Consider the following 55,931-nt stretch of genomic DNA (forward strand, 5'->3'; position numbering starts at 1 on the left):
GCCCGCACTCCACGCTGAATTATCAGACACCGTCTGAATTTGCAGCGGGCTGGAGAAAGGGTCATTCTGAGAATGAAGATTCCGACGTTACTAACTGAGTGTTGTATCTAATCGTGGGGGCAGGTCAATGTAGCCAGTACATAACCACAGAATAATATATGTAGCATGTAAATAATAAACTTGCCCATAGCATTTGCCGAGACGGTTAAAAAAAGAGTCTATGAATATAGCGCTCTTAATAGAATAACAAACAACAATGGCTAATAATGCATTTAAGAATTTATTGCGCCTTGCTTATTTTCGTAATAAACGAGTTAGCGGCTTCATGCCAGTACCATACACTCCACCGCTAACTCTCTCTTAACTCACACTTTCAAAACACCGGCACCCCCAGCCCAACCTTCACCTCCCTCAATGTCTCCTGCGTCACCCCCTGCGCCCGTTCCGTGCCGCGCTTCAGCATCGCCATCAATTCCCCCTTGTCCTGCATATACATCGCCCTCCGCTCCCGCATCGGCGCAATCAGCTCCTGCAAACACCCCTCCAGCTCGTTCTTGCAAACCCGGTCCCCAAGCCCGCCTAACTGATAGTGCGCCTTCATCGCCGCCACTTTCTCCTTGTCCGGATGAAACGCGTCGAGGTACGTAAACACCACGTTCCCCTCAATCTGCCCCGGGTCGCTCACCTTCAGGTGGTTCGGGTCGGTGTACATGGCGCTGACCGCACGGTGAATGGTCTCTTCACTGGCCGAAAGGTGCAGCGTGTTGCCCAGCGATTTCGACATCTTGGCGCTGCCGTCGATGCCGGGCAGGCGGCTGGTGTCGCTCAGCATCGCCTTGCAGTGGCGCAGCACCGGGGCGGGCAGCAGGCTGTTCATCTTGTGCACAATCTCGTTGGTCTGCTCAATCATCGGCAGCTGGTCGTCGCCGACGGGCACGCACTCGGCCTTGAACGCGGTGATGTCCGCTGCCTGGCTGATGGGGTAGGCCATAAACCCGACCGGCAGCGAGCGGGCGAAGCCCTTCTGCGCAATCTCGTTTTTCACCGTCGGGTTACGCTCCACGCGGGCGACGGTGACGATGTTCATATACAGCATCGTCAGCTCGGCGAGGGCGGGCAGGGCAGACTGCAGGCAGATCGTGGTCAGGTTCGGGTCGATACCGGCGGCGAGGTAGTCGGCCAGCACTTCGGGGATGTTATCGCGGATCTTCTGCGGGTTGCTGCCGTTATCGGTGAGCCCCTGAAGGTCGGCAATCAGCACAAACTGGCTGTGCGTCTGCTGGAGCGCCACGCGCTGGCGCAGCGATCCGACGAAATGGCCAAGATGCAGCGGGCCGGTTGGGCGGTCGCCGGTGAGGATGGTTGGTGCGTTCATAAAGACTCCTTAACGTTGTAATGCCGAAAGGGGTCTTAGATGTGAGAAAGCCGCCTTTCGGCGGCTATCTGAAAATGGGGAAAACTACTCCGTGCCGCCTTTACGAAGGCAGCCACCAGCGGTTTACGGTGAGCACGGCGTGGTTTATGTTCATCTCTTTACCGTATCACGTCCGGCGCGAAAAACAAAAGGGCACGTCATGCTGCAATCTCTCAACCACCTGACCCTCGCGGTCAGCGACCTGCAAAAAAGCGTCACCTTCTGGCACGCGCTGCTGGGCCTGACGCTGCACGCCCGCTGGAATACCGGGGCCTATCTCACCTGCGGCGATCTGTGGGTCTGCCTGTCGTACGACGAGGCGCGCCGGTACGTGCCGCCGCAGGAGAGCGACTACACCCACTACGCGTTTACCGTCACGGAAGAAGATTTTGGGCCATTCTCGCACAGGCTGGAGCAGGCGGGCGTCACCGTTTGGAAGCAGAACAAAAGCGAGGGAGCGTCGTACTATTTTCTCGACCCGGACGGGCACAAGCTGGAGCTGCACGTGGGCAGCCTCGCCGCGCGGCTGGCGGCGTGTCGCGAGAAGCCCTACGCGGGGATGGTGTTTACCTCAGACGTGGCTTGAGGCGCGCACCTTCAGCCTGCCCGCCAGCGTCACGTGCGTGGCGGCATCTTCCTGATTGCACAGGTACTCCACCGCCAGCCGTCCCAGCTCGCTGTAGGGCAGCTGGATACTGGTCAGCGGCGGGGTGAGCTGCTCGGAGATCTTCTGGTCGTCGTAGCCCGCCAGCAGCATGTCCTGCGGGATGCGCACGCCGTTCACCGCCAGCGCCTGATAGCAGCCAATCGCCAGCCAGTCGCTGGCGCAGAAGATGGCGTCCGGGCGCTCGGCCAGTTCCAGCAGAGAGGTCGTCGCGGTAAAGGACTCGCTGAACTGCCAGTTGGTCTGGCGCACCAGGCCGTCGTCGCACGCGAGTCCGGCCTGCTGTAATGCCGCCTGGTAGCCCGCCAGACGCTGGCGCGAGGCCTCCATCCAGCTCTCCCCGGTGATGTGGGCGATGCGCGTGGCCCCGCAGGCGATGAGGTGTTTAGTGACCTGGAAGGCGTTGGCGTAGTCGTCCGGGATAAACGACGGCAGCAGCGGCGAGCCGGGGTCGCGCTGGTTGAGCAGCACCAGCGGGATGCGGGTGCAGTCCTGGAAGGCCGTCATGTCCACCAGCGTGGTGACCGGTGAGGCGAGGACAATCCCGATGCAGTTGCGCTTCTCCAGCTGGCGGATGATGTTCAGCGCCAGCTCGATGTCGTCGCCGTAGTCGTAGACGGTGAGCAGAGTCTCGTTGCGCCACGACGCTTCCCGCGCCTGGCTGATGGCGTCGATAAACGGGTCGAAGCTCTGCATGGAGCTCACCAGCAGGGCGATCTCTTCCTGGTTGCGCGGGGCGTGTACGGCGGGGAGGCGGTCGTAGCCGAGCTCGGTAGCCACGTTAATCACCCGCTGGCGGGTATCGTCGCTGAGCTTGATGTTGCGGGACTGGTTAAGCACCAGCGATACCGTCGCCTGCGACACCCCTGCCGCCCGCGCAATATCGTTCATCGTCACTTTCGTTTTTCGCTTCATCCGTCCTCTCCCTTTCGCGAATTCGCATCATACCCTAACCGCACGCTTTAGCGCCGTCGATCACGTTTCTCATTCATCGAAGCGTGAACTTTGTGAGGGCCGTCGCTTTTCTAAACGCCGTGATTTGCGCATTTATCCTGCAACTAATATTTATTAGCTAAATATTATCAGTAAGAGGACGCGTAATGAAAGAGCAGTGGAGCAGGGAGCAGGCACAGGCGTGGTATCAGCAAAAAGGCTGGCTGTGCGGGTTTAACTATCTGCCGTCGACGGCGGTGAACTGGACCGATATCTGGCAGGCAGAGACCTTCGACGCCGGGACGATTGACCGCGAGCTGGGCTGGGCGGCGGAGGCGGGCTACAACACCCTGCGCATCAACCTGCCGTTTATCGTCTGGGAGCACGACCGCGACGGGCTGATGGCGCGCATCGACCGCTTTTTGACGATTGCCGACGGCCGCGGCTTCAGCACCATGCTGACCCTGATGGACGACTGCGGTTTCTCCGGCGACGAGCCGTACCTCGGCCCGCAAAAGCCGCCGGTACCGGGCAAGCACAACAGCCAGGCGGCGGCGAGCCCGGGGCGCGACAAGGTGTGCGATCCCGACTGCTGGGCAGACATTGAACGCTATATCCGCGACGTTGTACGCCAGTACCGCGACGACAGGCGCGTGCTGCTGTGGGATCTCTACAACGAGCCGGGCAACCGCGGCATTTTCGCCACCGGCACGCAGGAAGTGCAGTACGACGCGAAGCTGGAGACCTGCGCCCACGCGCTGATGAAGCTGGCGTTCCAGTGGGTGCGTGAAGAAGACCCAACCCAGCCGCTCACCGTCTGCGCGTGGCGTCTGCCGCCGGAAGAGGAGGGCGAGACGTTCTTTCAGCATCCGCTGGACCAGACCGCGCTGGCGCTCTCGGACGTGGTGAGCTTCCACGCCTACACCCACACTGGCCGCATGACGGCGATTATCCAGCAGCTGCAACAGCTCGGACGACCGATGTTCTGTACCGAATGGCTGGCGCGCCACGTGGGCAGCACCATCGAGGAGCAGCTTCCGCTGATGTACGCGGCGAAGGTCGCACCGTATCAGTGGGGGCTGGTGCGCGGCAAAACCCAGACGTGGCTGCCGTGGCCGGTGGTGATGAAGGAGTCCACGGACTACTGCCGCCTCTGGTTCCACGACGTGTTCGAGGAGAACGGTATTCCGTTCTCGCGCCGTGAAATCGCCCTGATGCAGCAGTTGCGCAAGATCGCCCCGCAGGCGCAGGACTAATAATATCGACCCGGCGGCCGACCGCCGGGCAACCAGGCAGGCATATAACAATGGCAATGACAATGAAAATACCGTCTCGCGAGCTGTGGTCTTATTTTGGCTATGGTTTAGGTCAGTGTTTTAGCTTTGGTTTAGTGGGTTCGTTTATTAACTATTTTTACACCGACGTGCTGGGGATCTCGGCGCTGGCGGCCAGTACCATCTTCCTGATTGCCCGCGCGTGGGACGCGGTTCACGATCCGCTGTTTGCCAGTATTATGGATACCATTAACAGCCGGTTCGGCAAGTTTCGCCACTTTTTGCTGATCGCGCCGCTGCTGATCACCGGCGTCACGCTGCTGTCGTTCTATAAAATCGAAGCGGACATGACCACCAAAATCCTCTACGCCGGGGTGACGTATATCCTGTGGGGGACGCTGTACGCCATCTCCGATATCCCGTTCTGGTCGATGTCGTCGGTGATGACCAACGACTCCGGCCAGCGCACCCGCGCGGTGACGGCGGCGATGCTCGGGGTGAACGCGGGCATTGCCTGCGCCAACATCTTCTTCCCGAAGCTGGCGGCGTTCTTCGCCCAGTACAGCAACGATAAAGGCTACTTTATGGCGGCGCTGGTGATGATGCTGGTGGGCCTGCCGCTGATGCTTAACGGCTTTATGCAGATCAAAGAGCGCGTGCCGCCGAGTCCGGAAAAGGTGACCATCCGCGACACCTTCCACAACCTGCGCCAGAACAAGCCGCTGTTTATCGTCTTGCTGTCGTTCTTTTTCTGCGTGTTCCACAACGTGGCGGGCGGGCTGTATATCTACTTCTTTATCAATAATCTGGGCGACGGCAGCCTGCAGATGGCGATTGGCGTGATGGGAATAGTCGCGGCGGTGCTGTGCCTGGTCGCCCCGATGCTGACGCGCCGGATGCAGAAGCGGAAGCTGTTTATGATCCTCTGCGGGCTGGACGTGGCGGTGCGCGTGGTGATGTGGTTTGTCGGGTATCAGCAGGTGACGATGCTGTTTATTCTGCTCGGCCTGAGCACGCTGTTCGTGATGATGACCAACATCCTCACCTCGTCGATGATTGCCGACACCATCGAGTACGCGGAGTACCACACCCACAAGCGCTGCGCGGCGATCACCTTCTCCGGGCAGACCTTTACCGGCAAGATGTCGGTGGCGGTGGGCGGCGGGTTAATCGGCGTGTTTCTGACGATGATCGGCTACGTGCCGCAGGCGCAAATTCAGAGCCAAGGCGTGCTGTCGGGGCTGTTCTTCGGGATTTGTCTGCTGCCGGCGATTGGCTCGCTGATCCGCATGGGCTTTATGTCGCGCTTTACCTTTACCGAGGAGAAGCACGCGGAGATTTGTCGGCTGCTGGCGGAGCGGAACGCGTCTGCGAAAGCGCCGGGTGGCGGCTGCGCCTTACCCGGCCTACAGGACCAGCCCTTGTAGGCCTGATAAGCGAAGCGCCATCAGGCTTCGCTTTTAAAGACTTACAGCGCCTTCACAAACGCCAGCAGATCTTCGTTGAGCTGATCCTGGTGGGTCAGCGCGAAGCCGTGCGGCGCGTTGTCGTACACCTTCAGCGTGGCGTTTTTGATCATCTCTGCCGCCAGCTTGCCGGTGCTTTCAAACGGCACGATCTGGTCGTTGCTGCCGTGGATCACCAGCGTCGGCACGTCGATTTTCGCCATATCCGGGCGGAAGTCGGTTTCGCCGAACGCGGTCACGCAGTCGATGGTGCCCTTTAGCGACGCCAGCAGGGCGATGTTCAGCGTCTGGGTCAGGGCACCGGCGGAAACGGTCTGTCCGGCGTTGATGCCGTAGAACGGGGTGGCGAAGTCGCTGATGAACTGGGCGCGATCTTTGCGCAGCCCGTCGCGAATGCCGTCGAACACGCTCTGATCCACGCCCTGCGGGAAGGAGTCGGATTTGCCGAAGATTGGCGTCACCGCGCCCAGCAGCGCCAGACCGGCCACGCGCGCGCTGCCGTAGTTGTTGATGTAGCGGGTCACGTCGCCGCCGCCCATGGAGAAGCCCACCAGCGTAACGTCCTGGAGGTCCAGGGTGGTGATCAGGTCGTTGATGTCGGACGCAAAGGTGTCGTAGTCGTAGCCGTTCCACGGCTGATCCGAGCGGCCAAAGCCGCGGCGGTCAAAGGCGATGGCGCGGAAGCCGCGCTCGGCCAGGTAGTTCAGCTGGCTGTCCCACATGTCGCCGTCCAGCGGCCAGCCGTGGCTGAACAGAACCGGTTTGCCCGCGCCGCCTTCTTTGTAGTAAATCTGCGTGCCGTCTTTTGCCTTAAACGTTGCCATAGTGTGTTCCTGTACAGGTGATGGTTAGGGTTATACCGGCGCGACCAGATAACGAATTGCCGGTGATGTTGTGCCCTGATGAAAAGCCAGAACGCGGCTCTGCAGCAGGAGGTCATTCATGGTGTGGCGCTCCTGCTGGCGCAGATGCTCAATCCAGGAGCCCATCAGGAAGGTCTCGATAAACAGGCCGGGGCGCTCAATATCTTCGTATACCGCCCAGCTCATCGCCCCGGCGCGGCGTCGCACCCGGCGCAGCTCGTGGACCGCCTCCAGGAAGGCTTTTGCGTTGTGCGGGTCGATGATGTACTCGTGCGAGACCAGCACCGGGCCACGTTCGTTGGGCAGCTCAATCTCCACGCCGTCCAGCGGCTGGCCGCTCAGGTCGAGGTTTAAATCAGGATCTTTCTCCAGCTTCCAGCGGAACACGGTGGCGCTCGCCAGCACCATCCCCAGCGTGGCGACCACCAGCGCGGTCGGGGTGCCGAACCGGGAGGCAATCTGCCCCCAGATGGCGCTGCCCGTGGTCATCGAGCCGAAGAACACCGTCAGGTAGACCGCCAGCGCGCGGGCCTTCACCCAGCGGGCGGCGCTGCGCTGGGCGCCGAGGTTCAGCGTCGAGAGCACCGCAATCCACGCGAAGCCGGTGAAGAACTCAAACAGGTTGAGCAGCCAGACGTGGCGCACAAACGCCAGCGCCAGCATGGTAAGGGCAAAGACCAGGCTCGCGGCTACCATCAGACGGTCGGCGTTCAGCCGCTGGCGCAGGCGCGGCAGCAGGATGGCCCCGGCAATGGCGCCCAGGCCAATGCACGCCAGCATCACGCCGTAGCCCGCCGGGCCTAAACCCAGCTCGCGGCGCGCCACCAGCGGCAGCAGCGCCCAGCCCGCGCTGCCGAAAACGAAGAACGCCACGGTGCGCACCAGTACGTTGCGCAGCACCGGGGCGGCGTGCACGTAGCGGATGCCGGTGCGCACCGCCGAGAAAAAGTGCTCCGGCGGCAGACGCTGAATGGACGGGGCCGGACGCCAGCGCCACAGCACCCACGCCACGCCCACCACGGACAGCGCGTTCAGGGCAAACACCATCCACGGCCCGGCGAGCGACAGCAGGAAACCGCCCAGCGCGGGGCCAATCGCCCGGCTGATGTTCACCCCGAGCGAGTTCAGCGCCACGGCGGCGCCCAGCTCCGGCTTGCTCACCAGATCGGGCACCACGGCCTGGAACGGCGGCGAGCTCATCGCCGCCCCCACGCTCAGCAGAAACGTCGCCACCAGCAGCACGGTGGGGGTGACGTGTCCGGTGAAGGAGAGCGCCGTCAGCCCGGCGGCGGCGATGAATACCCACAGCTGGGAGAAGAGCAGGTATTTACGTCGGTCGACGATGTCCGCCATCACCCCGGACGGCAGGGCGAAGAGGAACATCGGCAGGCTGCTGGCCGCCTGCACCAGCGCGATATCCAGCGGATCGGCGCTCAGGGTCAGCATGCTCCAGTTGATGCCGACGTCGCTCATCCATGAGCCGACGTTAGAGACCACCGTGGCGATCCACAGCATGCGGAACACCGGCTGGCTCAGCGGCTGCCACGGCGAAACCGTCGGTGCGGGCGTCGTCTCGACGTGTGCGTCGCGAACGTCGTTAACCTGGGTCATGCGAACCTCTCCGTTGCCCTACGCTGCAGCCGCCACTGGCCCGGCCCGGTGAGGGCGAGAGTGGTGAAGATAATCAGCAGCAGCCAGCCAAACTGCCCTTCGGCAATCGACCAGTTCGGGTGGACCGCCAGCATCGCCACCAGCAGCACGGCGATGATCGGCAGGCACGCCAGGCGGGTGTAGACGCCCGCAATGATCAACAGCGGGCAAACCACCTCGGCAACAATCGCCGGGATCAGGCTGGCGTAAGGCCCGAAGCCGAACGGATCTTCAATGCGCGTCAGCTCTTCGCTGAAGTGCAGCACCTTCGGCAGGCCGTGCACGTAGAGCAGCAGCAGGCTGCCGGTCAGGCGCAGGAAGAACAGCCCCAGGTCGACCCGGGGCGGAGCAAAGGTGTTTTTCATCAGAATGCAAAGCAGCTGCAGCCCAGCGCCCCCCAGAAAGCGTTATCGTCGGACACCGGCATCGCTGACGTGCGGGCGAAGTCATGCTGGTGGCTGTGAACCCCGCACGGGCCGCTGCAGTGGTGAACCATACTCATGCCGACGCGTGCGGCCTGCGGCGGCGCGCTGCGGTAGTGACCCGGCACCTTGACCACCGGGGACCACTCGGGCAGGACTGGGATGGCCGGCGGCGCGAGCGGGCCAAAGCTGCCCGCGGCGTAAACGATATCGCCGTTGACCACCGTCAGGACGGACTCGATGCCCTTGATCTCCTCTTCCGGCACGCGGAAGTAGTCTTTGCTCAGCACCGCCAGGTCCGCGAGCTGGCCGACCTTGATCTGCCCCTTCAGGTTTTGCTCGCTGGAGAACCACGCGCTGCCCTGGGTCCAGAGCATCAGGGCGGTATCGCGATCCAGACGGGCGCTGTGATCGTACATCTGCATCCCGCCGACGGTGCGGCCGGAGACCAGCCAGTAGAGCGCGGTCCACGGGTTGTAGCTCGCCACGCGGGTGGCATCGGTGCCTAAGCCCACCGGCACGCCGGTCTCGAGCATTTTCGCCACCGGCGGCGTGTGGCGGGTGGCTTCGATGCCGTAACGCTCGGCAAAGTACTCCCCTTGGAAGGCCATGCGGTGCTGCACGGCAATGCCGCCGCCCAGTTCTTTGATGCGGTCGATGTTGGCCTGGGTGACGGTTTCCGCATGGTCGAAGAACCAGTGCAGGCCGTTGAACGGAATGTCGCGGTTCACCTTCTCGAAGACGTCCAGCATGCGGCTGATGGATTCGTTATAGGTGGCGTGCAGGCGGAACGGCCAGCGGTGTTCCACCAGATGGCGCACCACGCGCTCCAGCTCGTCCTCCATGCCCGGCGCGAGGTCCGGGCGCGGCTCGAGGAAATCTTCAAAATCGGCGGCAGAGAAGACCAGCATCTCGCCCGCGCCGTTGTGGCGGAAGAAGTCGCTGCCCTGGCCCGGCGTGAGCATGTCGGTCCATTTTTCAAAGTCTTCCAGCTCGTGGCCCGGACGCTGGGTAAACAGGTTGTAGGCGATGCGGATGGTCATCTGCTTTTTCTCGTGCAGCTCGGCGATCACCTCGTAATCTTCCGGGTAGTTCTGGAAGCCGCCGCCCGCGTCGATGGCGCTGGTCAGCCCCAGACGGTTGAGCTCGCGCATGAACTGGCGGGTGGAGTTGACCTGCTGCTCCAGCGGCAGCTTCGGCCCTTTGGCCAGCGTGGCGTAGAGGATCATGGCGTTCGGACGGGCAATCAGCATCCCGGTCGGGTTGCCGTTGGCGTCGCGCTGGATCTCGCCGCCCGGCGGGTTTGGCGTGTCTTTGGTGTAGCCGACCACCTTCAGCGCGGCGCGGTTGAGCAGGGCGCGGTCGTACAGGTGCAGGATGAAGACCGGGGTATCCGGCGCGGCGTCGTTAATTTCGTCCAGGGTTGGCATGCGGCGCTCGGCAAACTGGAACTCGGTCCAGCCGCCCACCACGCGCACCCACTGCGGCGACGGGGTGCGCAGGGCCTGCTCTTTCAGCATCCGCAGGGCGTCGGCCAGGGAGGGCACGCCTTCCCAGCGCAGCTCGAGGTTGTAGTTCAGCCCGCCGCGGATCAGGTGCAGATGCGAGTCGTTCAGGCCGGGGATGGCGGTGTGGCCTTTTAAGTCGACCACTTTGGTGCCGTCGCCGTGGTGCTGCATCACCTCGGCGACGGTACCCACTTCCAGAAATTTTCCGTCGCGCACGGCAACGGCTTCCGCGACGGGATTCTCGCGATCGACGGTGTGAAACTGGCCGTTAACCAGAATGAGATCGGCTTTACCGAGGGTAACCATAACTGCTCCTGACTGAGAGGGGAATGGTCAGGATTATGGGAACCGGTTTCGGCAAAGATCCAGTTATACAATAGGATAGGTATACCAAAGTATAACTATACCTAAGGTTAACTATACGAAGAGATAATTACGCGCGGAGAGAGAAAACCGCAGGATGAAGGTGACTTTATCGTCGCGGCGCTCGCGGCGATTTCTACCCTTAACCACTGGAAAATGCTATGACCTCTTCAAAGCTCGAAGTGTTAACCCCTGCGAACTGTCAGATCATCTTTATCGATCACCAGCCACAGATGGCGTTTGGCGTGCAGTCGATTGACCGTCAGGTGCTGAAAAACAACACTGTGGCGCTGGCGAAAGCGGCTAAGGTGTTCAACATCCCGACCATCATCACCACCGTTGAGACCGAAAGCTTCTCCGGTAACACCTATCCGGAGCTGCTGGACGTGTTCCCGGGCCAGGACATCCTGGAGCGTACCTCCATGAACTCCTGGGACGACCAGAAGGTGCGCGACGCGCTGAAGGCCAACGGCAAGAAGAAGGTGGTGGTGGCCGGTCTGTGGACCGAAGTGTGCAACAACAGCTTTGCCCTGTGCGCGATGCTGGAAGGCGACTACGAAATTTATATGGTGGCGGACGCGTCCGGCGGCACCTCCAAAGAAGCCCACGACTACGCGATGCAGCGCATGATCCAGGCGGGCGTGATCCCGGTGACCTGGCAGCAGGTGATGCTGGAGTGGCAGCGCGACTGGGCGCGGAAAGAGACCTACACCGCGGTGATGGACATCGTGCGCGAGCACTCCGGCGCGTACGGCATGGGCGTGGATTACGCCTACACCATGGTGCACAAAGCGCCGTCTCGCCAGAAGAGCGAGCACCGTACTTTAGCGCCGGTCCCGGCTCGCTAAGTCCCGCTGGCGGGCTGGTCCCTCATCCGGCTCGCCGCTGTCTCTTTCTCTGGAGTTCACGATGAGTACTGGGCTGATATCCCTTGCGGCAGGCGTGTTGATTGGCCTGATGTATGCCGTGCTGAAGGTGCGCTCCCCCGCGCCGCCCGCGCTGGCGCTGATTGGCCTGCTGGGGATGCTGGCGGGTGAACAGGCGACGCGCCATCTCTTATCCCGCGACGGCGCGCCGCCGCCTCAGGCGATCGTTCCGCAGGCCAGTTCGCAGACGGGAGCGTCGTCATGAAAGCATGGATAATTTCGCTGGTGTGCGGCGTGGGTGCTGGGGTAATTTACGCTCTGCTCGACGTCCATTCCCCGGCGCCGCCGGTTGTCGCCCTGCTTGGCCTGTTTGGCATGCTGGTGGGTGAACAGCTCATCCCGGTGGGACGGCGTTTACTGAGTCGCGAACCGCTTACCCTCGCCTGGTTTCGTCACGAATGCGTACCGAAAATCAGCGGCACGGCGCCCCCTGCGCCCGCGAAGGATACCCGCGACGTTAAATGACTGGTTAGAGGAAGAACAGCATGACGCTGCCGTGGCGCATTGCCATCATTGATGACGAACGTTCCGTCCGCAGCGGGTTGAGTAATCTCCTGGAGTCGGAAGGCTATTCGACCGATACGTTTGATTCGGCAGAGGTATTTCTGAGCCATCCGCTCGCCCTGTCCGGCGCGGCGCTGGTGATCACCGATATCAAGCTGCGGGGCATGAGCGGCCTTGAGCTGTTTGACAAGCTGCGGCTGCTGGCCGTACCGCCGCCGCCCGTGCTCTTTATCTCCGGTCATGCTGATGAAAATATGCAGCGGTACGCTCTCGGTCTGGGCGCCGCTGCTTTTTTGCGTAAGCCCATTAACATCGATATTCTGCTGGATCATATCCAGCGGGAGCTGGCCCGCCGACAATAAGGATCGCGGATGAACGAAAACGAGCAGCCTGCATTCTGGCCCGCCCAGGGGAATCTTCACCAGGGGCGGGTTTTTGTCCTTAAAGAGGATGTGATTTTTACCGTGCTGGCGCAGGAGGGCGGAATCGCCTGGATGCACGCGCGACATCCTCATTCCGGCGGCTCGTTCATTATCGCCACCGCGGTCAGCGACGAAGAGGAAGAGCGTGCCACCCGGCTGCTGAAAAACGAGTTTGCGCTGCGCGATATGCTGCAGGACAGCTGGGCCATTCGCGCCGTCGCCTCCACCCAGTACCGGGGACGCTTCGCGCTGGTGTACGCCCCGTTTTCCTTTGAGCTGCTGGCGCGGCGCGCGGGCAGGGCGATCTCGGGGATCGCGCGCTTTATCGAGCTGGCGATCCAGATCTGCGTCCCTCTGCGCCAGATGCATCTGCAAAACCTGATCCACGGCGATATCAAGCCCGGCAGCATTTTTGTTCAGCACGATGCCACCTGCCGTCTGGGCAGCTTTGGCCTCTCCTGCACGCTCTCCGATGCTTTCTCCCAGACCCGGCTTGCGGTTTCAGGCGGTACGCCTGCGTGGATGTCGCCGGAACACACCTCCCGCACCCAGCGTCCCGTGGATAACCGCAGCGATCTCTACAGCCTCGGCATGGTGCTGTATGAACTCCTGACCGGCCGCCTGCCGTTTGAGCTGGGAGAGGACGACCAGACCAACTGGGCGCATTACCACATCGCCTCGGCGCCGCTGGCCCCGGACGCGATACGCCCGGACGTGCCGGGGATGCTGTCGACCATCATCCTGAAGCTGCTGGAAAAGCACCCCGATAACCGCTACCAGACGGTCGACGGGCTGATTGCCGACCTCCGCCGCTGCCAGGCGACGCTGACCTGCGAGGGCGACATCGTCGCCTTTACCCCCGGCCAGCAGGACCGCACCCCGGCGATCCATCTGGCGGACTCCCTGTTCGCGACCCATCCGCAGGCGAACGACGTCATTGCCGCGTTTGAGCGGGTGGGGCAGAACCGCGTGCCGGAGCTGGTGACCATCGGCGGGCCGTCGGGGATCGGCAAATCCTCGATCATTGCGACGGCGCTTAAAACGCTGCAGCAGCGCACGGTGCTGCTGGCGGTGGGCAAAGTCGATCAGTTTTCACCGTCGCTGCCCTACGGCGTATTAAGCTCCGCGTTCCGCACCCTGACGCTCCACCTGCTGGGGCTGCCGGCAGACGAGGTGGCGAAGTGGAAAATCCGCCTCTCGCGCGCCCTTGAAGGCTATGAAGAACTGGCCGTCAGCCTGGTGCCCGAGCTGGGCCTGCTGCTTGAGAGCAAGCCGCGCTTCTCGGCGGATACGTTTTCTATTGATGCCCGGGCGCGCTTCAGCCATATGGTGCTGGCGCTGGTGAAAACCTTTGCCTCGCAGGGCTGCCCGCTGGTGCTGGTGCTGGACGATCTTCAGTGGAGCGACGCCGCCAGCCTGCAAACGCTCAACGCGCTGCTGGTGAACTGCGGCGCCATCCCGCTGCTGGTGGTTGTCGCTCACCGCGATATCGGCTCGTTGTCCGACCCCACGCTGCAACAGCAGCTGGCGAGCCTGCCGGAGGCGGCACAGGACGCGAGCGAGATTGTCCCGCAGGCGCTCTCGGTTAAAGCCGTGGCGCGCTGGCTGGCAACGGTGTTTCGCACCCGCAGCGCGGCGACGACCGACCTTGCCACCCTGATCCACGAGAAGACGGGCGGCAACCCGCTTTTTGTGCATGAATTTTTCCGCCGCATCGTCGACGACGGGCTGGTGGTGCATAACAAATACCAGGACAAGTGGCACTACGATCTGCAGGCGATCCGCGCCCGGCATTACACCGAAAACGTCGTCACCCTGGTGCTGGAGCAGCTCGAAGAGCTGCCCGACGAGACGCGCCGCCTGCTGGGCAGCATCGCCTGCCTCGGCGGCACGGGAGAGATGGAGATGATGTGCCGCGTGGTCGGCCTGTCGATGGCGGAAATGCGCTATGCGCTGCACCCGGCGGTGATGGCGCAGCTTATCGTGCTGACGGAGAAAGCGTACTCCTTTACCCACGACCGGGTGCAGGAGGCCGCCTTTGCGCTGCTGGATCGGCATGAGAAAAGCCATCTTCACCTGACCACCGCCAGCCTGCTGGCCGACGCCGCGCGCCAGGCGGCGGGGAATGAGCTGCTGTTCCGCGCCGTACATCACGTCACGGCCGCGCTGGACAGCATCCAGCCCGCTCCGCAGCGCCAGAGGTTCCGCGAGCTGAGCCTGCTGGCCGCGCGACGCGCGAAGCGTTCGGGAGATTATCTTTCGGCGCTGAGCTATATCCAGACCGCCCGAGCGCTGGGCAACGCCGGGACGGTGTCGGACTTTATGCTCGATATCGAAGAGGCGGACTGCGAGTTTGCGCTGGGGCACCTGGAGCGGACCCGCGAGCTGTGTGACGCCATCCTCGGCTGCCCCGGCGGGCTGACCGAAAAAGCGCTGGCGGCCAACCTGCTGGTGGAAGTCTACATTCGTCAGTCGGACAGCCGTCTGGCGCTGGAGGCGGCGCTCTGCTGGCTGGGGGTGTTTGGCATCCAGATTGGCCGCTATCCGGAAGATGCCGACTGCGACGAGGCCTGGGAACGCTTTTGCAACCGCGCAAATGACGCGCCGCAACATCTCTTTGCCCCGCTCTCGCGGATGGAGAACCCGGAAACGGAAGCGGTGATGAACCTGCTCTACAGCGCCAGCATTTGCGCCAGCTTCATCTGCCCGCGCCTGCACTTTTTACTGCTCTGCCGCATGATGCACCTGACCCTCGATCACGGCATCACCGGCGCCTCCACCACGGCGATGGCCTGGTTTGGCGTGCTGATGGGCCACCGCTACGCCGAGTATCGCCTCGGGTTTCAGTACGGCACGCTGGCCCGCGAGCTGGTGACCCGCCACGGCTACGATGCCTTTGAAGCCAAGACCCTGCTGCCGCTCGACCAGCTCAGCGTCTGGACCCAGCCTTTGTCGTTCACCATCGAGTGCGCGAAAGCCTGCTTCAGCGCGGCGGTCACCCACGGGGATATGACGATGGCCTGCTTTGCGGCCTGCCACCAGGTGATCAACTTCCTCTCCCGGGGCGATCACCTGGACGGGGTGATGACCAGCATCGATCGCGGCCTGGCGTTCGTGCGTAAAACCCACTTCCAGGACGTGGAAAGCATTTTGATGGTGCAGCGCGGCTACGTTGAGTTCCTGCGCACGCCGGTCATCGGCACCTGGACCGCGTCGCAGGTCTTGCCCGAGGCGCTGCTTCCCGCGTCGCCGGAGCAGGCCCCGGAGCAGACCTCCACCATGCTGTTCTGGTACTGGCTCTATCGCGGCATGGCGCACTTTACCTGCGGCGAGTACGCCGACGCGCAGGCGGATCTGGAGATGGCGGGGTGGTACGCGTGGTCCGCGCCGGGGCACATCCATCTGCTGGATTACCATCTCTACAGCGCGCTGGCGCTTTCGCGTCAGCTGACGCCGGAGACCTTCTCGGCGAACCACCGCCGCAGCATTCACGCCCACTACGACAAAATCGCCCTCTGGGCGCGCATTAATCCCGGCACGTTCGCGGATAAAGAGGCGCTGATCTACGCCGAAATCGTGCGTCTGGACGGGATGAACAGCATCGCGCTTGAGCAGTACGAGAAGGCGGTCCGGCTCTCCCGCGAGGGCGGATTTAATCCGATTAATGCCCTGGCCCACGAGCTGGCGGGCCGCTTTGCGCTGGCCTGCGGCTATCCAACCGCCTCAGACGCACACTTCCGCGGCGCAATTGCCGCCTGGGGCCGGGCGGGCGCGCAGGCCAAGGTGCGCCAGATGGAGCAGGATTTCCCGCACCTGCTGGCCTCCGGGCAGGCGAGCGCCTATGACACGGTAGCGTTCGCCCAGAACGAGACCATCCGCGATCTGCAGAGCGTCATCAAAGCCTCCCGCGCGCTGTCGGAAGAGATCAACCTTGAGCGCTTAATCGAAAACCTGATGACGATCCTCCTCGAACGCGCCGGGGCGCAGCGCGGCCTGCTGCTTCGCGTGAGCGATAGCCTGATTCCGGAGATCGAGGCCAGCGCCTGGACCAGCACCGACGGCGTGCGGGTGCGGATCCTGAAAGACGTGCCGACGGCGACCGACCTGCCGCTGTCGGTACTCGCGGCGGTGATCCGCACCGGGCAGGAGATCCGCACCGGCAGGCCGGAGGAGTTTCACCCCTTCAGTCAGGACCCCTATCTGGTGACCTCGGGAGCGGCCGTTATGTGCGTCCCGATGTTCAAACAGGCGCGGCTGGTGGGCGTGCTGTACCTGGAAAACCGGCTGATGCCGGAAGTGTTTACCGCCGAGCACTCGCGCGTGGTCAGCCTGCTGGGCGCGCAGGCGGCGGTCTCCCTGGAGACGGCGCGGCTGTACGCCGAGCTGCTGGCGGAGAACATCCAGCGCCGCCGGGTGGAGAAAGAGCTGCGCGCCAGCCAGACCTCGCTGATGCTGGGTGAGCAGATCAGCCACACAGGCAGCTGGCGCTGGGAGCTGGAGCAGGATCTGATGTTTGTCTCGGACGAGTACGCCCGCATTCTCGGCCTGCCCGAGCAGCAAAAGACGATCTCCATGGCGGAGTTTTTGACCTTCGTCCATGAGGACGATTACGCCCGCATCAGCGCCATTGTTACCCAAAGCGTGCGCGACGGGCTCTCGATGCGCGCGGAGTTTCGCGTTAAGCGTCCCGACGGCTCAACGCGCTACATCCTCGGCATTGGCGATCCGGTGGGCGTGGGCAGCGAGGTGAACGAGTATTACGGCATCATCACCGATATCACCAGCCAGCGCGCCGCGGAGGATGCCATGCGGGTGGCGCAGGCGGATCTGGCGCGGGTGTCCCGGGCCACCACCGTCGGACAGCTGACCTCCTCCATCGCCCATGAGATCAACCAGCCGCTGATGTCGATCGTCTCGAACGCCGGAGCGAGCCTGCGCTGGCTCAACCGCGAGCCCGCCCGGCTGGATAAAGTGCGGGAAGGGCTGGAGGAGATCGCCGCCGAAGGCGCGCGGGCGGGGGAGATCATTCGCAGCATTCAGTCCCTGACGCGCAAGCAGGATCCCACCTTCTCGCGCATCGACATGCACTCCCTGATCCACCATATCATCACGCTTTCGCGCAGCGAGCTGGAGCAGCGACACATAAGCGTTGATTATCTGTTGAACGCCAGCGACAGCTTTATCACCGGCGATAGCGTGCAGATCCAGCAGGTGCTGTTGAATCTGGTGATGAACGCGGTAGAGGCGATGGCCGAGGTGAAGGAGCGTGCCAGCACCATCACCCTCAGCACCAGCAACACGGACGGGAAGGTGATCGTTGAGATCGCCGACACCGGCAGCGGCATTGAGCCCGAGCGGCTGGAGCAGATTTTTGACTCGTTCTATTCCACCAAGCCGCAGGGAATGGGGATGGGGCTGACCATCAGCGCCAGCATTATCGAGCGCCACTGCGGGAAGCTAAGCGCGCGCCGCCGGGAGCCGCACGGCACGGAATTTGCCTTCGCGCTGCCGCTGGCCGCGCAGGAAGCGTAAACGTTACTCCGCGGGCTGGCTTTTGGTCAGGCGCTCAACGGCCCTGACCAGCTCGGCCACGGAGCGCACCTGCATTTTTTCCATCACGCGGCGGCGGTGCACCTTCACCGTGATCTCGCTGACGCCCAGCTCGGCGGCAATTTGCTTGTTCAGCATGCCGCTTATCGCCAGCGTCAGCACCTCGTGCTCGCGCGGCGTGAGGGACATGTGGCGCTGCTTCAGGGCGTAGTGCTCTTTATTGCGCTCGGCGTTGTTTTCCGCCAGCTGCAGTGCGGATTCGATGGCGTCGATCAGCGCGTTAGATTCGACGGGCTTGGTGAGGAATTCGTACGCGCCGCCTTTGATGGCGCGCACCGACATCGGGATGGTGCCGTGGCCGGTGAGGAAAATAATCGGGATTTCGCGCCCGCTTTCCTTGAGGGCGTCTGCTACCTCAAAACCCGAAATGGCGGGCATTTGCATATCGAGGATCACGCACGACGGCAGATCCTCAAAGCGGTATTGCAGAAACGCTTCTGCCGATGAAAAGCCGATGGCGTTCAGGCCTGCCGAGTCCAGCAGCCCGATCACGGACTGTCTGACGGCGTCATCGTCATCTACCACATACACAATGTGTTCCATTCACCGCCCCGGTGCTGATTGACATGTCGAGGATGCAAACAGTCACTACGGCGACGTAAGAGACTGTTTATGCTGCCTTTCATCTTAACACATTAACTATCATTATCATTTAACAATATGATAACCGTATGAAGTATAGCGAGCCGGGGCGGGGGCGGTGAAGGAACGAAACGCTGTTTTTATGCACCGACAAGCTCAATGCGGTTGCCGTCCGGGTCCGCGATCACCGCCTCATAAAAGCCGTCTCCGGTCAGGCGCGGAGCGCTGAGCAGCGTGCCGTTGGCCTGGGCTTGCTCGGCCATGCTGTCCACTTTTGCCTTGCTGCCGACGTTGATGGCGATATGCGCCCAGCCGATAAACTCCGGGTGCAGCGGGGCGTCGGGCAGCTCCGGCAGCGTCATGAGCTCGATGGTCGGACCGTCATCCAGCGTAATAAAGTGTGATTCAAACCCCGGACGATTTTTACTGACGTAGCGTTCGTTACTGCGGCCATTAAAAACCGTTTCCCAGAACTGAACCTGGGCGTTCAGGCTGCGGGTCCAGAGTGCAACATGGGCAATATGCATAAGTTCCCTCGTGATGTGTCGGTGAGGACTTTCACCGGTAAAACAGGCTACACTCTGGTTTTGAGCGCGACAAGCTGAGGAAAAGACAATGCACTACACACTGAAAGAAAGCGACAAGGATAAAGCGGAAGGGTCAAACGGCGCGGGCGCTCTGCAGCAAAAACTGCTGGAGTCCCGTTCGATTGTGATCTCCGGTGAGATCAACCAGGAGCTGGCGCAGAAAGTGATCACCCAGATGATCCTGCTGCAAAGCGTCAGCAACGATCCGATCAAGCTGTACATCAACAGCCAGGGCGGCCATGTGGAAGCGGGCGACACCATCCACGACTTCATCAAATTCATTCGCCCGGAAGTGCACGTCATCGGCACCGGCTGGGTGGCGAGCGCCGGGATCACCATCTTCCTGGCCGCGAAAAAAGAGCACCGCTACTCGCTGCCAAATACCCGCTTTATGATCCACCAGCCGCTGGGCGGCGTGCGCGGTCAGGCGACGGATATTGAGATCGAAGCGCGCGAGATCATCCGCATGCTGGATCGCGTGAACAAGCTGATCGCTGACGCCACCGGCCAGCCGCTGGAAAAAGTGAAAAAAGACACCGACCGCAACTTCTGGATGTCCCCGGCGGAAGCGCTGGACTACGGCATCGTGGGCAAGCTGATCACCCATTATGACGAGCTGAAGCTGGACTAAGTTTTTACCGCCGTGTACGTGTCGGGTGGCGGCTACGCCTTACCCGACCTACACGCCCTCGTTTGACCCATGACAAGTTCCCCCTCTGCTTTCTTACCTATAATCGCGCCTGTTTCCCCTCTCACTGGTGCTACCCATGGCGTATCAACTGAACCTGAACTGGCCGGAATTTCTTGAGAAATACTGGCAAAACAACCCGTTGTGCTGAAAAATGCCTTCCCGAATTTTGTCGATCCGATTACCCCGGACGAGCTGGCAGGGCTGGCGATGGAGCCGGAGGTCGATAGCCGTCTGGTGAGCCATTTCAACGGCAAATGGCAGGCCAGCAATGGTCCGTTTGAGCACTTCGACGATCTGGGCGAAACCGGCTGGTCGCTGCTGGCGCAGGCGGTGAACCACTGGCATATGCCCGCCGCGGAGCTGGTGCGTCCGTTCCGCGTTCTGCCGGACTGGCGTCTGGACGATCTGATGATCTCCTTCTCCGTGCCGGGCGGCGGCGTGGGCCCGCATATCGATCAGTACGACGTGTTTATCATTCAGGGGATGGGCAGCCGCCGCTGGCGCGTGGGCGACAAGCTGCCGATGCGTCAGTTCTGCCCGCATCCGGCGCTGCTGCATGTGGATCCGTTCGAGCCGATTATTGACGAAGATCTGGCCCCGGGCGATATCCTCTACATCCCGCCTGGATTCCCGCACGACGGATTTACCCATGAAACGGCGCTCAACTACTCCGTCGGCTTCCGCGGGCCGAACGGTCGCGATCTGATCAGCAGCTTCGCCGACTACGCGCTGGAAAACGATCTGGGCGGCGAGCACTACAGCGATCCGGATCTGACCTGCCGCGAACACCCGGGCCGCGTGGAGCAGTACGAGCTCGATCGCATCCGTCAGATGATGATCGACATGATCGGCAAGCCGGATGATTTCACAAAATGGTTCGGCAGCTTTGTCTCCACGCCGCGCCACGAGCTTGATATCGCCGCCGCCGAGCCGCCGTATGCGCCGGAAGAGGTGCTGGACGCGCTGCAGGGCGGCGAAACGCTGTCTCGCCTGAGCGGGCTGCGCGTGCTGAATATCAACGGCAGCTTCTTCATCAACAGCGAACAGCTCGAGACGGTTGACGCGAAGGCGGCGGATGCGCTGTGCCGCTACACCGAACTGGGCCAGGCCGAGCTGGGCGATGCGCTGAAAAACCCGGCGTTTGTAGAAGAGCTTACCGGGCTGATTAACCAGGGATACTGGTACTTCGACGAGTAGTGACGTTTACCGTCAATACGGCCTTAGCTTTCGGGTTAAGGCCGTTTTTTTCTGCTTTCCGCTGACATGTTCTGTCATTACCTGCGGTTATTCTTGTACTACCTAAAAAGAGAAGGGTTTTCATTGCAGTTTTTTCTGCAAATGCCGTTAACACCTATCAGGCACCCTTAATAATTACGCAATTAAAACTGAAAATAGCCTTCGGCTGGTAAGAGATAATGGGAAAATACAGAACAGATCAAGACCTGGAGCTACTTCGCTACTCAGACAACGAGATGCTGGAAGTATTGGTTAACTATCTCACCACGGATAAAGACGGGTCGACGCGTTACACTGAGTCCTTAACGGGTGAGAAAGCATTTCAGGATGCAGGTAAAAACTATAAGCAGGTTTGGCAACTCATCGGGGCGGAGCTACAACATTTCGGTGGCGATACCTTTGTTAACCTCTTCCGTGGTAACGGCGTGCTTTATAAAGAAATCCTGACGGACGTATGCAAGAAACTCTCCGTTAAAACCGATTTCTCTGCGGATACTGTCGATATTGAGCAGGCCCTTCTCGCAAAATTATTCACTGACTCCTGGGATAAAATGAATGAGGAAGAGCGCCGCAACATCCGTCGCGAACTCAAAATTGACGGGAATCTTGCTAGTGGTGCGGCACTGACGGCAATCATCACCGCAATCCGTATGGGCGGATTTATGTCCTACCAGGTGGCGATGATCGTAGCGAATGCCGTAGCGAAAGCGGTGCTGGGCAGGGGGTTGGCGCTGGCCGCCAATGCGGGACTGGTACGCGCGATTGGGATTTTTGCCGGTCCGATCGGCATGGCCATTACGGCGTTACTGACTATCCCGGCCATCAGCGGCCCGGCGTTTCGCGTTACGCTGCCTGCCGTGGTGCAAATTGCTGCCATGCGCCAGCAAATGCTAAACAAAGGTGGAGATTTCTTTTGATGAAGGAAACGTTGCTTACTATCGACTGGGTGAATGTGTACAAAGAGGTTCAAAGCGCGCTGGAAACCGGGCACGTCATTATTCGTGATGGGGTAGCGTACTGGCACGCCATGTCCGGTAAAAGCGGGATCGCTCAACACCTTCCGCTAAAAGAGGTGGTGCTGGAAACGGCCTCGATTGGCGACATCAAACAACTTATACAAATGGCACAGACCGTTCAGCTGGCTGCAGTCGGCGTCTCCACGGGGATCATCGTGGGGGCAATGGTGGTACAAACCATGTATTTGTCGAAAAAAATTGATCAACTGCAGCAGAGCATGGATCTGATCTCCGAAGATGTGCACGCGCAGAATGTTATTTTCTACATGGATAAACTGTCCCGCTACTTTGGCGTCGTGGAGTCTGCTCGCGTTATGTTGCTGGATCGCACGCTGGTGGATGAGACGCATGACGTTGCGGCACACCTCATTGTCCGAATGGGCAATGAACGCAACGAGGTTCTCTCGTTTATTGATAACTTGTTCTCCTTTGCCGATAAACTCAGCGACAGGCATTTAGAACAGGTTCTGGATTTCATTACTCTCATGCTCGATCTGGTGCCAAAAGCGATCTACATTGAGAGCCAACTTTGCGATCGCTACGGAAAATTCAGGCTGGCAGAGCACCTGATGCGCGAAAACTCACGCCGCTATGCTGCCACGCTGGAACATTATCGCCAGTGGTGTAATAGCAAAGTTAAGGAGAGCATCAGCGGTCGCGTTGAGCCACAGTCGCTTGCCTTTACCCGTAAGCAGGAAGATTTGCGTCTGTTATTTAAATCGGAAGATAACGCGCTACTGCTCCAGGAGCTGGTTTCCATCGCCCCCCTTCCTCTTAAAGCGTAATCATGATGATGCCTGGAACTTTTTCCAGGTATTCTTCTTATTTCTTGAAGCATATTTTTTTCTGACACATTTTGTCAGTCCCATCCTCTATTTTCTCTTCACTGACCAATATTGGTAGGTCTGCTCGAAACGGTAGGAAATATCATTGGAGTTTTCGACGCTCCTGCCGTTAACCAATATTGCACCAGCAACTTAATTCAAATTTCCTACAGCCCATAATGAGGTAATACATGTCTCTGGGACGAATTCGACCGCAATTTACGCAGGGCCTGGAGAAAGCAGCCGGTGAAGAAAATAAGGCGTTTGCATCAGCGGTTATTCCCCGTTTTACGCTAGAAAACGATGTGGCGCTGACGACGCAGGTCATTGCCCAGCTTGATGAAGCCAGAGCCAAAATTGACCACTTCCATAAAATTTACGTGGAATGGGAATTCGCAGCGGTCGACCCTATGGGGAACGGGATCGTGCTGAATTTTTTTGGCCCACCAGGAACCGGCAAAACCCTGACGGCAGAGGCGCTGGCAGGTTCGCTTAAGCGCAAGATTATGGTTGTCAGTATTGCCGATCTCGAAAGCAAATTTATGGGTGAAACCGCGAAAAATATCGCTGCTCTTTTCCGTCAGGCCACGGAGGAAGAGGCCGTGTTGTTCTTTGATGAAGCAGACACCCTTTTGGGTAAACGTCTCTCATCTGTTACTCAGGGCATTGATAATGAAGTAAACGCGATGCGTTCCACCTTATTGATTGAGCTGGAAAAGCATACCGGTATCGTCATCTTTGCTACCAACTTCGTCAAAAACTACGACAGCGCATTCCTCAGCCGTATCTCTCACCATGTTGGTTTTACGTTACCCGGCAGCCAGGAGCGTTTTCGCATCTGGGAAAAATTGCTCGTGCGCGCTATTCCGCTTGCCGATGCACGGGAAACGATGCTGGAAAGCGCCGTGTCTCTCTCCGAAGGGCTCTCTGGCCGAGATATCCGCAATGCCATGCGCCTGGCGCTACCTAAAGCCGTACTGGAATCAGAACAAAAACTTACGCTTAAGCATCTTGAAAGTGCACTTGCGCAAATTCGTGATGCTTACGACGCGATATCGAACGCGGCCTCTTTCGTTCCACCACACATTAACACAGCAAAAAAAATGCTCGGTTTGAGCTAAGGGTTGAATCATGGGTTTATGGAGTCGTATTTGCTCTGCAGTCTCGTACGTACGAGATGTCGCTTCATCCGTCGTCAGCAAAGCAAAAGAAATTGCCGGAAAAGCGATCGGTTTCATGGCAGAAAAAGCGGAAGGCTTTGTTGGTAAAGTCAGCCAGATGTGGCAACGCATTAAGCCGCATATCGGCACGGGACGTAAAATTCTTCAGATGCTAGGCGGTTTTATCACATTGCCATGGGTAAAGAGCGCGCTGGCAGGGCTGGATCGCGCGCTGGCATGGCTGGAAAAACTTGATAAACAGCCGCTGGTAAAAAAGCTGCAGAAAGCCCTGGAGTGGGTCATTAACTGGTGTAAAAACGCCCACCAGAAACAAATGGAGGAGCAGGAGCTTGAAGAGGCTCGCCATCATGCTCAGGCTATGGCTGAAGCGGGAGGTGAGTTGAGTGGTGAGGAGAAAGAGGCTGTGTCGGCTTTCGCACTGGTGAACAGCTATCTTATCGCAAAAGCAGAAGTGGATATCGCCGTGAAGCGAGATACGCTGCAGGACTTCGAGTATTTCCTGCGCCTGCGTGCAGTGCAAAAGCTGCTCGCCTTCTATGAAACCCGTATGCAGGCCGTGAAGTCCATCAGTGATGTCGATGCGGATATGCACTTTATGGTTTATGCCGCGAACGCGCTGATCCAGCAGGAGGCAGAGTTTAGCGATGCCGATACTCTGCGTCTGGATAACCTCACTCAGAGACTATTCGGCAAGCCGATTATCCCGTTTGTCTTCGAAGAGATGATTATTGCATGGGAGAAAAGCCGTCAGCTTCTGGAAGAGGAGTGGGAGAAGAAAAACAGCGCGCTTTCGAAAGATCGTTTGCTGCATAACCGTCTGGTGCGCGCGCTAAAATACGAAGAACTTGAACCGGGTGAAGTGGGCGTGCTGAACGATCTTAAAATCACCCTGCCGCGTGATACGGCCGATCTGGAACAACTAGGCGACGATCTACTGGCGCGCCATAGCTACGTCAACGCGGCGGAAGGCTTTCTGCAGATGCTCGAAAAAGAAGAACAGCAGCTGATTGCGGAAGGCAAAGCGTATCTGCTCGATCAGGGGGCGATTGTGGGTGCACTGCTGATCGACTGCTCGCAAAACGATCGTGCCTGGTCTTCTCTTTCCCAGCAGGAACAGAGCTTAATTACCGATTTCGCCAACATCTTTGCTGCCGATTGCCAGAAACGTACTGAAGCGGGTCTGCTCGTCGAGGTGGTTGCATGAATCTGCTGACTGAAATTGGCCACTTTTTGATCCCAGGCTTTGATGCGCTGCAGATGGGCTTTTTCGGCGTAATGCTGCTGGCAGTAATCTACACCTGGCTCTCCGTCAGGCGCAATGCGCAGGAAGCGCGCTGGCAGCATGCCTGGGAGCAAAGTGGATTACAGGCTGCTCAGCCGGGGGTGAGTGCAGAAATGGGATCGGCCGCTGAGCTGAGCCAATCACTGGCGACCAAAGCTGAGAAAATAGCCGCCATTATGCCGGGTATGCTGTTGATCCTTGGTCTGTTGGGAACCTTTCTTGGGCTGGGGCTGGCGCTCGATAAAGCTTCCGGCATTTTGCATAACGCGGGAAACAGCATTGGTGCAATGGACTCCTCCATGCGCGACCTGATGGAGATGATGCAGGGCCTGGGCACGAAATTCAAAACCTCAACCTGGGGGATTATTGCCTTTATCGCCCTCAAAATCTGGGAGTCGAAAAATGGCTATGAAGAGCGCCGTCTCAACTGGTGTATGGCCAAACTGCAGCACTCCCTGACCGAAGAATATGCCCTGCAGGCGGAGGAAAATGCTTCCAGGCAGCAGCAGCGTGAAGCTGGACGTAACGCGGCTACCGAGCGTCTGGTGGAGGCGATGGCGCTGCAAACTGTCGCGTTGCGCGAGGAGTTCAGTCAGCAGGCAAAACGCAGTGAAGAGCAGGAAGCGCAGCGTCATCAATACCATCTGGCGGCGTTAAAAGAGATCGCAGATATTAATAATCAGTCGCGCAATCTGCTGGAAACTTACACCCGTAAAAGTGAAGAGAACCTGGTAGCACTGCAGCAGGCGGCGACTACTATGAGTGATGCTTCGCAGCAAGTCTCTGGCTCGGCGATGAGCCTGGAAAAAGTGGTTACCGCGCTGGGTGCCGAACTTAGTGAGGTCATGACCGGCATTAAGCAAGAGCTGTCGCAGGTAGTGAATGAGATGAATGCCGACTTCACTCGCAACGTGCAGCAGATGAGCGATAAGCTGGCGGAGTCTACTCATCAGCTCAGTACGACAATGGGCCAGATAGAAACCTCCCTTAACGGTGCTATCGCCAGCATGGATGCGTCTTTCCGCGGCAACATGACGCAGATGGCCAACCAGCTGGAATCCGCCACTTCGCAGATCAGCGAGTCGGTTAACAACATGTCTTCGCAGATCGATTCAACCATGACCACGGTGAAAGAGAGAACCGAAGCCGCGGCGAAAATTCAACGTCAGGCGATGGATGAATTCTCCGAAACCAGCCTGACGCTGAATGAACAAGTCACCTCTATGACAAACTATATTCAGCGCGTCACGAAGGAGATCGCTCTCGGTCTGGCCGCCGTTTCCGAAGGCAACCGTAAGATGGAGCACTACATCACGCGCTTTAACGAGGCCTTCGATCAGCTTGGTGCATTGCCGGAAACCGTTAAGCAGATCACCACTCAGGTGTCTGCATTGTGCACCCGCATCGATAAGTTGCTCCCGGCTCAACAGCTTGTCGCCGAACGTGTTGAGGTCTGATATTGCCGATGAAAGATAAACCGAATGAGTGGATTTCTATTTCCGATCTAATGGCAGGGGTCATGGCCGTGGTGATGCTGATGCTGGTGTTATCGGTACTGCAAAACAAAGTGGCTGACGTAAAACGCGAGCAGGAGAAAAACAGCGGCCAGGCAGCCGCTCAACAGAAACTGAATGCCATGATGCACAGCATGCAGCAGGAGATGGTGGATCAGGGAGATGCTGCGCTGGTGGGGTTTGATATAGCCAGCGGAAAAATTACGCTGCGGGATAAAATCTTCGCCCGCGGTAGTGCCTGTATCACCGATCAGGCAAGAGATGCACTTGCTCGTCTGGCACCACGGATTCAGGCGTTCGTGAGCGGTTCGACGAACACTCAGGTTTTTGTTGAGGGGCATACGGATAACATCAGCGTGAATAACCCTGTGGTCGATTACACCAGGTTCTGTACCGTGTATGACGATAACTACACGCTCTCGGCTGCCAGAGCCCGTGAAGCACGTAAATTGTTAATTGCGAACCTCAACGATCAGCAATCGCATCGTGTGATTGTGGCCGGTTTTGGCGACTCTCAGCCGCTAAAAGGGATTTCACCCAGCGATGAGCGTAATCGCCGCGTTGAGGTGCAGTTCCTGACGCACGCGCCGTCACGTCAGGAGCAGGGCAGCGCTCTGTAACTCAGCGGCTGGTTGAGTAATGGCATCTAAACCAGCCCGCTATAGGGACTTACTGAACCGTTGGAGAGGACTGGGGTGAGGGCATCAGGCCGCACTAGCCCTCCTCCATCGCAATCACAATCGCTTCACCCATCTTCTTCAACGCCTCGCGATTTTTCTCCGTTGGCGGCAGCGCCACGTTGATCCGCAGGCAGTTGCGGTACTTCCCGGAGGCGGAAAACAGCGACCCGGCCGCGGCCTGGATTTTCAGCCGGCACAGCTGCTTGCTGACGCACACCATATCCACATTTTCCGGCAGCTCCACCCACAGCAGGAAGCTGCCCTGCGGGCGCGTGACGCAAATCTCTGCCGGAAAATACTGCCGCACCCAGCAGGTGTAGGTTTCCATATTCTGCTGATAAATCTGGCGCATACGGCGCACGTGGCGATGGTAATGGCCGTCGCGGATAAACGCCGCCACCGCCATCTGCGTGCCCGGCACGTTAAACCCGCCCGCGGCGTATTTCATGTGCATCACCCGGTCGTAGTAGCGTCCCGGCACAATCCAGCCGACGCGCAGCCCCGGCGCCACGGTTTTGGTAAACGAGCTGCAGAGGATCACGCGGCCGTCGATATCCATGGAATGAATGGTGCGCGGGCGCGGGTACTCCGCCGCCAGCTCGCCGTAAATATCATCCTCGACAATCACGATATCGTGCCGCTGGGCGAGGGCCAGCACCTGCTTTTTCCGCGCCTCCGGCATGATAAACCCGAGCGGGTTATTGCAGTTGGGCACCAGGATCACCGCCTTGATTGGCCACTGCTCCATTGCCAGCTCTAGCGCTTCGATGCTGATCCCGGTTTCAGAGTCGGTGGGAATTTCAATCGCCTTGATGTCAAACCCGCGCAGCATCTGCATGGTGCCGTGAAACGACGGCGATTCCACCGCCACGATATCCCCGGGTTTGCATACCGACAGCAGGGCAATCGACAGCGCGCCGTGGCAGCCGTTGGTGATCACAATGTCGCTTGCCGAGACGGTGGAGCCGCCGTCCAGCATCAGACGGGCGATCTGCTCGCGCAGCTCCAGGCGCCCGTCAAGCACGTCATAGCTCAGCATCTCGCTGGGGTTATGCTGCGCGATGCGGCTCATCTCGCGCCACAGGGGCTTCAGGCTCGGCTGGTTAATGTCCGGCGAACCGCCGCCAAAGGAGATCATCTCTTTGTCGGCGCGGGCGTCCAGCAGCATCATCACCTCATCCCACTGGGTAACGTCCACCGGGCGCTGCACCGGGCGCGTCATTGCCGGGACGGGCGGCTGGGCCTTGCGCGGCGAGACAAAATAGCCGGAGCGCGGCTGAGGCGTGATCAGCTGGAGGTTTTCGAGGATCTGGTAGGCCTGCTGTATGGTGCTGATGCTCACGCCGTGCTCCTGACTCAGCGTGCGCACCGACGGCAGACGTTCGCCGCTGCGATACAGCCCTTGTTCAATGCGTTCTGCCAGAAGGTTGGCGAGATGTTGATAGCGCGTCATGCTGTATCCTCTGTTTTCACCATACAGATTATAAAACCAGTACAGATTGCTGCGAAAATTGCCATGCAGATACTGTTTTAGCGGATCTGTATGTTAAACAAAAGTTGTTTTTGCATCTGTATTGCACAGGCCGATTTCCGGGATGATAACCCCACTGACACAGTGAGGAGAGCATCATGGAATTCTACGAGAATCGTTCAAAACGTCCGTTTATTGTGTTTGTCTGGATCGCAAAAACGCTGCGTAGCTGGTATCGCATCAACCGCACCCGCCGCATCCTGAGCCAGATGAGCGACGAGCAGCTCAAGGACGTTGGGTTATCGCGATATGATGTGTGAGCCTTATCATCGCCCGGTGGCGCTACGCTTACCGGGCCTACGGGATCGAGTAGGCCGGGTAAGGCGAAGCCGCCACCCGGCGATGTTTAGCGCAACAGCGCAAGCGTCTGCCGCTTCGGCCTTTCCAGCAAATCCAGCGCCTCCTGATACGAACGCACGTTGTTATAGCCCATCACCAGCCCGTAGCGTTTGCCCGACCCGCGATACCACTCCGAGAGCGCGTTGACCTGCAGCTGCTGTTCCTGCCAGCAGCGCGCGATTTCCCGGTCACGGCTTCCTTTGGTCAGGAACGCCACGATATGCATCCCGCCGTCGTTTTGCTCGGTGAAAAACAGATCGCCATATACCTCCTGCAGGGCGGCAATCATCCAGTCGCGGCGGGTCTGATACAGCGCGCGCATCTTTTTCAGGTGACGGAAAAAATGCCCTTCGTTGAGAAACGCGGTGAGGATCTTTTGCGTCAGCACCGGCTGGCCGCTGGTGGTGATGTCCGCGCAGTCGGTAAAGGCCCCGACGGTGCTGGCGGGCATCACCACGTAGCCCATGCGCAGCGACGGCATAATGGTTTTACTGAAGGAGCCCATAAAAATCACCCGGTCGTGCTGGTCGAGGCTTTTCAGCGACGGCAGCACCTTGCGCGTATAGTGAAACTCTCCGTCGTAATCGTCTTCAATAATCCACGCCTCGTTCTGGCTGGCCCAGTCGAGCAGCTGCTGTTTACGCGGCAGCGAGAGCGTGACCGCCAGCGGGCTCTGGTGTGACGGGGTGACGATGGCAAAACGGGCGCCGCGATGGTGGCGGAGCAGGTAGTCCGTGTCGATGCCGCAGCGATCGACCGGCACCGTGTGCAGGCGCGGCACGATCCGCTTCAGCAGCTGCTGGCCCATAAAATAACCCGGATCCTCAAACACCACCTTGTCGCTGCGGCTGGCGAGGGTGTCGAGGATCAGCCGCAGGCTGCCGCTGTAGCCGCTGGTGATCAGCACCTGCTCGGCGGTGCAGGAGAGCCCGCGCGAGATGTTGAGGTAGCTGGCGATGGCCTGGCGCAGCGGATACCAGCCCAGCACCGGCGGGTTGAGCATCTCCTCCTGACGCATGGCCCGCGTCGCCTGGCCCGCCAGCAGCAGCCACTTTTTATACGGGAAGCTGTCGAGGGCGGGGATGCCGGGGCGCAGAAACCCCGCCCGCTCGCGCTGGCTGATGAGCGAGGCCGGAAGCGTACCGGTGGGCTGCTCCGCCGGGGCATGCTTGTCCGGCAGCAGGAGGTCCGGGTTAACCCGCGTGCCGCGCGCCCCCTGGCTCACCAGATACCCTTCACCCGTCAGAATGGCATACGCCGTTTCGACGGTTTTACGCGCCACCTTCAGCTCTTCCGCCAGCACGCGGATGGCAGGTACCCTGTCGCCCGGCTTCAGCACGCCGCGCATAATGTTGTCGCGATAGCGGGAATAAATCTCGTGATAGCCCGGCTTCATGTCCTACCTCGTTTCACGATTTTTGTATCTTTTTACTATGTCATGAACGGCGTAGATTTGCCTCATCGCATGACACATGCCGCACAAAAAGAGGAAAGACCATGAGCACTCGCGTTAACCACCATAAAGCTACACCTGCCCTCGCCAACGCGCTGTCTGCCCTGAGCATGGAGGTGGCAAAAACCTCCATCGATCCGGCGCTGAAGCACCTGATCGACATTCGCGTGTCGCAGCTGAACGGCTGTACGTTCTGTCTGGATATGCACTCAAAAGAGGCGAAAATCGCTGGCGAGCGCGAGCTGCGCCTGTACCATCTGGCGGCCTGGCGCGAGTCCCCGCTGTTTAGCGCCCGCGAAAAAGCGGCGCTGGCCTTCACCGAAGCGCTGACCCAAATTGGCGTACACGGCGTGAGCGACGCCCTCTACCGCAGCGTGGCGGAACACTTCTCGGACGTGGAGATTTCAGAGCTGAACTTTGCCATCGTGGCGATCAACGCCTGGAACCGCCTGGGGATCACCTCCCGCATGGCGCCCGGCTCGCTGGACGCGGCTTACGGGCTGAATAAGGCTAACCTGGAATAATCCCGCGCTCGCGGATCATCGCCACCAGCGCCCGCAGTCCCGGCGGGACGTGGCGATGGCCCGGGTAGTACAGGCGCAGCCCGGCAAACGGCTGCGCCCAGTCGTTTAAGACGCTCACCAGCTCCCCGCTTTTCAGCTCGTCCTGAATATAGAGTTCCGGTAAAAATCCCACCCCTAACCCCGCTTTTACGGCGCGGATCGAGGCAAAAAGATCGGACGTCGCAAAGCGCGGCGGCACGGCAAGCGCGTACGTTTCACCCCGACGGGCCAGCTCCCAGCGGTAGATCCCGCCGTGGGCCATACGCATGCCGATCCCCTGGTGTGAAAGCAGATCGTCCGGCGTCTCGGGTATGCCGTGACGGGCGAAATAGTCCGGCGTGGCGGTGACGAGCTGGCGGATCTCACCGGTCAGCGGCACGGCGATCATGTCCTGCGGGACGGACTCTTCGAGACGGATCCCCGCGTCATAGCCTTCGGCGACGATGTCGATCATCCTCGCTTCGCTCACCGTTTCCACGCGCATTTTCGGGTAGCGGATCATGAAGTCGATCAGCAGCTGGTCCAGAAACAGCGTGCCGATATGGTTCGGCACGTTGAGGCGCAGCGTTCCGGCGGGTTCCCCGGTGTCGCTGTGGATCGCCTCCCCGGCGAGACGGATCTCCTGCAGCGCCGGGCCAATGCGCGCCACGTAGCGCTGCCCGGCGTCGGTGAGCGCCACGCTGCGGGTCGTGCGGTTGAAAAGACGCGTCTCGAGGCGGCTCTCCAGCCCGGCGATGGCGTTACTGACCGCCGTGGCGGACATGCCCAGCTCCTGGGCGGCACCGCGAAAACTGCCGCGTCGTACCACCGCCATCACCACTTCCAGCTCTGTCAGACCTGAACGATGCATAGATTATCCTGAAAATCGAAACAACCCTTGCAGCATAGCGTGGATTATCGCAACGGAGAAGCCGTGACAGACTGGTCTCACGCAGCCTGAGGAGGTTTATATGCACACTATCGAACAGATCTTTATTAACGGCGAATTTGTTACCCCGCACGGTACCGAGCGGTTTGATTTGTACAACCCGGCGACGGCGCAGGTTATGGGTCAGGTTCGCCTGGCGGATGAGGTTGACGCTGAACGCGCTATCGCGGCGGCAAAAGCGGCGTTTCCGGCATGGTCTCAGACCACAAAGCAGGAACGCATCGCCGCGCTGAAGCGCATGCACGCCGCCGTGGCCGCCCGTCACGACGATCTGCTGGAAGCGGTCATTGAAGAGTACGGCGCGCCCGCCTCGCGCTCGGCATGGATGGCAAGCTATCCGGCAGAGGTGATTGCTCAGGCCATCGAGGCGCTTGAGGCGTTTGAGTTTGTCAACTCCGCAGGTGCCGCAACGGTGCAGATGACGCCGCTCGGCGTGGCCGGGCTGATTACGCCGTGGAACAGCGATGCGGGGTTTATCTGCGGCAAACTGGCGGCCGCGCTGGCGGCGGGCTGCACGGCGGTCATCAAGCCGAGCGAAATGAGCGCCCTGCAAACGCAGATTGTCACCGAAGCGCTGCGCGACGCCGCGCTGCCGCCGGGCGTGTTTAACATCGTCACCGGACGCGGCGAGACGGTGGGCGAAACCCTCAGCCGCCATCCGGACGTCTCGAAAATCTCGTTCACCGGTTCCACGAATACCGGCAAGGCGATCCTGCGCAACGCGGCGGAAAGCTTTAAGCGCGTCACGCTGGAGTTGGGCGGTAAATCGCCGACGATCCTGCTGGATGATGTAGATCTCGCGCAGGCGATCCCGCTGGTGATCCAGGCCGGGTTTATGAACAGCGGGCAGGCGTGCGTGGCCGGAACGCGCATTCTGGTGCCTCACTCGCGCAAGGCGGAGATCGAAACCGCGCTGGCGCAGGCCGTGGTGGCGGTGAAATCCGGCGACCCGCGCAGCAGCGCGACAGACGTCGGCCCGATGGTCAGCGAAAAGCAGTGGCTGAGGGTGCAGGGCTATATCCGCAAAGGAATCGAAGAAGGGGCGCGCCTGCTGGCGGGCGGCGAAGGGCGACCGGACGGCACCCGGGACGGCTGGTTCGTGCGTCCGACGCTGTTTGCCGACGTGAACAATCGGATGACCATTGCCCGCGACGAGATTTTCGGCCCGGTGCTGTGCGTCATCCCTTATCAGGACGAGGCGGAGGCGATCGCCATTGCCAACGATACCGAGTACGGCCTGAGCGCGATGGTGCTGGGCGCCGATGTGGACCGCGCGCGACGCGTGGCACAGCAGATTGTTTCCGGTCGCGTGCTGGTGAACACCCTGGCTCATGAACCGAAAGCGCCATTTGGTGGCTTCAAACACTCCGGCGTGGGGCGCGAGATGGGCGAGTGGGGAATTCGGGCGTTTATGGAGCCGAGGTCGATGGTGGGCTAAAACCCGCCCGGTGGCGCTGCGCTTACCGGGCCTACATGAGCCGTAGGCCGGATAAGCGCAGCGCCATCCGGCACAACGCTTCGCTCTTTGCCGAAGCATTGTGCTTTTCCCTCCTGCATTCTCTCCCCAACATCACAACGGAGAGAAAACCATGATCGCAGTTCTTTTCGAAGCCAAAGCCGAGCCTGCCCATCAGGCGCGCTATCTTCAGCTTGCCGCAGAGCTTAAGCCGCTGCTGGCGGACATCGACGGCTTTATTGATATCGAACGGTTCCAGAGCCTGACCACCGACGGCAAAATCCTCTCCCTTTCCTGGTGGCGGGATGAAGAGGCCGTCCGCCGCTGGAAGCAGAACGTCTTTCATCAGGCGGCGCAGGCCGAAGGGCGGGCGTCGATTTTTTCTTTCTACCGTATTCGGGTGGCGCAGCTGGTGCGGGAATACAGTTCCGAAACCGGAGGGCACGCGGCGTGTCTATCCTGACTCAGTACAGCGACCATGCGAATCACCTTATTCTGCTGACGGATGATGATAAGCTGGCCGCAGAGATCACCGAACCCTGGGCGGCCCATGCTTAAGACGAGTTTACCCCCCGATAACAGCGCGATGCTGGAAAAGGCGATTGCCGCGGTGGCGGCTGCCATGGCCGATCCGTCGCGCGTGAAGATGCTCTGTGCGCTAATGGACGGGCGGGCGTGGACGGCCACCGAACTGAGCGCGGCGGCAGATGTCGCACCGTCGACCGCCAGCGGGCATCTCGCCCGGCTGGTTGAAGGACAGCTAATTACCTGCCTGTCGCAAGGGCGGCATCGCTATTATCGTCTTGCCGGGCACGACGTGGCGGCGCTGGTGGAACAGATGATGGGGCTTTCGTGGAGCCGCATTACCCCGCCGGAAACCAGCGCGCCGAAAGCCATGCGTGAAGCCCGGACCTGCTACGACCATCTCGCAGGCGCCGTGGCGGTGCAGATCTATGATTTCATGCAGGCGGAAGGCTGGCTGGAGGCTGACGGTTCAGCGATGACACTCTATGGCCGGGAGCAGTTCCTGGCGCTCGGTATTCCGTTAAGCGCGCATCCGCGCCGGAAGGCCTGCTGCGCCTGCCTGGACTGGAGCGAGCGACGGTTTCACCTGGGCGGAGAAGCCGGTGCGTTGTTGCTCGACCATCTGGAAAGTAAAGGCTGGATCCAGCGGGTGGCGGGGTATCGGGAGGTGGTGGTGACGGCGTCGGGGAAGGCCGCTGTAAAAAGACTTTTTAGCCGCTAAAAACCCCCGGTGGCGCTGCGCTTACCGGGCCTACGTGTACATCGCCTCCAGTAACACCTTTCGCAATTCCTGCGCTTTAACTTCTCGTTTCTTGATAGTTACCCTGATAACTATTATCTTGACCGCGTGTGACGAGAGGTTCCCCATGAGTGAAGAAGAACTGTTCTGCCGCAGGCCGATGGGCATGCGGATGGCGATGATTGTGCGCCAGTGGCGTGCCGTCATCGACGACGCCATTCTCGATACCGGGTTAACCCAGTCGAGCTGGACGGTGATGATGCAGCTTCATCAGCTCGGGGATAACGTCTCAATGAGTGAGCTTGCGGAGGTGCAGGGCATTGAACTGCCGCCGCTGATGCGCACCCTCACACAGCTGGAAAAACAGGGTTACCTGCTGCGCACCACATCGCCTTATGACAAGCGCATCCGGCTTCTGACGCTGACGCCTGAGGGAAAAGCCATATTAAAAAGGCTCACTCAGGTGATTGAGACGTATCAGACGCGCGTATCGCAAAACATCGCGCCGGAACATCTCGACATTTTCAGCGCCACGTTGAATCAAATCGCCTGCAATTTGCGGACAATCCGCTAAGAAGATAACAAGACCGAAAAATAATGACCCCTGAACAAAAGTTTGCCCGCTGGGTAAGGGTGAGTATTGCCTCTTTCCTGCTGATGTTTGTCTACTTTATCGTCGCGGATATCTGGATCCCGCTGACGCCGGACTCCACCGTGATGCGCGTGGTGACGCCGGTGTCTCCGCGCGTCTCCGGCTACGTGGCGGCGGTACATGTCCATAACAACAGCCAGGTGAAGAGAGGCGATCTGCTGTTTGAACTAGACGACACGCCGTTTCGCAATAAGGTAGAAGCGGCGCAAATCGCGCTCGAGCAGGCTCGCCTGTCTAACGAACAGCTGGATGCGCAGATCGCTGCCGCGCAGGCCAGCCTGAAAACCGCCGTGCTGACCGCGCGTAACGACAAAGTGACCTTTGATCGCTACCAGAAGCTGAGCACCCTGCAGAACGTCTCGCAGGCGGATCTGGATAAGGTTCGCACCACCTGGCAGAGCAGCGAGCAGTCCGTCAGCACGATTCAGGCCAACATCCGCAACCTGCGCATCCAGCGTGGTGAGCGCGAAGAACACCGCAACGTGACGCTGCAAAAATACCGCAACGCGCTGGATGACGCTGAGCTGAACCTCGGCTGGACGAAGGTCTACGCCCAGGCGGACGGCACGGTCAGTAACCTGCAGCTGAGCCCGGGCTTCTACGCTTCATCCGGTTCGGCCGCGCTGGCGCTGGTAAACAACCAGACCGATATCGTGGCCGATTTCCGTGAGAAGAGCCTGCGCCATACCCATCAGGGCACCGATGCGGCCGTGGTGTTTGACGCCTTCCCGGGACACGTTTTCCGCGCCCACGTCACCAGCAGCGACGCGGGGATCCTCGCAGGTCAGGAGGCCGTTAATGGCCAGCTCTCCGAGCCGGAAACCTCTAACCGCTGGGTACGCGATGCCCAGCGCATGCGCATTCACGTCTCGCTGGACGAGCCGCTGCCGAAGCATCTGCCGACCGGCGCCCGCGCGACCGTGCAGCTCTACAACAGCGAAGGGCCGTTTGCGCGCTTCTTCTCCGGGATGCAGATCCACCTGGTGAGCCTGCTTCACTATGTCTATTAGCACCCTGGCGCGGGTGTTTACCCCGCACGGCAATATCGTCTATACGGCAAACGACTTTCGCCAGACCCTGCGCATCGTCTTTGCCGGGATGATTGCGCTGAGCATTTCGAGCTTCTACAACACCCGCTACGGCGTGTTTTTCGTGGTCTACCCGATCATGCTGCTGTCGCTGGTGCCGGTGTTTAACCGCCACGTGGCGAAGCAGTTTATCTTCAGCGCATCGCTCAACTGCGTCGAAATGGTAATTATCATCGGCTATCTGTCGCAATGGCCGGCGATCATGACGCTGGTGGTCTTCGCCCTCTACGTGATGCGTTTTCGCTTTATGAGTAAAGGGCCGCTGTTTTTGTTCGGTTCGATGGGCGTGGTGTGCCAGAGCGTGATGCTCAACTTTATGAGCTACCCCACCACCAACTGGCATACGCTTTTGTTCTCGAACATCGAAGCCAGCGTGATGGCGGTGTGCCTGAGCGCGCTGATGAACTATCTCTTGCCGGACGTGGAGCCCCGCAAGCCGCCGCCGCTGATCGAGAAAGACGACGCCCGCGTGCGCCACGAGTCGCTGCTCTCCGGCACCGTCGCGACGCTGATTTTCGTGGTGTTTCAGATCAGCGACTTAAGCGATTCGCTCTCGGCGCTGATGGCAGGGATTCTGATCCTGTTCCCGATGCACTATCGCGGCGCGGTGATGAGCTCCATCTGGCGCGTGGTCGGCGTGGTGCTGGGCTGCCTCTATATTCTGGTGGTGCAGCTGATCCTCTACGATCACAGCAGCCATATGCTGTTGATGATGCCGCTGATCGGCCTTGGGCTGGCGTTTGGCGCGCGGCTGCACGTAATGGAGAAGGTCGGGGCGGGCGTGGGGTTCTCCAGCATCACCACCATCGGCATTATGTTCGGGCAGAACATGCACCCGGACACTGACCTGGTGTTCAGCGATCTGTACCGCATCACCTCCGTTACCTTTTCGCTGGTGGCGACGCTGACGATGGTCTTTCTGATGCACCTGATCCTCAACCGCTTCGAGGCGACGCGCTACGTCATCGCGCCGCCCAAAGTAGATTAATGTCCCAGCACGGCAGGCAGCTGCGAGAGTAAAAACAGGATCAGGCCAATCGTCCCGCCCACCAGCGTACCGTTGACGCGGATGAACTGCAGATCTTTACCAATGTTCAGTTCAATCTGGCGGGACATGTCTTTGGCGTCCCAGCTTTTGACCGTGTCGCTGATGTGGCGCGTCAGGAACGCCGCGAAATCCGGCGCCACGCGATGCGCGGCCTGCTCCAGATGCTCGTTCAGCGACGCCCGGAGGCTGGCGTCGTTAGACAGCGTTTCGCCAAACCACAGCCCGGCGTTGGCGATGCGCTGCTTCACGCGCGAGTCCTCGCTCTGCATATCCGCCTTCAGCCACTGGCGCAGGTCGGCCCACATCTCCCCCAGATAGCGGTTAAACGCTTCGTCATTTTTCAGGTAGTGCTTAATGTTGTCGGTTTTTGCCGCCATCTCCGGATCGTTTTTCAGGTTGTCGATAAGCTTCAGCGTGGCGCGGTCAAACGCCTGGCGGATCTGGTGCGTGCGGTCGTGGCTGATATCGTCCAGCAGCGTGTTGACCGCGTTCGATACCATCTCCGCACTCTGATCGCCCAGCCACTCGGTGGGCAGCACCATCGCCTTGCGCGGGTGTTCGGTCTTCAGCCAGTGGACAATCTGGTCGGCAATAAAGTCCCGCGTGCTTTCCCGCTGAATCAGGGTAATCAACCGGTTGATGATGGCGTCCAGCAGCACCTGGTGGCGGTTGTTTTTGGTCATGCTCTCCAGCATCACGGCGCTGGTTTCGGTGAAGTCGACCTTGTCGATGGCCTTATGTACCGCGCGTTTGAGCAGGCGCTGAATGCGCCCGTCGTCGGTCAGCTCGAGAAAACCGCTCATCACCTGCATCAGATGCAGCCCGACGCGCTGGGCGTTGTCGGGCTTGCTGAACCAGGCGCCAATCATCTGTGCGGGCTCATAGCGGCGGATCAACGCCACCAGCGACTGGGTATCCAGAAACTTCTCCTGCACGAACTGGCCGAGATTGTCGCCAATCCGGTCTTTATTGCGCGGGATGATCGCCGTATGGCGGGAGATAAAGGGAATCGGCACCCGGCGGAAAAGCGCGACCACCGCAAACCAGTCCGCCAGCGCGCCGACCATCGCCGCCTCGGCAATGGCCTTGACGCCGCGCACCCAGAAGGTCTGCGGCAGGAACAGGGTGGTGATAAAGGCCGCGGCGGCAACCAGCAGCAGCGACAGCGCCAGCAGCTTGGCGCGTTTGAGTTCAGCTATTTTTTCCATGGGTTAAGGATAGAGGGAAGCGGGGGGAAAGTGCAAAGCAGGGAACGTTATGTCATTCCCGCTTCTGGAACCTGCCTTCCGGAATTAAACTCATCTTTTGCATATTTGGTTAAATCCTTGCGTAATTTGTATATGCTTTTTTGTATATACAATCAGGGAAGGGTACACTATGCCAACGGAGTATGAGTGGGATAGCAATAAGGCGAAAAGTAACCTGCAAAAACATGGCATACGCTTTGAGGATGCGGTTATGGTTTTCGACGATCCTTATCATTTGTCTGTTCAGGATCGCTATGAAAACGGTGAATTTCGCTGGCAAACCATCGGCCTTGTGCAAGGCCTTCTTGTTATTTTGGTCGCACATACGGTACGTTTTGAAAGCGGAGGAGAAATCATCCGTATCATTAGCGCACGAAAGGCGGACCGCAAAGAGAGGAGCCGTTATGAGCATCGTTAAACATAAACGAGGTAGTGCGCCTGAGGTAAGCGCTCGTCGTGTGGCTGAGCTCAAAGCATTAGCTGAAAAACCAGATGCGGAGATTGATTACAGCGATATCCCTGCTACGGACGATGAACAGTGGTCAGGGGCGGTGCGAGGGAAGTTCTATCGACCACTCAAAACTCAGGCATCTGTACGCATTGACGCCGATGTGATGGAGTGGCTTAAACGGCCTGGGAAAGGTTATCAGACGCGGCTCAATGCCATTTTGCGTGAAGCAATGCTGCGCGATCAAAACAAAAAATAAATAGCGGGCAGCGTTTGGCTGCCCGCTATCTCAGCGTATATTTTCCAGCAGCCGCCACATCACCCACCCGCCAAACCCCATCAGCACCACCCCCGCCGTGCGCTCTATCAGCCACAGCGCACGGCTGAGCTTCTGCTGGACCGCGGGCAAACCCATCAGCGTCACCAGCGCCAGATCCCACGCCAGCACCACCGTCACCATCCAGACGCCGCAGGTTGCCTGCTGAAGCAGCGTCACGTCCGGTCCCAGTAGCGCCGTCATCAGCGCCAGATAGAACAGCGCATTCTTCGGATTAAGGAGCGCCGAGCCGAGTCCCAGCAGGATCTGCTTGCGCAGCGAGGGAAAGCGCTGCTGGGTTTCATTCAGCGTCAGCGCTTTCGGGCGGCTGCGCACCAGATGCGAGCCGATCCACAGCAGATACAGCGCCCCGCAAAGCTCTATCAGCGTAAACAGCCATGCAAACTGTCGCAGCGCACTCCAGCCGATAATCACCAGTAAGATATACAGCCCGTTACCCGCTGCGATGCCGACGCACAATCCGGCGCTGCCGCGCAGTCGGTAGCGCGCCGCGTAGCCCACCAGCAGGAAGAAGTCCGGCCCCGGGCTTAACAGGGCGACAAAATGCGCCAGCGCCAGGGCGAGAAAAGCGGAAGGGAAGAACAGTTCCATAGCAACCTCGGTTAACAATCTGAGGTCAGGCTACGGTGATGCCAACGTTATTTATTGTCAGATATTGATCGGCCCGTCACGTACTGGCGCGGCGTGGCGGCGGTATAGCTGACGAAGGTCTTATGAAAATGGCTCTGGTCGGCAAACCCGCTCTGGTAGCCAACGTCGGCGATGTCGTCCCCGGCACGCAGTCGCGCTTTGGCGAACTCCACGCGGGAGATGTTGAGGAAGCTGCCCGGCGTCAGGCCGGTATCCTGTCGGAAGGTGCGGATCAGCGTCTCCTTGCGCAGCGAGAATCGTTGGGCAAGTTCGTCAAGCGAAGGCGGTGCGGCCAGGTCGGCAAGAAACGCCTGCCGCACGTGCTGGCTGGTTGAGCGAAGCGCGTCTGCGTTTGCCACGCGGCGGGGCAGGGCTGAAAGCAGCGTGTCCACGGATACAGGCGACATCGCCTCAACAATATCCAGGTAGCGCTTAAAGAGCGCAGGGTCGCGAATCACCTGTAACGCCAGAGGAATATCGGTGTCGATATAGAGCATATGGTAGCTGCGCGGTTGCCCGGCGACGGGGTTGCAGCTGTGCGGCGCAGAGGCCGGGATCACAATGAGGTCCCCGGGGTTAAGGATGTATTCTTTGTCATGACAAATGCAGCAGGTCTGGCCTTCCATAATCGCGCCGATAGAGAGCTGAGGGTGACTGTGGCGTTTGTACGCCTGCGTGCTCTGCCACGTGCTGCGCAGCTCAAGGCCTGAGGCGCGGTGAAAAGTCTGCCGGATGTGTCGGGTATCGGTCATATGAACTCCTTCTGGACGTTTTTTATACCACGTCAGCGAACCGTCTTGCAGCGCTTCATTAAGAACCTTCCGGATATACCCAACTTTACGTCCACAGCCAGTCATGTTGACTACCCTTAATACCCTAAGCGGTAAAACAAGGAGATTCGACATGGCTTATCAGACAGTAAATCCTGCCACTAACCAGCTCATCAAAGAATACCCCTCGCATACCGACGCGGATATCGAAGCGGCGCTGAAGGCGGCCGATGCGCTTTACCATTCGGACTGGGCGAAAGGCGACATCAATCAGCGCCTGCCGGTGCTGCATAAGCTTGCCGATCTGATCGACGAGCGCACCGAGGAGCTGGCGAAAATTGCCAGTCAGGAGATGGGCAAGCTCATCGAACAGAGCCGCGGCGAGGTGAAGCTGTGCGCGCAGATCGCCCGCTACTACGCCGACAACGCGAAGCAGTTCCTGGCCCCGGTGAAGTATCAATCCGAACTCGGGGAAGCGTGGGTGGAACATCACCCCATCGGCGTGCTGATGGCCGTTGAGCCGTGGAACTTCCCGTATTACCAGCTGATGCGCGTTCTGGCGCCAAACCTGGCGGCGGGTAACCCCGTTATCGCCAAGCATGCCAGCATCGTGCCGCACTGCGCCGAGACCTTTGCCCACCTGGTGCGTGAGGCGGGGGCGCCGGAAGGGGCGTGGACCAACCTGTTTATCTCGTCCGAGCAGGTGGCGAACATCATTGCCGACGATCGCGTGCAGGGTGCCGCATTAACCGGCTCCGAAAAAGCCGGCAGCGTGGTGGCCGCGCAGGCGGCGAAGCACATCAAGAAATCCACCCTTGAACTGGGCGGTAACGACGTGTTCGTGGTGCTGGACGATGCGGACCTGGACAAAGCCGTCAGGATTGGCGTGAATGCGCGGCTCAACAACGCCGGGCAGGTCTGTACCGCGGCGAAGCGCTTTATCCTGCATGAAAAGATTGCCGACACCTTCCTGAGCAAATTCACCGAGGCGTTTAAGCAGGTGAAGATTGGCGATCCGCTCGACGAAAGCACCACGCTGGGGCCGCTGTCGTCGAAAGATGCGCTAGAAACGCTGACCAAACAGGTTAACGAGGCGGTGAAAAACGGCGCGACGCTGCACTATGGCGGCAAGCCGGTGCAGCGTGAGGGGAGCTTCTTCGAACCGACGATCCTGACGAATATCTCGCGCGACAACCCGGCGTACTTTGAAGAGTTCTTCGGCCCGGTGGCGCAGATGTACGTGGTAAAAAACGACGACGAGGCGGTCGCGCTGGCGAACGACTCACACTACGGCCTGGGTGGGGCGGTATTCAGCCAGAATATCGAGCGCGCGAAAAAAATGGCGTCGCGGATTGAGACCGGGATGGTGTATATCAACTGGCTCACCGATACCGCGCCAGAGCTGCCGTTCGGCGGCGTGAAGCGCTCCGGTTACGGACGCGAGCTGTCGGATCTGGGGATCAAAGAGTTTGTGAACCAGAAGCTGGTGGTGGTGCGTCAGTAAGAGGCCATAAAAAAAACCTGCCAACCGGCAGGTTTTTTATGGGGTTATTGCACTTCGATCTTGTCCCAGCCGCTTTTGAACATGCAGCTGTCAACCAGCGTATCCCGGCGATATTCATTCGCGTCTTCTACCGTGTAGCTCGTGGAAATATCCTTTTTCTTGTTCTTTTTGTCCGTTTTTTCCGAGCTCGAACCGGTCACCACGTTATCCGGGGGAAGATCGATCAGCGCCTGCGCTTCGCATTCCGTGAGCTTTTTATTCGTTTCCGCATCGCTGACGCCCGGTTTCACCCATTTGTACTGGACGCAGCCGGTGAGCATCAGCGTGAGGCTCAGAACGCAAAGCGCGGTCATGCGGTGTTTCATCAGAAGGTGACTCCACCGCCTACATATGCGCCGTCAATCAGCGTGTGGCCAGGGCGGCCGTCCTTGCCATCAACGCTCACGTGGCGGTAACCCACTTTCAGGGTCACAGGCGTAATTGGCGTCCAGCTTACGCCGCCGTTGGCTTCCACGTAGTTTTTCACGCTGTTGTTCAGCCCTTCTGGCGCCACGTAGCCTTCACCGTACACGTGGATGCTGTCGGTCAGGGCAACGTTCACACCGCCGCCGATCGGGAACGCCACGCCGTTATCGCCTTTCTTCGGGCCGATGTAAATGGCTTTGGCACCCGCATTCAGCATCACTGGGCCCACTTCCAGGTTGTAGCCTGCGCCCACGCCGCCGGTCTGGGTACCGTCATCGGTGTTTTTAAGCCAGTTGCTTTCGGCATACAGGCCGGATGAGGATTTCCCCATCTCGAGGTTGAGGTTGGTAAAGTTTTTACCCTGCTCAATGCTGCCGCCCATTGCCAGAGCGGAACCCGAGAGGGCGGTCAGAGCAGAAAGAAGAAGGATATTCAGTTTTTTCATGTTTTATGCCTCGTCATTAAATTCATCTGGGGGCACCTTAACAAGCGATGTTTATGACTGCAAATGTGATGAAGGTCGCTGTTTTATGCTGATATTGTTAACTTTTTTATTTGAAATGTTGCATCGATGTTTGATTGTCGAGGTGTCAACGCGTGATGTTCGGACGTTTAGGCACCGTTTAATTTTTTGACTAAACGTAAACTGAACGAGGAAGGGATAGTGATTAGAGGTGAATTAATTGGGTTTCTAATAATTTCCAAAAGTATTTCAGATGTCACACAATACAACACAACCTTACATTTCAGGGCAATGAATATACGTTCACCCGCGCACGCCGGTTGCCTTTCTATGTCATTTTTCTGACACGTTTATTCTTTACGTTGTTGGCTTCACTCACTGGACACTAACAATATGAAAAGAAAAATTATTCCTGTGCTTATCGGTTGTGCGCTCTCTTTCTCTGGCCTGGCTGCGCAGCCTACCGCTGAGCGCTATATCGTCAGCTTCCCTGACGGCTCCCATGTGAAATACAGCGGCGCGTTTGCCGATGCGTTCCCGAACGGGCTCCCGGTGGGGATTGGTTCTGGCCTGCTGTTTACGGGCAAGCAGGGCGATGCCCTGACGTTTGCGACCGTGACCGATCGCGGTCCCAACGCCGATGCGCCAAAAATGAGTAAAAACGAAGCCAAAATCTTTGTTACGCCGGATTTCGCGCCGCTCCTGATGACTATCCGCGTCCAGAACGGCAAAGCGGAGGCGGTTGATGCCCGCCCGCTGCACGACGATAAAGGCGAGATTAACGGTCTGCCGCTGCAAAGCGGCGTGATTGGCTCCACCAATGAAGTGGCGTTCAGCGACACCCTCAAGGTCCTGAAAGGTGATAACCGCGGACTGGATACGGAAGGCATCACGCCTGACGGCAAAGGCGGCTACTGGCTGTGCGACGAGTACGGCCCGTTCCTGATTAACGTCGACAGCAAAGGCAAGATCCTCGCGATCCACGGGCCGCAGGCCGCGGAAGGGGAAAAATCTATCGCGGGCGGTCTGCCAAACATCATCAAATGGCGTCAGCCCAACCGGGGCTTTGAAGGCCTGACCCTGATGCCGGACGGGCGGATTATCGCCGCCGTGCAAAGCACGCTGGACATCGACGGGAAGAGCAAAAAGCAGGCGCTGTTCACCCGTCTGGTGAGCTTCGACCCGGCGACCGGCAAAACCGCGATGTACGGTTACCCTATCGACAGCGCGGCCTACGACAAAAACAGCGATGCCAAAATCGGCGACATCGTGGCGCTCGATAATCAGCACATCCTGCTGATTGAGCAGGGAAGCGATAAAAACGACGGGATGCGCAACCTGATTTACAAGGTGGATCTCAGCAGGGCGAGTGACCTGACCGCCTTCGACAAGCCGGGCGAGTACCCGGAGTTTGATGATGAGAAAACCCTGGCGCAGCGCGGCATTACCCTTGCGGCAAAAACGCAGGTGGTCGATCTTCGCGCGCTGGGCTGGCAGCAGGAGAAGGCTGAAGGACTGGCGCTGATCGACAGCAAAACGCTTGCGGTGGCGAACGATAACGATTTTGGCGTGAAGGTCGCGATGCAAAATCCGGTCGAGGGCAAGAAGCTTAAGGATTACCGGGTGAACGCGGAAGGCAAGCTGACGCTGGAGGATAAACCGGTGGAAACCACGCTCAGCGTGAAGCCGCTGAAGAAGCCGGAGTCCGACAGCGAGCTGTGGATTGTGACGCTGCCGGAGGCGGTGAAATAAGTTTACCGCTCACCGCTCTCCCCACAGGGGAGAGGGGGATTGTTCGGAGCGCATAGTTAAGCGGGGAGGCTATTTCTTCAGCCCCGCAAACGCCGCCCGAATCTCCTCCTCCGGCAGCTGGATGCCAATAAACACCATCACGCTGTGCGGCGCTTCATCGCCCCACGGTCGGTCCCAGTCGGCGCTGTACAGGCGCTGCACGCCCTGGAACAGCAGGCGGTTCGGCTCGCCGTCAATCCACAGCATGCCTTTGTAGCGCAGCAGCCTGTCGGCAAACGACAGCAGCAGGTTCTCCATCACGCGGGAGACCTCGCTGATGTCCACCGGGTAATCCAGCTCGACCACAATCGACGCCACGTCGTTTTGCTTGTCTCCCATAAAGTGGAAGCGCGGTTTTGCGGTGACGTTCTCTTCCAGCATAAAGCCGTTGGTGTTGAACAGCTGGGACAGGTTGATATCGCCGTGCGTCACCGTGTAAATCGGCGCGCGGGAGTTGATGCGCGTCAGGCGCTCGCGCAGCTTAACGCTTTCGCCCGCCACGTCGGTTTTGGTCAGCAGGATGCGGTCGGCGTAGCCCACCTGAGACTGGGCGATGGTGAACTGGTTCATCTGATCGTCGGCGTGGACCGCGTCGACCAGGGCAATGACGCCGTCCAGCAGGTAGCGCTGGCAAAGGATCTCGTGCGAGAAAAAGGTCTGAATAATCGGGCCGGGGTCGGCCATGCCGGTGCACTCGATCACCAGGCGGTCGAAGTCGATTTCCCCGCGGTCGCGGCTGTCGAGCAGGTCCAGCAGGGCGTCTTCTAATTCATTAGAGCGGGTGCAGCAGATGCAGCCGTTGGTCAGGGTTTTGATCTGCGTGGCACGATCGCCAATCAGCTGGTCGTCTACGGAGACTTCGCCAAATTCGTTTTCGATGACGGCGATTTTGAAGCCGTGCTGCTCGTTCAGGATGTGGCGCAGCAGGGTGGTTTTACCGGCGCCGAGGAAACCGGTCAGCAGGGTAACGGCAATCGGGGTCATGGTCTCTCCTTTAGCAGCAGCGGACGCCGCCTTCTCCACTTCCGCCGTAGCGCGCTTCCTGACGCTCGCGGAAGAATTCGGTGTAGGTCATGTACGGCTTATCCGGATGGTTGGTCTTCATGTGCTCAACGTAGTTGTCATAGTCCGGGATGCCAATCAGCATTTTCGCCGCCTGACCGAGGTATTTTTTTGCTTCGCCTAAGTTACCAAACATAACGTGTCCTGATAAGAAAAAGCCCGGTGGCGCGCAGCGATCCGGGCCTACAGTACCGTTGTAGGGCGGGTCAGCGCAGCGCCGCCCGCCATTGTTTTAGTGGTGTGAAGAGGTCTTCACGCCGCCTTCCGGTACCGGCACGTACGGGGTTTCTTTATCCGTGCGGCCATCGATGTTGCGCACTTTCATCCAGGTTTTGATGCCGTAGAAGATGATGCTGTACACCACCACCAGGAACAGAATGCTCAGACCCGCGTTGGTGTAGTTGTTCACCACGATATGGTTCATGTTGGCAATCTGCTGCGCGGTTAAATCCGCGCCACCTGCGGCAATCTTCTCTTTGTACTGGTTAGCCATGAAGAAGAAGCCTTCCAGCTGCGGGTTGGTGCTGAACAGCTTCAGACCCAGCGCCCAGGTGGTGCAGAGCAGCAGCCACAGCGCAGGCACCACGGTAACCCAGATGTATTTGGTACGTTTCATCTTCACGAGGACCACGGTACCCAGCACCAGGGCCACGGCCGCCAGCATCTGGTTAGAGATACCGAACAGCGGCCACAGGCTCTTCACGCCGCCGAGTGGGTCAACCACGCCCTGATACAGCAGGTAACCCCACAGGCCTACGCAGCCCGCGGTCCCGAGTACGCCCGCCACCAGAGAGTCGGTTTTCTTCAGGAACGGCACGAAGTTACCCAGCAGATCCTGCAGCATGAAGCGGCCCGCACGGGTACCGGCATCCAGCGCGGTGAGGATGAACAGCGCTTCGAACAGAATACCGAAGTGGTACCAGAAGCCCATGTCCGCCCACGGCAGCACTTTGTGGAACACGTGTGCGATACCTACCGCCAGCGTCGGTGCACCACCTGCGCGGTTCAGCACGGACGGTTCGCCGATGTCTTTCGCGGTCTGCATGATCTGCTCAGGCGAAATCACAAAGCCCCAGGAGCTGACGGTCGCCGCCGCGTGTGCGCTGGCCTCTTTCAGCTGCGCCATGATCAGCGCGGTATTTTCGCCGCCCATCTCATGCAGGTTAGGCATGGTGATGCCCAGACCCGCTGGTGGCGTGTTCATCGCGAAGTACAGGCCAGGCTCGATAATCGACGCCGCAACCAGCGCCATGATCGCCACGAAGGACTCCATGAGCATTGCGCCGTAACCGATGAAGCGCGCGTCGGTTTCATTGGCCATCAGCTTCGGCGTGGTGCCGGAGGAGATCAGCGCGTGGAAGCCAGACACGGCACCGCAGGCGATAGTGATAAACAGGAACGGGAACAGGGCGCCTTTCCACAGCGGACCGGTACCGTCAATGTACTGGGTTACCGCCGGCATTTTCAGCTCAGGGTTGATGATCACAATCCCGATGGCCAGCCCGACGATCACGCCGATTTTCAGGAAGGTCGCCAGGTAGTCGCGCGGAGCCAGAATCAGCCACACCGGCAGCAGGGCAGAAACGAATGCGTAACCGATCAGCGCGAAGGTGATGGTGGTGTCTTTAAAGGTCAGCGCCGGGCCCCAGTACGGGTCGTGCGCAATCACGCCGCCGAAGTAGATAGAGGCGACCAGCAGCACGATACCGATCACCGAGACCTCGCCAACGCGGCCAGGGCGCAGGAAGCGCATGTAGATGCCCATGAACAGCGCAATCGGTACGGTAGAGCAGACGGTGAAGACGCCCCACGGACTTTCGGCCAGCGCTTTCACCACGATCAGCGCCAGCACCGCAAGGATGATGATCATGATCAGGAAGCAGCCAAAGAGGGCGATGGTGCCCGGCACGCGGCCCATCTCTTCTTTGATCATCTCACCCAGCGACGAACCGTTACGGCGCGAGGAGATAAACAGCACCATAAAGTCCTGCACTGCACCCGCCAGCACCACGCCCGCCAGCAGCCAGAGCGTACCCGGCAGGTAGCCCATCTGCGCGGCCAGTACCGGGCCGACCAGCGGGCCAGCGCCTGCGATGGCGGCAAAGTGGTGACCAAACAGCACGTAGCGGTTGGTAGGCACGTAGTTCAGGCCGTCATTGTTAATGACCGCCGGGGTGGCACGCGTCGGGTCGAGCTTCATGACCTTCTGCGCGATGTATAAGCTGTAGTAGCGATAAGCCACAAGGTAGACGGAAACCGACGCGACCACGATCCACAGGGCGCTGACGTGTTCGCCCCGGCGTAATGCGACAACCGCCAGACAGAAAGCACCGAGGATCCCGAGTAAGGCCCAGGGCACGTGCTTCAGTAGTTTTTTAGTATCCATAGTAAGACCTGGTTTTTTATGTAAAGAAAAAAGGGTCAGGGTTCGTTGTGAGGAGGTATTGATTAATGCTGGAGCGATCGTGCCAGATCCCCGCGCGCGTAAAGGACGGTAAATGAATGAGTGGTTGAAAGTGCCGGGTGAGCGGTCAAAGGCGGCGACGAGCGGTTTCGGCGCGCCGCCGGAGGGCGAAATTATGTGATTGAGATCACTTGATTATTCGGGTTGCGCTCCACGGCCAGATAGCTCTCCAGCGTCCTGATGAGTTTCTCCTTCAGCCAGCTCGGTTCCAGGATCTGAATATGGGGGAGCCAGTAGAACAGCAGCGGCAGGATCTGGTTCTCGTGGGCCGCCTGGCAGCGCAGCGTGACGCCGTCCTGCTGCTCCTCCAGCAGCTCCTGTTCCGGCAGAAGATCCCGGCGCAGGAAGTAATGTGAAATATTATCTTTGATGAATATTTTCACCGCGAAAGTATCTTCGGACACCCAGGGATCGAGGCTTTTCTCCAGCAGCTCAAGAACATTTTCTTCGGGAGTGAAGGTCGTTTTCTGAATATCAAACCAGCTAATCTGGCTCAATGAGAAGGATTTCAGCCGGCTATTTTCGGTGGCTTGTAAATACCATATATTTTTTTTGTTAATGAGTTTATAGGGATTAATCAGGCGGGTTTTACCCTTATAAACGATCTGGCAAACATTATGGTTTTTAATCGATTTCTCGATTTTCGTTAAATGACGGCGAATATCGCGTTCTACCGTATGTTCCGCTTCATTGCCAAGAATAAGAATATGGTTTTCGTCTACGCGCGTTTCAAGCTTTTGCCAGAATTCCATATTTCTTTCAGGGAAAAAGCTGTCGGCATTCAGAAAGTTAGCCAGAGTGTGATGCAATCCTTGCCCACCCGGCGATTGTGCGGAATGAATCAGCCGATATAGACCGTTACCGGTATGTTCAACAATGGGCGAGAGGGCATTTAAATCCCGGTAGACGGTGCGTTCGGTAATTTTAAATTTCTCCATTAGCGCACCGCGGTTTACCACACCGTTTAAATGTAGCTCAAGGAGAATATCGACCAGACGTTCAGCCGAGCGGCTCCGCGTCGTTTTAGCCATAAGGTCATCCTGTATATATAGGTATGCGCTGAATGATGCGGGTGCACTGACAGGCGGCGTCAGTATTCAGGCACAGAAAATTTCTCTTATGGGTATATAACGGCGTGATTTAGCGGAAACCTTAGGAGTTTTTGCAGAAAGCGGCGCTGGCCGGAAAAAAGGCCAGCGCGAAGGGGGGTCACACGGCGACTTCCGTCTCCAGCATGACCGGGTGGAAGCGGCGCCTGAAGTAGATCAGGCCGTGGCCCGCGTCACTCAGAATGATGTTTTTAATTTCAACCAGATAAACCAGATGCGTGCCGATGGTTTGCACCTGGCTTATTTCGCCTTCAAGGCTGGCCAGCGCGCCCTTGAGTACCGGCTGCGCCAGCGGCCCTTTCTGCCAGCAGGAGAGGGCAAAACGATCCTCCATCGTCATACCGGTCATCCCGGCGAAATGGCGCGCCATGATCTCCTGCTCGTGGTTCAGCACGTTAACGCACAGCCTGCCGTTGCCCTGGAATACCGGGTTCATGGCGCTGTTGGCGTTGATGCACACCATGACCGACGGCGGGGTGTCCGTGACCGAGCAGACGGCGGTGGCGGTGATGCCGCAGCGGCCCGCCTCGCCCTCGGTGGTGACCACGTTAACCGCCGCCGACAGGCTACTCATTGCGTCGCGAAAACGCAGGCGTTGTTCATCTAAATGCATTGCAACCTCCCGCTGCGCTATTTCAGCAGCTTGTCCAGCATGTTGATATCGCTGTTGTTGTGCAGGTGTGGCACCGTCCAGCCGTGTTGGTCGTATTCGGACATACAGCGGTCGACCATCGCCATCATCTTGTCCATATTGCCGGAGCTCTGCGCCTGGCGCAGACACTGCAGGCGAATTTCATCCTGGCTGCCGGAGTAGTTAATTTCGTACAGCTCGTGACGGCCGCCAAACTCGCTGCCGATGGCGTCCCACATCAGCTTCAAAATCTTGATGCGTTCGACGTGGTCCATGCCGTTGGAGCCGCGCACGTATTTCGCCAGATACTGGTCGATCTGCGGGTTGTTCAGGTCCCGCGCGCTGGACGGGAGGTAGATCAGCCCGGAGGTGACGTTACGCTCGATGATGTTCTTGATCTTGGCGTAGGCCATTGGGGCCATCACGCGGTAGGTCTGCAGCGCCGCGTGGTCAGGAAGATACGCACCGTTGACCCACGGGGTGGCTTCGGAACACATGGAGTCGCTCAGCGCCCAGAACATGTTGCGCCAGGCCACCACTTCGCCGAGATCCGCCTGCACGCCGCGGAACTCCAGGGTGCCGGTACACTCCAGGGATTTCTTCAGCAGGGCGGTGATGAAGTCGAGCTTCACCGCCAGGCGCACGCAGGCCTGCAGCGGGTACATTCGCGCAAAGCCGCCTTCCATCGTCCAGCGGCGGCAGCGGTCGAAATCGCGGTAGATCAGCACGTTTTCCCACGGGATCAGCACGTGATCCATTACCAGAATGGCGTCGTTCTCGTCAAAGCGGCTGGAGAGCGGGTAGTCGTAAGGGGAGCCGGTTGCGCCTGCCACCATCTCGTAGGAGGCGCGGGAGATCAGCTTCACGCCCTCGGCGTCCATCGGCGCGACGAACATCAGCGCGAAGTCTGGGTTTTCGCCCATCACCTGCGCGGAGCCGAAGCCGATCATGTTGTAGTGGGTCAGGGCGGAGTTGGTGGCCACCACTTTCGCGCCGCTGACGATAATCCCGGCGTCGGTCTCTTTCTCCAGCTTGATGTAGACGTCTTTCACCTCGTCCGCTGGCTTGTGGCGGTCGATCGGCGGGTTAACGATGGCGTGGTTGAAGTACAGGCCGGTTTCCTGAATGCGGGTGTACCAGTTGCGGGCGTTCTGCTCGAACTGGCCGTAGAAGGCCGGGTTGGCGCCCAGCGCGCAGCCGAACGCGGCTTTGTAGTCCGGCGTGCGGCCCATCCAGCCGTAGCTCAGGCGCGACCACTCGGCGATGGCGTCGCGCTGCTGGCGCAGGTCGTCGGCGCTTTTCGCCACGCGGAAGAACTTGTGGGTATAGCCGCCGCTGCCGGTGTCGGTGCCCCAGCACAGCGTGTCCTGCATGTCCGGCTTGTGCAGCGCGTCGTACATCTGCGCGATGGAGGCCGCCGCATTGCGAAACGCCGGATGGGTGGTGACGTCTTTGACGCGCTCGCCGTAGATGTAAATCTCGCGTCCGTCCTGCAGGCTTTTTAAATACTCTTCACCGGTTAACGGGCGTTTGGCATCAGCGCGGAACTCTTCAGGCTTCATAGGGACCTCGTATCGGAATTGTGTTGTTAAATTTATGTTTTGTTTTTGTTGTTTAATTGAAGCCTGAGAGGGGCGTAACGTGAAGGGACGATTGGGACAACGACGGGTACTTTTCGGGTGGGTTGTGGTTTTGTGATCTGTGCGGCTTTTCGGCGGGTGGCGCTGCGCTTACCCGCCCTACGAACCGTGATGCGTTCAGGAAACCGGTACTTTCTGCGCCCGGTATGCGCTGGGAGAGCACCCCACTAAGCGGTTAAAAAAGCGGGCGAAATAGGCCGGATCTTTGAACCCCAGCTGCCAGGCAATCTCGCTGACGGTGCTGTCGGAGAAGAGCAGCAGTCGTCGGGCCTCGCGCAGCTGGCGGTCGAAGATCAGCCGTTTTGGCGGCCGGTTGGCGAAGCGGCGACAGATATCGGTCAGGCGGGATTCGGTCAGGTGCAGCTCGCTGGCGTATTCCGGCACCGTCCAGTGCTGGTGGTAGTGGGTGTCGATCAGCTGGGTAAACCGCTGGAACAGCTTCAGCTCGCCGCGCATGCCGCCTGACGCGTGGTCGTCGAGCTTCGCGTTGCGCAGCAGCAGGGTAAACACCGCCTGGGCCAGCAGGACCAGCGTATGCTCGCGCCCGGGCAGCTGCTCCGTGGATTCCCGGGCAATCAGCTGCCAGTAGTGCTTCAGCGCCGCCAGCTCGTCCGGCCTGTCGGCAAGCGAAAGGCAGATCCCCGGCAGGCCAAACGCCTCCCGCGTGCCGGGGTAGAGCACCTCAAGCAGCGGCCAGATCAGATCCTCGCGCACCGTCAGCACGTGTCCGTCGCTGTCGGATTCGGTGATAAACGCGTGCGGCACCGACGGCGGCGTCAGGACGAACAGCGGGGCCTGCACCGAATAGCGGTGATCGTCGAGCTGGAGCTCAATCTGCCCGGTATCGAGAAAGTGCATCTGAAAATACTGGTCGTGACGATGCGCCTGCATGTCGCGGCCAAAAAAGGCCGCCATGCGGGCGAACGACTGGTAGTGCACATCGTCGGTGCCCAGGCTTTCGTCGTACTCCTTGCTGATATCAATGTTGGCGATAGGGCTCTGGCACACGATCGTTCCTCTGTTGATCCCGCTGCGTCATCGGAATGCGCGTCAGCACCAGCGCGCCGACCACCAGCAGACCCGCCACGAACCACAATCCCGAGCTGAAGCTGCCGGTCGCGTCGCGCAGGATCCCAATCAGCAATGGGCTAACGGCGGAGCCGACGTTGCCGATGGCGTTGATCACCGCCAGCGCCACCGCGCGGGACTGCAGGCTAATCACCCGATCCGGCGTGGTCCAGAATATCGCCATGGCGGTAAACGATCCGGTTGAGGCCATGATGATGCCAAGCAGCTGGATCAGGCTGTGATCGGTCGCGGAGGCCAGCATCCATCCCGCCGCGGCGAACAGGTACGGCAGGATGGTGTGCTTTTTTCGCTCTTTCAGCCTGTCGGAACGGCGGCTCCACCAGATCATCCCGAGGATGGTGCAGAACTGCGGGATCGCCGCCAGCAGGCCGATGACGATGTTGCTGCTCCCCGTGTTGAAGCTCTGCAGGATCTGCGGCGTCCAGATGTTGATCGCGCTCAGCGTATTGGTCAGGCAGAAGTAGGCCAGCGTGTAGAGCAGCACCGCCGGGGTCAGCACCTCGCGCAGCGTCGAGCGCGGCGTGACGGATTGGGCAATGGCAACCTCCTGCTCGCGGGCGATCATCGTTTTGAGCGCCCGCTTTTCGTCATCGTCCAGCCAGGTGGCCTGATCCGGCGTGTCGTTGAGGTAAAACCAAGTCACCACGCCGAGCACCACCGACGGCAGCCCTTCCAGCAGGAACAGCCACTGCCAGCCCTTGAGGTTCCACAGCCCGTCCATCGACAGAATGTACCCGGAGAGGATTGAGCCGAGCATCATGGTGACCGGCATGGCAATCATAAAAAGCGCGTTGGCGCGGGCGCGGTGATAGGCCGGGAACCACCAGGTGAGGTAGACCAGAATCCCCGGCAGGAAGCCGGCTTCGGCAATGCCCACCAGCATGCGCAGAACGTAGAGGGTTTCGGGGCTGGTGGCGAACATGGTGCAGGTGGAGGCAATACCCCACACTACCATGATCCCAGCGATCCAGCGGCGCGCGCCGATCTTCGCCAGCATGATGTTGCTCGGGATCCCGCACAGCACGTAGGTGACGTAAAACAGCGTCGCGGCCAGGCCAAACATGGTTGACGTGAGGCCCAGATCTTTACCCATCGTCAGCCCGGCAAAGCCGATATTGATGCGATCGAGAAACGAAAAGACAAACAGGATAAAGAGAAAGACGATCAGGCGTCGGAACAGCTTGTTAATGGCGCGATGTTCAACAGCTTTATTATCATGGGTTTGCAGGGTAGAGGTCGTCATGGTGCGCTCCAGATCTTACGTTTAGTAGACGGATTTATTGTTATTAACTGACGTAACCGGTTTTTCGATAAAGCGTGCCGCCAGCGCTTCCGCGCCGCGGGCGAGCAGGGTCGTGTCGACCCCGACGGCGACAAACCGCGCGCCGAGTTCAAGATAGCGTTTTGCCAGCGGCTCGTTCGCCATCAGGATGCCGGGGGCTTTACCCGCAGCGCGTATCTGTGCGATCGCCTGTTCAATGGCGGCCTGCACCTCCGGGTGCTGCGGATTGCCGGCAAAGCCCATGTCGGCGCTGAGATCCGCCGGGCCGATAAACACGCCGTCGACGCCTTCCACGTCCAGGATCTGCGGCAGGTTTTTCAGCGCCTCACGGGTTTCGATCTGCACCAGCACGCACATGGCGTCGTTGGCCTGCTGCAGGTAATCCGGAATGCGGTTCCAGCGCGAGGCGCGCGCCAGGGCGCTGCCCACCCCGCGAATGCCCGCGGGCGGGTAGCGGGTGGCACGTACCGCCTGCCGCGCTTCGTCGGCGTTTTGTACCATCGGCACCAGCAGAGTTTGTGCGCCCACGTCCAGCAGCTGTTTGATCTGCACCGGGTCGTTCCACGACGGGCGGACCACCGGCTGGCTGGGATAAGGGGCGATGGCCTGCAGCTGTGTCAGGACGGTCTGCACGCTGTTCGGCGCGTGCTCGCCGTCGATCAGCAGCCAGTCGAAGCCTGCTCCGGCCAGCAGCTCCGCGCTGTAGCTGCTGGTCAGCCCCAGCCATAGCCCAATTTGCGGACGGCCCGCCTGCAGCGCCGCTTTGAATGCGTTTTGCATGGTTATCTCCTAGACAAAGCGGCAGCTGATGGAGCCCATGTTGCCGTAGTCGACGTGGAAGGTGTCGCCTCTGCTGGCGGGCACCGGGCGGGTAAACGAGCCGCCGAGAACGATCTGGCCAGGCTCCAGCTGCACGTCGTACGGCGCAAGCTTGTTGGCCAGCCACGCCACGCCGTTGGCCGGGTGGTTCAGGACGCCTGCGGCGACGCCGGTCTCTTCGATCACGCCGTTGCGGTAGAGCAGGGCGGAGATCCAGCGCAGGTCCAGCTCGTCGGGCTTAATCGG

At 59.4% G+C, this 55,931-nt stretch carries 52 protein-coding genes and 3 pseudogenes (1 of these 55 running past the window's edge); 29 read left to right on the top strand and 26 right to left on the bottom strand.

Annotated elements, in window-relative coordinates; translation table 11 throughout:
• Window positions 1–373 precede the first annotated feature (373 nt).
• Window positions 374–1,375 (bottom strand): tryptophan--tRNA ligase, encoded by a 1,002-nt coding sequence (gene trpS, locus ACHH0Z_RS10490; protein ID WP_045409309.1) that lies wholly within the window; start codon window positions 1,373–1,375, stop codon window positions 374–376.
• Window positions 1,376–1,574: 199 nt separating this feature from the next.
• On the opposite strand from trpS, the gene fosA reads away from it, so the two are divergent.
• On the top strand, window positions 1,575–2,000 hold the full coding sequence (gene fosA, locus ACHH0Z_RS10495) for a FosA/FosA2 family fosfomycin resistance glutathione transferase (protein ID WP_045409311.1): 426 nt from the start codon (window positions 1,575–1,577) through the stop codon (window positions 1,998–2,000).
• On the opposite strand, the gene ACHH0Z_RS10500 is transcribed toward fosA, so the two are convergent.
• Window positions 1,986–2,993 carry a LacI family DNA-binding transcriptional regulator gene (locus ACHH0Z_RS10500; RefSeq protein WP_045409312.1) on the bottom strand — a complete coding sequence of 336 codons (1,008 nt, stop codon included), beginning with the start codon at window positions 2,991–2,993 and terminating at the stop codon, window positions 1,986–1,988. The genes fosA and ACHH0Z_RS10500 overlap by 15 nt on opposite strands.
• Window positions 2,994–3,178: 185 nt before the next feature.
• On the opposite strand from ACHH0Z_RS10500, the gene ACHH0Z_RS10505 reads away from it, so the two are divergent.
• The gene (locus ACHH0Z_RS10505; protein WP_045409315.1) at window positions 3,179–4,267 is read left to right on the top strand and encodes a cellulase family glycosylhydrolase; all 1,089 of its coding nucleotides are present in this window, start codon (window positions 3,179–3,181) and stop codon (window positions 4,265–4,267) included.
• Between the two features lie 50 nt (window positions 4,268–4,317).
• The gene (locus ACHH0Z_RS10510) at window positions 4,318–5,712 is read left to right on the top strand and encodes an MFS transporter (protein WP_045409318.1); all 1,395 of its coding nucleotides are present in this window, start codon (window positions 4,318–4,320) and stop codon (window positions 5,710–5,712) included.
• Window positions 5,713–5,753: 41 nt separating this feature from the next.
• Here the strand turns inward: ACHH0Z_RS10510 and ACHH0Z_RS10515 are convergent, their stop codons facing one another.
• The 4 genes from ACHH0Z_RS10515 to ACHH0Z_RS10530 are packed head-to-tail and all read right to left on the bottom strand — an operon-like array spanning window position 5,754 to window position 10,500.
• A complete protein-coding gene (locus ACHH0Z_RS10515; RefSeq protein ID WP_023324094.1) occupies window positions 5,754–6,575 on the bottom strand; it encodes an alpha/beta fold hydrolase in 822 nt (273 codons plus the stop codon).
• A gap of 30 nt (window positions 6,576–6,605) precedes the next feature.
• Window positions 6,606–8,225, bottom strand: a complete 1,620-nt coding sequence (locus ACHH0Z_RS10520; RefSeq protein ID WP_045409320.1) for an MFS transporter — start codon at window positions 8,223–8,225, stop codon at window positions 6,606–6,608.
• Window positions 8,222–8,629: a DoxX family protein gene (locus ACHH0Z_RS10525; protein ID WP_045409323.1), complete on the bottom strand. Its 408-nt coding sequence runs from the start codon at window positions 8,627–8,629 to the stop codon at window positions 8,222–8,224. The genes ACHH0Z_RS10520 and ACHH0Z_RS10525 overlap by 4 nt, the downstream gene beginning before the upstream one ends.
• Complete coding sequence (locus ACHH0Z_RS10530; RefSeq protein WP_045409325.1) at window positions 8,629–10,500, bottom strand: amidohydrolase; 1,872 nt, start codon at window positions 10,498–10,500, stop codon at window positions 8,629–8,631. The genes ACHH0Z_RS10525 and ACHH0Z_RS10530 overlap by 1 nt, the downstream gene beginning before the upstream one ends.
• A gap of 218 nt (window positions 10,501–10,718) precedes the next feature.
• Between ACHH0Z_RS10530 and ACHH0Z_RS10535 the strand changes: the two genes are divergently transcribed.
• From ACHH0Z_RS10535 to ACHH0Z_RS10555, 5 genes are all read left to right on the top strand, one after another.
• Complete coding sequence (locus ACHH0Z_RS10535; RefSeq protein ID WP_008501349.1) at window positions 10,719–11,405, top strand: hydrolase; 687 nt, start codon at window positions 10,719–10,721, stop codon at window positions 11,403–11,405.
• A gap of 61 nt (window positions 11,406–11,466) precedes the next feature.
• Window positions 11,467–11,688, top strand: a complete 222-nt coding sequence (locus ACHH0Z_RS10540; RefSeq protein ID WP_008501348.1) for a DUF1427 family protein — start codon at window positions 11,467–11,469, stop codon at window positions 11,686–11,688.
• Window positions 11,685–11,948 (top strand): XapX domain-containing protein, encoded by a 264-nt coding sequence (locus ACHH0Z_RS10545; RefSeq protein ID WP_008501347.1) that lies wholly within the window; start codon window positions 11,685–11,687, stop codon window positions 11,946–11,948. Before ACHH0Z_RS10540 ends, ACHH0Z_RS10545 begins: the two co-directional genes overlap by 4 nt.
• A gap of 20 nt (window positions 11,949–11,968) precedes the next feature.
• Window positions 11,969–12,349 (top strand): response regulator transcription factor, encoded by a 381-nt coding sequence (locus tag ACHH0Z_RS10550; RefSeq protein WP_008501346.1) that lies wholly within the window; start codon window positions 11,969–11,971, stop codon window positions 12,347–12,349.
• 9 nt (window positions 12,350–12,358) lie between these two features.
• Complete coding sequence (locus ACHH0Z_RS10555) at window positions 12,359–17,941, top strand: ATP-binding sensor histidine kinase (protein ID WP_045409327.1); 5,583 nt, start codon at window positions 12,359–12,361, stop codon at window positions 17,939–17,941.
• A gap of 3 nt (window positions 17,942–17,944) precedes the next feature.
• On the opposite strand, the gene ACHH0Z_RS10560 is transcribed toward ACHH0Z_RS10555, so the two are convergent.
• Together ACHH0Z_RS10560 and ACHH0Z_RS10565 are read right to left on the bottom strand one after the other, a co-directional pair.
• Window positions 17,945–18,562 carry a response regulator transcription factor gene (locus tag ACHH0Z_RS10560; RefSeq protein ID WP_021240632.1) on the bottom strand — a complete coding sequence of 206 codons (618 nt, stop codon included), beginning with the start codon at window positions 18,560–18,562 and terminating at the stop codon, window positions 17,945–17,947.
• Between the two features lie 179 nt (window positions 18,563–18,741).
• Window positions 18,742–19,128 (bottom strand): VOC family protein, encoded by a 387-nt coding sequence (locus tag ACHH0Z_RS10565; RefSeq protein WP_045409330.1) that lies wholly within the window; start codon window positions 19,126–19,128, stop codon window positions 18,742–18,744.
• Between the two features lie 82 nt (window positions 19,129–19,210).
• Here ACHH0Z_RS10565 and ACHH0Z_RS10570 point away from each other — a divergent pair.
• The 8 genes and pseudogenes from ACHH0Z_RS10570 to ACHH0Z_RS10605 all read left to right on the top strand — a co-directional run.
• Window positions 19,211–19,819: pseudogene (locus ACHH0Z_RS10570) on the top strand (ATP-dependent Clp protease proteolytic subunit); the annotation flags it as partial.
• A gap of 136 nt (window positions 19,820–19,955) precedes the next feature.
• Window positions 19,956–21,076 (top strand): annotated as a pseudogene (locus tag ACHH0Z_RS10575) (JmjC domain-containing protein).
• A gap of 218 nt (window positions 21,077–21,294) precedes the next feature.
• Window positions 21,295–22,032, top strand: a complete 738-nt coding sequence (locus ACHH0Z_RS10580) for a DUF3944 domain-containing protein (RefSeq protein ID WP_008501340.1) — start codon at window positions 21,295–21,297, stop codon at window positions 22,030–22,032.
• Entirely contained in the window at window positions 22,032–22,916 is an 885-nt protein-coding gene (locus ACHH0Z_RS10585; RefSeq protein WP_045409333.1) for a hypothetical protein, read from the top strand. The genes ACHH0Z_RS10580 and ACHH0Z_RS10585 overlap by 1 nt, the downstream gene beginning before the upstream one ends.
• Window positions 22,917–23,146: 230 nt before the next feature.
• Window positions 23,147–24,076, top strand: coding sequence for an ATP-binding protein (locus ACHH0Z_RS10590; RefSeq protein WP_008501338.1), 930 nt, complete (start codon window positions 23,147–23,149; stop codon window positions 24,074–24,076).
• A 10-nt stretch (window positions 24,077–24,086) separates the two neighbouring features.
• Window positions 24,087–25,340: a hypothetical protein gene (locus tag ACHH0Z_RS10595; RefSeq protein WP_045409336.1), complete on the top strand. Its 1,254-nt coding sequence runs from the start codon at window positions 24,087–24,089 to the stop codon at window positions 25,338–25,340.
• Window positions 25,337–26,875, top strand: coding sequence for a hypothetical protein (locus ACHH0Z_RS10600; protein WP_008501336.1), 1,539 nt, complete (start codon window positions 25,337–25,339; stop codon window positions 26,873–26,875). The genes ACHH0Z_RS10595 and ACHH0Z_RS10600 overlap by 4 nt, the downstream gene beginning before the upstream one ends.
• 8 nt (window positions 26,876–26,883) lie before the next feature.
• On the top strand, window positions 26,884–27,552 hold the full coding sequence (locus ACHH0Z_RS10605) for an OmpA family protein (RefSeq protein WP_023617165.1): 669 nt from the start codon (window positions 26,884–26,886) through the stop codon (window positions 27,550–27,552).
• A 94-nt stretch (window positions 27,553–27,646) separates the two neighbouring features.
• Here the strand turns inward: ACHH0Z_RS10605 and ACHH0Z_RS10610 are convergent, their stop codons facing one another.
• Entirely contained in the window at window positions 27,647–29,065 is a 1,419-nt protein-coding gene (locus ACHH0Z_RS10610; protein WP_045409339.1) for a PLP-dependent aminotransferase family protein, read from the bottom strand.
• A 176-nt stretch (window positions 29,066–29,241) separates the two neighbouring features.
• On the opposite strand from ACHH0Z_RS10610, the gene ACHH0Z_RS10615 reads away from it, so the two are divergent.
• Window positions 29,242–29,403, top strand: a complete 162-nt coding sequence (locus tag ACHH0Z_RS10615) for a DUF1127 domain-containing protein (protein WP_032675878.1) — start codon at window positions 29,242–29,244, stop codon at window positions 29,401–29,403.
• An 86-nt stretch (window positions 29,404–29,489) separates the two neighbouring features.
• Here ACHH0Z_RS10615 and ACHH0Z_RS10620 read toward each other — a convergent pair whose 3' ends face one another.
• On the bottom strand, window positions 29,490–30,878 hold the full coding sequence (locus ACHH0Z_RS10620) for a PLP-dependent aminotransferase family protein (protein ID WP_045409341.1): 1,389 nt from the start codon (window positions 30,876–30,878) through the stop codon (window positions 29,490–29,492).
• 101 nt (window positions 30,879–30,979) lie between these two features.
• Here ACHH0Z_RS10620 and ACHH0Z_RS10625 point away from each other — a divergent pair, with 101 nt between their 5' ends.
• Window positions 30,980–31,459, top strand: coding sequence for a carboxymuconolactone decarboxylase family protein (locus ACHH0Z_RS10625; protein WP_008501331.1), 480 nt, complete (start codon window positions 30,980–30,982; stop codon window positions 31,457–31,459).
• Here the strand turns inward: ACHH0Z_RS10625 and ACHH0Z_RS10630 are convergent.
• Entirely contained in the window at window positions 31,446–32,348 is a 903-nt protein-coding gene (locus tag ACHH0Z_RS10630) for a LysR family transcriptional regulator (RefSeq protein ID WP_008501330.1), read from the bottom strand. The genes ACHH0Z_RS10625 and ACHH0Z_RS10630 overlap by 14 nt on opposite strands.
• 100 nt (window positions 32,349–32,448) lie before the next feature.
• Here ACHH0Z_RS10630 and ACHH0Z_RS10635 point away from each other — a divergent pair, with 100 nt between their 5' ends.
• The 7 genes and pseudogenes from ACHH0Z_RS10635 to ACHH0Z_RS10665 all read left to right on the top strand — a co-directional run bounded on the left by ACHH0Z_RS10635 (window position 32,449) and on the right by ACHH0Z_RS10665 (window position 37,874).
• Window positions 32,449–33,864: an aldehyde dehydrogenase family protein gene (locus ACHH0Z_RS10635; RefSeq protein ID WP_045409343.1), complete on the top strand. Its 1,416-nt coding sequence runs from the start codon at window positions 32,449–32,451 to the stop codon at window positions 33,862–33,864.
• 151 nt (window positions 33,865–34,015) lie between these two features.
• The gene (locus tag ACHH0Z_RS10640; protein WP_023345375.1) at window positions 34,016–34,345 is read left to right on the top strand and encodes an antibiotic biosynthesis monooxygenase; all 330 of its coding nucleotides are present in this window, start codon (window positions 34,016–34,018) and stop codon (window positions 34,343–34,345) included.
• Window positions 34,324–34,440: pseudogene (locus ACHH0Z_RS10645) on the top strand (amino acid-binding protein); the annotation flags it as partial. The gene ACHH0Z_RS10640 and the pseudogene ACHH0Z_RS10645, both read left to right, overlap by 22 nt.
• The gene (locus ACHH0Z_RS10650) at window positions 34,433–35,128 is read left to right on the top strand and encodes a helix-turn-helix transcriptional regulator (protein WP_045409346.1); all 696 of its coding nucleotides are present in this window, start codon (window positions 34,433–34,435) and stop codon (window positions 35,126–35,128) included. The pseudogene ACHH0Z_RS10645 and the gene ACHH0Z_RS10650, both read left to right, overlap by 8 nt.
• Window positions 35,129–35,273: 145 nt before the next feature.
• Window positions 35,274–35,720, top strand: a complete 447-nt coding sequence (locus ACHH0Z_RS10655; RefSeq protein WP_045409347.1) for a MarR family winged helix-turn-helix transcriptional regulator — start codon at window positions 35,274–35,276, stop codon at window positions 35,718–35,720.
• Window positions 35,721–35,740: 20 nt separating this feature from the next.
• Window positions 35,741–36,808, top strand: coding sequence for an HlyD family secretion protein (locus ACHH0Z_RS10660; RefSeq protein ID WP_100245850.1), 1,068 nt, complete (start codon window positions 35,741–35,743; stop codon window positions 36,806–36,808).
• Window positions 36,798–37,874, top strand: a complete 1,077-nt coding sequence (locus ACHH0Z_RS10665; RefSeq protein WP_032655052.1) for a DUF2955 domain-containing protein — start codon at window positions 36,798–36,800, stop codon at window positions 37,872–37,874. The genes ACHH0Z_RS10660 and ACHH0Z_RS10665 overlap by 11 nt, the downstream gene beginning before the upstream one ends.
• On the opposite strand, the gene ACHH0Z_RS10670 is transcribed toward ACHH0Z_RS10665, so the two are convergent.
• On the bottom strand, window positions 37,871–39,142 hold the full coding sequence (locus ACHH0Z_RS10670) for a DUF445 domain-containing protein (protein ID WP_045409352.1): 1,272 nt from the start codon (window positions 39,140–39,142) through the stop codon (window positions 37,871–37,873). The genes ACHH0Z_RS10665 and ACHH0Z_RS10670 overlap by 4 nt on opposite strands.
• Window positions 39,143–39,311: 169 nt before the next feature.
• Here ACHH0Z_RS10670 and ACHH0Z_RS10675 point away from each other — a divergent pair, with 169 nt between their 5' ends.
• Window positions 39,312–39,599, top strand: coding sequence for a BrnT family toxin (locus ACHH0Z_RS10675; RefSeq protein WP_025912099.1), 288 nt, complete (start codon window positions 39,312–39,314; stop codon window positions 39,597–39,599).
• Window positions 39,586–39,888, top strand: a complete 303-nt coding sequence (locus ACHH0Z_RS10680) for a BrnA antitoxin family protein (RefSeq protein WP_023293359.1) — start codon at window positions 39,586–39,588, stop codon at window positions 39,886–39,888. The genes ACHH0Z_RS10675 and ACHH0Z_RS10680 overlap by 14 nt, the downstream gene beginning before the upstream one ends.
• Window positions 39,889–39,918: 30 nt before the next feature.
• Here ACHH0Z_RS10680 and ACHH0Z_RS10685 read toward each other — a convergent pair whose 3' ends face one another.
• Complete coding sequence (locus ACHH0Z_RS10685; protein ID WP_047722374.1) at window positions 39,919–40,557, bottom strand: LysE family translocator; 639 nt, start codon at window positions 40,555–40,557, stop codon at window positions 39,919–39,921.
• Window positions 40,558–40,604: 47 nt separating this feature from the next.
• Window positions 40,605–41,348 (bottom strand): AraC family transcriptional regulator, encoded by a 744-nt coding sequence (locus ACHH0Z_RS10690; protein WP_045409226.1) that lies wholly within the window; start codon window positions 41,346–41,348, stop codon window positions 40,605–40,607.
• A 151-nt stretch (window positions 41,349–41,499) separates the two neighbouring features.
• Between ACHH0Z_RS10690 and ACHH0Z_RS10695 the strand changes: the two genes are divergently transcribed.
• Window positions 41,500–42,870, top strand: a complete 1,371-nt coding sequence (locus ACHH0Z_RS10695; RefSeq protein ID WP_045409223.1) for an NAD-dependent succinate-semialdehyde dehydrogenase — start codon at window positions 41,500–41,502, stop codon at window positions 42,868–42,870.
• A 44-nt stretch (window positions 42,871–42,914) separates the two neighbouring features.
• On the opposite strand, the gene ACHH0Z_RS10700 is transcribed toward ACHH0Z_RS10695, so the two are convergent.
• A complete protein-coding gene (locus ACHH0Z_RS10700; protein WP_045409220.1) occupies window positions 42,915–43,235 on the bottom strand; it encodes a hypothetical protein in 321 nt (106 codons plus the stop codon).
• Window positions 43,235–43,780: a YfaZ family outer membrane protein gene (locus tag ACHH0Z_RS10705; protein ID WP_008501313.1), complete on the bottom strand. Its 546-nt coding sequence runs from the start codon at window positions 43,778–43,780 to the stop codon at window positions 43,235–43,237. Before ACHH0Z_RS10705 ends, ACHH0Z_RS10700 begins: the two co-directional genes overlap by 1 nt.
• Window positions 43,781–44,191: 411 nt before the next feature.
• On the opposite strand from ACHH0Z_RS10705, the gene ACHH0Z_RS10710 reads away from it, so the two are divergent.
• Window positions 44,192–45,550, top strand: a complete 1,359-nt coding sequence (locus tag ACHH0Z_RS10710) for an esterase-like activity of phytase family protein (RefSeq protein WP_045409217.1) — start codon at window positions 44,192–44,194, stop codon at window positions 45,548–45,550.
• Window positions 45,551–45,619: 69 nt separating this feature from the next.
• Here the strand turns inward: ACHH0Z_RS10710 and yjiA are convergent, their stop codons facing one another.
• From yjiA to hpaH, 10 genes are all read right to left on the bottom strand, one after another.
• Window positions 45,620–46,573: a GTPase gene (yjiA, locus tag ACHH0Z_RS10715; RefSeq protein ID WP_039023939.1), complete on the bottom strand. Its 954-nt coding sequence runs from the start codon at window positions 46,571–46,573 to the stop codon at window positions 45,620–45,622.
• A gap of 10 nt (window positions 46,574–46,583) precedes the next feature.
• Complete coding sequence (locus ACHH0Z_RS10720) at window positions 46,584–46,787, bottom strand: YbdD/YjiX family protein (RefSeq protein ID WP_003856610.1); 204 nt, start codon at window positions 46,785–46,787, stop codon at window positions 46,584–46,586.
• A gap of 96 nt (window positions 46,788–46,883) precedes the next feature.
• Entirely contained in the window at window positions 46,884–49,037 is a 2,154-nt protein-coding gene (locus tag ACHH0Z_RS10725) for a carbon starvation CstA family protein (protein WP_008501310.1), read from the bottom strand.
• A 191-nt stretch (window positions 49,038–49,228) separates the two neighbouring features.
• Window positions 49,229–50,146, bottom strand: a complete 918-nt coding sequence (locus ACHH0Z_RS10730; protein ID WP_008501309.1) for a YafY family protein — start codon at window positions 50,144–50,146, stop codon at window positions 49,229–49,231.
• Window positions 50,147–50,324: 178 nt separating this feature from the next.
• Window positions 50,325–50,837: a 4-hydroxyphenylacetate 3-monooxygenase reductase subunit gene (locus ACHH0Z_RS10735; protein WP_045409214.1), complete on the bottom strand. Its 513-nt coding sequence runs from the start codon at window positions 50,835–50,837 to the stop codon at window positions 50,325–50,327.
• Window positions 50,838–50,854: 17 nt separating this feature from the next.
• Window positions 50,855–52,417 (bottom strand): 4-hydroxyphenylacetate 3-monooxygenase, oxygenase component, encoded by a 1,563-nt coding sequence (gene hpaB / locus ACHH0Z_RS10740; protein WP_008501307.1) that lies wholly within the window; start codon window positions 52,415–52,417, stop codon window positions 50,855–50,857.
• A gap of 195 nt (window positions 52,418–52,612) precedes the next feature.
• Entirely contained in the window at window positions 52,613–53,503 is an 891-nt protein-coding gene (hpaA, locus tag ACHH0Z_RS10745; protein WP_008501306.1) for a 4-hydroxyphenylacetate catabolism regulatory protein HpaA, read from the bottom strand.
• The gene (hpaX, locus tag ACHH0Z_RS10750; RefSeq protein WP_045409211.1) at window positions 53,475–54,827 is read right to left on the bottom strand and encodes a 4-hydroxyphenylacetate permease; all 1,353 of its coding nucleotides are present in this window, start codon (window positions 54,825–54,827) and stop codon (window positions 53,475–53,477) included. Before hpaX ends, hpaA begins: the two co-directional genes overlap by 29 nt.
• Window positions 54,828–54,848: 21 nt before the next feature.
• On the bottom strand, window positions 54,849–55,646 hold the full coding sequence (gene hpaI / locus ACHH0Z_RS10755; RefSeq protein ID WP_045409209.1) for a 4-hydroxy-2-oxoheptanedioate aldolase: 798 nt from the start codon (window positions 55,644–55,646) through the stop codon (window positions 54,849–54,851).
• Window positions 55,647–55,655: 9 nt separating this feature from the next.
• Window positions 55,656–55,931 carry the end of a 2-oxo-hept-4-ene-1,7-dioate hydratase gene (gene hpaH / locus ACHH0Z_RS10760; protein WP_021240607.1) on the bottom strand. The gene runs 528 nt beyond the window's last position, so only the last 276 of its 804 coding nucleotides appear in the window; its start codon lies beyond the right edge, outside the window; the stop codon is at window positions 55,656–55,658.

Source organism: Enterobacter cloacae complex sp. 2024EL-00227 (genome assembly GCF_043945315.1).
GTDB lineage: Bacteria > Pseudomonadota > Gammaproteobacteria > Enterobacterales > Enterobacteriaceae > Enterobacter > Enterobacter roggenkampii.

Coding starts and splice junctions, on each gene's coding strand:
- trpS (WP_045409309.1), bottom strand. CDS start 1,375: ATGAACGCACCAACCATCCTCACCGGCGACCGCCCAACCGGCCCGCTG.
- fosA (WP_045409311.1), top strand. CDS start 1,575: ATGCTGCAATCTCTCAACCACCTGACCCTCGCGGTCAGCGACCTGCAA.
- ACHH0Z_RS10500 (WP_045409312.1), bottom strand. CDS start 2,993: ATGAAGCGAAAAACGAAAGTGACGATGAACGATATTGCGCGGGCGGCA.
- ACHH0Z_RS10505 (WP_045409315.1), top strand. CDS start 3,179: ATGAAAGAGCAGTGGAGCAGGGAGCAGGCACAGGCGTGGTATCAGCAA.
- ACHH0Z_RS10510 (WP_045409318.1), top strand. CDS start 4,318: ATGGCAATGACAATGAAAATACCGTCTCGCGAGCTGTGGTCTTATTTT.
- ACHH0Z_RS10515 (WP_023324094.1), bottom strand. CDS start 6,575: ATGGCAACGTTTAAGGCAAAAGACGGCACGCAGATTTACTACAAAGAA.
- ACHH0Z_RS10520 (WP_045409320.1), bottom strand. CDS start 8,225: ATGACCCAGGTTAACGACGTTCGCGACGCACACGTCGAGACGACGCCC.
- ACHH0Z_RS10525 (WP_045409323.1), bottom strand. CDS start 8,629: ATGAAAAACACCTTTGCTCCGCCCCGGGTCGACCTGGGGCTGTTCTTC.
- ACHH0Z_RS10530 (WP_045409325.1), bottom strand. CDS start 10,500: ATGGTTACCCTCGGTAAAGCCGATCTCATTCTGGTTAACGGCCAGTTT.
- ACHH0Z_RS10535 (WP_008501349.1), top strand. CDS start 10,719: ATGACCTCTTCAAAGCTCGAAGTGTTAACCCCTGCGAACTGTCAGATC.
- ACHH0Z_RS10540 (WP_008501348.1), top strand. CDS start 11,467: ATGAGTACTGGGCTGATATCCCTTGCGGCAGGCGTGTTGATTGGCCTG.
- ACHH0Z_RS10545 (WP_008501347.1), top strand. CDS start 11,685: ATGAAAGCATGGATAATTTCGCTGGTGTGCGGCGTGGGTGCTGGGGTA.
- ACHH0Z_RS10550 (WP_008501346.1), top strand. CDS start 11,969: ATGACGCTGCCGTGGCGCATTGCCATCATTGATGACGAACGTTCCGTC.
- ACHH0Z_RS10555 (WP_045409327.1), top strand. CDS start 12,359: ATGAACGAAAACGAGCAGCCTGCATTCTGGCCCGCCCAGGGGAATCTT.
- ACHH0Z_RS10560 (WP_021240632.1), bottom strand. CDS start 18,562: ATGGAACACATTGTGTATGTGGTAGATGACGATGACGCCGTCAGACAG.
- ACHH0Z_RS10565 (WP_045409330.1), bottom strand. CDS start 19,128: ATGCATATTGCCCATGTTGCACTCTGGACCCGCAGCCTGAACGCCCAG.
- ACHH0Z_RS10580 (WP_008501340.1), top strand. CDS start 21,295: ATGGGAAAATACAGAACAGATCAAGACCTGGAGCTACTTCGCTACTCA.
- ACHH0Z_RS10585 (WP_045409333.1), top strand. CDS start 22,032: ATGAAGGAAACGTTGCTTACTATCGACTGGGTGAATGTGTACAAAGAG.
- ACHH0Z_RS10590 (WP_008501338.1), top strand. CDS start 23,147: ATGTCTCTGGGACGAATTCGACCGCAATTTACGCAGGGCCTGGAGAAA.
- ACHH0Z_RS10595 (WP_045409336.1), top strand. CDS start 24,087: ATGGGTTTATGGAGTCGTATTTGCTCTGCAGTCTCGTACGTACGAGAT.
- ACHH0Z_RS10600 (WP_008501336.1), top strand. CDS start 25,337: ATGAATCTGCTGACTGAAATTGGCCACTTTTTGATCCCAGGCTTTGAT.
- ACHH0Z_RS10605 (WP_023617165.1), top strand. CDS start 26,884: ATGAAAGATAAACCGAATGAGTGGATTTCTATTTCCGATCTAATGGCA.
- ACHH0Z_RS10610 (WP_045409339.1), bottom strand. CDS start 29,065: ATGACGCGCTATCAACATCTCGCCAACCTTCTGGCAGAACGCATTGAA.
- ACHH0Z_RS10615 (WP_032675878.1), top strand. CDS start 29,242: ATGGAATTCTACGAGAATCGTTCAAAACGTCCGTTTATTGTGTTTGTC.
- ACHH0Z_RS10620 (WP_045409341.1), bottom strand. CDS start 30,878: ATGAAGCCGGGCTATCACGAGATTTATTCCCGCTATCGCGACAACATT.
- ACHH0Z_RS10625 (WP_008501331.1), top strand. CDS start 30,980: ATGAGCACTCGCGTTAACCACCATAAAGCTACACCTGCCCTCGCCAAC.
- ACHH0Z_RS10630 (WP_008501330.1), bottom strand. CDS start 32,348: ATGCATCGTTCAGGTCTGACAGAGCTGGAAGTGGTGATGGCGGTGGTA.
- ACHH0Z_RS10635 (WP_045409343.1), top strand. CDS start 32,449: ATGCACACTATCGAACAGATCTTTATTAACGGCGAATTTGTTACCCCG.
- ACHH0Z_RS10640 (WP_023345375.1), top strand. CDS start 34,016: ATGATCGCAGTTCTTTTCGAAGCCAAAGCCGAGCCTGCCCATCAGGCG.
- ACHH0Z_RS10650 (WP_045409346.1), top strand. CDS start 34,433: ATGCTTAAGACGAGTTTACCCCCCGATAACAGCGCGATGCTGGAAAAG.
- ACHH0Z_RS10655 (WP_045409347.1), top strand. CDS start 35,274: ATGAGTGAAGAAGAACTGTTCTGCCGCAGGCCGATGGGCATGCGGATG.
- ACHH0Z_RS10665 (WP_032655052.1), top strand. CDS start 36,798: ATGTCTATTAGCACCCTGGCGCGGGTGTTTACCCCGCACGGCAATATC.
- ACHH0Z_RS10670 (WP_045409352.1), bottom strand. CDS start 39,142: ATGGAAAAAATAGCTGAACTCAAACGCGCCAAGCTGCTGGCGCTGTCG.
- ACHH0Z_RS10675 (WP_025912099.1), top strand. CDS start 39,312: ATGCCAACGGAGTATGAGTGGGATAGCAATAAGGCGAAAAGTAACCTG.
- ACHH0Z_RS10680 (WP_023293359.1), top strand. CDS start 39,586: ATGAGCATCGTTAAACATAAACGAGGTAGTGCGCCTGAGGTAAGCGCT.
- ACHH0Z_RS10685 (WP_047722374.1), bottom strand. CDS start 40,557: ATGGAACTGTTCTTCCCTTCCGCTTTTCTCGCCCTGGCGCTGGCGCAT.
- ACHH0Z_RS10690 (WP_045409226.1), bottom strand. CDS start 41,348: ATGACCGATACCCGACACATCCGGCAGACTTTTCACCGCGCCTCAGGC.
- ACHH0Z_RS10695 (WP_045409223.1), top strand. CDS start 41,500: ATGGCTTATCAGACAGTAAATCCTGCCACTAACCAGCTCATCAAAGAA.
- ACHH0Z_RS10700 (WP_045409220.1), bottom strand. CDS start 43,235: ATGAAACACCGCATGACCGCGCTTTGCGTTCTGAGCCTCACGCTGATG.
- ACHH0Z_RS10705 (WP_008501313.1), bottom strand. CDS start 43,780: ATGAAAAAACTGAATATCCTTCTTCTTTCTGCTCTGACCGCCCTCTCG.
- ACHH0Z_RS10710 (WP_045409217.1), top strand. CDS start 44,192: ATGAAAAGAAAAATTATTCCTGTGCTTATCGGTTGTGCGCTCTCTTTC.
- yjiA (WP_039023939.1), bottom strand. CDS start 46,573: ATGACCCCGATTGCCGTTACCCTGCTGACCGGTTTCCTCGGCGCCGGT.
- ACHH0Z_RS10720 (WP_003856610.1), bottom strand. CDS start 46,787: ATGTTTGGTAACTTAGGCGAAGCAAAAAAATACCTCGGTCAGGCGGCG.
- ACHH0Z_RS10725 (WP_008501310.1), bottom strand. CDS start 49,037: ATGGATACTAAAAAACTACTGAAGCACGTGCCCTGGGCCTTACTCGGG.
- ACHH0Z_RS10730 (WP_008501309.1), bottom strand. CDS start 50,146: ATGGCTAAAACGACGCGGAGCCGCTCGGCTGAACGTCTGGTCGATATT.
- ACHH0Z_RS10735 (WP_045409214.1), bottom strand. CDS start 50,837: ATGCATTTAGATGAACAACGCCTGCGTTTTCGCGACGCAATGAGTAGC.
- hpaB (WP_008501307.1), bottom strand. CDS start 52,417: ATGAAGCCTGAAGAGTTCCGCGCTGATGCCAAACGCCCGTTAACCGGT.
- hpaX (WP_045409211.1), bottom strand. CDS start 54,827: ATGACGACCTCTACCCTGCAAACCCATGATAATAAAGCTGTTGAACAT.
- hpaI (WP_045409209.1), bottom strand. CDS start 55,646: ATGCAAAACGCATTCAAAGCGGCGCTGCAGGCGGGCCGTCCGCAAATT.